Origin of the sequence: Beggiatoa alba B18LD (assembly GCF_000245015.1) — a bacterium.
Lineage (GTDB): Bacteria > Pseudomonadota > Gammaproteobacteria > Beggiatoales > Beggiatoaceae > Beggiatoa > Beggiatoa alba.
This window is the reverse complement of sequence record NZ_JH600070.1, coordinates 3,370,978-3,428,648: the sequence shown is the minus strand read 5'-3', so window position 1 is coordinate 3,428,648 and position 57,671 is coordinate 3,370,978. Positions and strand designations below refer to the sequence as shown.

At 39.7% G+C, this 57,671-nt stretch carries 45 protein-coding genes (1 of these 45 running past the window's edge); 15 read left to right on the top strand and 30 right to left on the bottom strand.

The genetic code is table 11. The features are described 5' to 3' along the window. Positions 1–57 precede the first annotated feature (57 nt). The 9 genes from hpf to rpsU all read right to left on the bottom strand — a co-directional run bounded on the left by hpf (position 58) and on the right by rpsU (position 8,826). Entirely contained in the window at positions 58–384 is a 327-nt protein-coding gene (hpf, locus tag BEGALDRAFT_RS14010; RefSeq protein WP_002691042.1) for a ribosome hibernation-promoting factor, HPF/YfiA family, read from the bottom strand. Between the two features lie 24 nt (positions 385–408). Continuing rightward, on the bottom strand, positions 409–1,968 hold the full coding sequence (locus BEGALDRAFT_RS14005; RefSeq protein ID WP_002691041.1) for an RNA polymerase factor sigma-54: 1,560 nt from the start codon (positions 1,966–1,968) through the stop codon (positions 409–411). Between the two features lie 123 nt (positions 1,969–2,091). Continuing rightward, on the bottom strand, positions 2,092–2,817 hold the full coding sequence (gene lptB, locus BEGALDRAFT_RS14000) for an LPS export ABC transporter ATP-binding protein (protein WP_002691039.1): 726 nt from the start codon (positions 2,815–2,817) through the stop codon (positions 2,092–2,094). Between the two features lie 108 nt (positions 2,818–2,925). Continuing rightward, a complete protein-coding gene (gene lptA / locus BEGALDRAFT_RS13995; protein ID WP_002691037.1) occupies positions 2,926–3,429 on the bottom strand; it encodes a lipopolysaccharide transport periplasmic protein LptA in 504 nt (167 codons plus the stop codon). Next, complete coding sequence (lptC, locus tag BEGALDRAFT_RS13990; RefSeq protein ID WP_002691035.1) at positions 3,419–3,982, bottom strand: LPS export ABC transporter periplasmic protein LptC; 564 nt, start codon at positions 3,980–3,982, stop codon at positions 3,419–3,421. Before lptC ends, lptA begins: the two co-directional genes overlap by 11 nt. A gap of 103 nt (positions 3,983–4,085) precedes the next feature. Beyond that, positions 4,086–5,948 carry an RNA polymerase sigma factor RpoD gene (gene rpoD, locus BEGALDRAFT_RS13985; protein ID WP_002691033.1) on the bottom strand — a complete coding sequence of 621 codons (1,863 nt, stop codon included), beginning with the start codon at positions 5,946–5,948 and terminating at the stop codon, positions 4,086–4,088. A gap of 206 nt (positions 5,949–6,154) precedes the next feature. Next, on the bottom strand, positions 6,155–7,909 hold the full coding sequence (gene dnaG, locus BEGALDRAFT_RS13980) for a DNA primase (RefSeq protein ID WP_002691031.1): 1,755 nt from the start codon (positions 7,907–7,909) through the stop codon (positions 6,155–6,157). Positions 7,910–7,968: 59 nt separating this feature from the next. After that, positions 7,969–8,418, bottom strand: coding sequence for a GatB/YqeY domain-containing protein (locus BEGALDRAFT_RS13975; RefSeq protein ID WP_002691029.1), 450 nt, complete (start codon positions 8,416–8,418; stop codon positions 7,969–7,971). A 192-nt stretch (positions 8,419–8,610) separates the two neighbouring features. Further along, positions 8,611–8,826 carry a 30S ribosomal protein S21 gene (gene rpsU / locus BEGALDRAFT_RS13970; RefSeq protein ID WP_002691027.1) on the bottom strand — a complete coding sequence of 72 codons (216 nt, stop codon included), beginning with the start codon at positions 8,824–8,826 and terminating at the stop codon, positions 8,611–8,613. 364 nt (positions 8,827–9,190) lie between these two features. Here rpsU and BEGALDRAFT_RS13965 point away from each other — a divergent pair, with 364 nt between their 5' ends. The 4 genes from BEGALDRAFT_RS13965 (at position 9,191) to BEGALDRAFT_RS13950 (ending at position 14,774) form a co-directional block, all read left to right on the top strand. Further along, positions 9,191–9,517 carry a hypothetical protein gene (locus tag BEGALDRAFT_RS13965; protein WP_002691026.1) on the top strand — a complete coding sequence of 109 codons (327 nt, stop codon included), beginning with the start codon at positions 9,191–9,193 and terminating at the stop codon, positions 9,515–9,517. A gap of 179 nt (positions 9,518–9,696) precedes the next feature. Beyond that, positions 9,697–10,833 carry an ATP-binding protein gene (locus BEGALDRAFT_RS13960; protein ID WP_050978447.1) on the top strand — a complete coding sequence of 379 codons (1,137 nt, stop codon included), beginning with the start codon at positions 9,697–9,699 and terminating at the stop codon, positions 10,831–10,833. An 11-nt stretch (positions 10,834–10,844) separates the two neighbouring features. After that, the gene (locus tag BEGALDRAFT_RS13955) at positions 10,845–11,954 is read left to right on the top strand and encodes a hypothetical protein (RefSeq protein ID WP_002691022.1); all 1,110 of its coding nucleotides are present in this window, start codon (positions 10,845–10,847) and stop codon (positions 11,952–11,954) included. Positions 11,955–11,981: 27 nt separating this feature from the next. After that, the gene (locus tag BEGALDRAFT_RS13950; protein ID WP_002691020.1) at positions 11,982–14,774 is read left to right on the top strand and encodes an nSTAND1 domain-containing NTPase; all 2,793 of its coding nucleotides are present in this window, start codon (positions 11,982–11,984) and stop codon (positions 14,772–14,774) included. Here BEGALDRAFT_RS13950 and BEGALDRAFT_RS13945 read toward each other — a convergent pair. Genes BEGALDRAFT_RS13945 through BEGALDRAFT_RS13930 form a run of 4 tightly spaced genes read right to left on the bottom strand, consistent with a single transcriptional unit; the run spans position 14,767 to position 20,133 of the window. Then, positions 14,767–15,177, bottom strand: a complete 411-nt coding sequence (locus BEGALDRAFT_RS13945) for a hypothetical protein (protein WP_002691018.1) — start codon at positions 15,175–15,177, stop codon at positions 14,767–14,769. The genes BEGALDRAFT_RS13950 and BEGALDRAFT_RS13945 overlap by 8 nt on opposite strands. Before the next feature lie 42 nt (positions 15,178–15,219). After that, on the bottom strand, positions 15,220–16,020 hold the full coding sequence (locus BEGALDRAFT_RS13940; protein ID WP_002691016.1) for an ATP-binding cassette domain-containing protein: 801 nt from the start codon (positions 16,018–16,020) through the stop codon (positions 15,220–15,222). Then, positions 16,001–19,336 carry a TRAP transporter large permease subunit gene (locus tag BEGALDRAFT_RS13935; protein WP_002691015.1) on the bottom strand — a complete coding sequence of 1,112 codons (3,336 nt, stop codon included), beginning with the start codon at positions 19,334–19,336 and terminating at the stop codon, positions 16,001–16,003. The genes BEGALDRAFT_RS13940 and BEGALDRAFT_RS13935 overlap by 20 nt, the downstream gene beginning before the upstream one ends. Before the next feature lie 56 nt (positions 19,337–19,392). Continuing rightward, a complete protein-coding gene (locus tag BEGALDRAFT_RS13930; protein WP_002691013.1) occupies positions 19,393–20,133 on the bottom strand; it encodes a TVP38/TMEM64 family protein in 741 nt (246 codons plus the stop codon). Positions 20,134–20,238: 105 nt separating this feature from the next. Between BEGALDRAFT_RS13930 and ald the strand changes: the two genes are divergently transcribed. Further along, positions 20,239–21,354: an alanine dehydrogenase gene (gene ald / locus BEGALDRAFT_RS13925; RefSeq protein ID WP_002691011.1), complete on the top strand. Its 1,116-nt coding sequence runs from the start codon at positions 20,239–20,241 to the stop codon at positions 21,352–21,354. 62 nt (positions 21,355–21,416) lie between these two features. On the opposite strand, the gene hrpA is transcribed toward ald, so the two are convergent. The 4 genes from hrpA to BEGALDRAFT_RS13905 all read right to left on the bottom strand — a co-directional run bounded on the left by hrpA (position 21,417) and on the right by BEGALDRAFT_RS13905 (position 28,939). Beyond that, positions 21,417–25,358 (bottom strand): ATP-dependent RNA helicase HrpA, encoded by a 3,942-nt coding sequence (hrpA, locus tag BEGALDRAFT_RS13920; RefSeq protein WP_002691010.1) that lies wholly within the window; start codon positions 25,356–25,358, stop codon positions 21,417–21,419. 119 nt (positions 25,359–25,477) lie between these two features. Continuing rightward, positions 25,478–27,442, bottom strand: a complete 1,965-nt coding sequence (locus tag BEGALDRAFT_RS13915) for a glycosyltransferase family 2 protein (protein WP_002691008.1) — start codon at positions 27,440–27,442, stop codon at positions 25,478–25,480. A gap of 3 nt (positions 27,443–27,445) precedes the next feature. Beyond that, positions 27,446–28,153 carry an ABC transporter ATP-binding protein gene (locus BEGALDRAFT_RS13910; RefSeq protein ID WP_002691006.1) on the bottom strand — a complete coding sequence of 236 codons (708 nt, stop codon included), beginning with the start codon at positions 28,151–28,153 and terminating at the stop codon, positions 27,446–27,448. Beyond that, on the bottom strand, positions 28,154–28,939 hold the full coding sequence (locus BEGALDRAFT_RS13905) for an ABC transporter permease (RefSeq protein WP_002691004.1): 786 nt from the start codon (positions 28,937–28,939) through the stop codon (positions 28,154–28,156). A 299-nt stretch (positions 28,940–29,238) separates the two neighbouring features. Between BEGALDRAFT_RS13905 and BEGALDRAFT_RS19620 the strand changes: the two genes are divergently transcribed. The 3 genes from BEGALDRAFT_RS19620 to BEGALDRAFT_RS13895 are packed head-to-tail and all read left to right on the top strand — an operon-like array spanning position 29,239 to position 29,939. Beyond that, complete coding sequence (locus BEGALDRAFT_RS19620) at positions 29,239–29,364, top strand: hypothetical protein (protein ID WP_269719553.1); 126 nt, start codon at positions 29,239–29,241, stop codon at positions 29,362–29,364. Further along, positions 29,365–29,541: a type II toxin-antitoxin system MqsR family toxin gene (locus BEGALDRAFT_RS18980; protein WP_332306390.1), complete on the top strand. Its 177-nt coding sequence runs from the start codon at positions 29,365–29,367 to the stop codon at positions 29,539–29,541. A 2-nt stretch (positions 29,542–29,543) separates the two neighbouring features. After that, entirely contained in the window at positions 29,544–29,939 is a 396-nt protein-coding gene (locus tag BEGALDRAFT_RS13895; RefSeq protein WP_002691002.1) for a type II toxin-antitoxin system MqsA family antitoxin, read from the top strand. Positions 29,940–29,982: 43 nt separating this feature from the next. On the opposite strand, the gene BEGALDRAFT_RS13890 is transcribed toward BEGALDRAFT_RS13895, so the two are convergent. Together BEGALDRAFT_RS13890 and BEGALDRAFT_RS13885 are read right to left on the bottom strand one after the other, a co-directional pair. Then, positions 29,983–30,855, bottom strand: coding sequence for a DUF808 domain-containing protein (locus BEGALDRAFT_RS13890; RefSeq protein ID WP_002691000.1), 873 nt, complete (start codon positions 30,853–30,855; stop codon positions 29,983–29,985). Between the two features lie 101 nt (positions 30,856–30,956). Beyond that, positions 30,957–31,862: a DUF72 domain-containing protein gene (locus BEGALDRAFT_RS13885; protein WP_002690998.1), complete on the bottom strand. Its 906-nt coding sequence runs from the start codon at positions 31,860–31,862 to the stop codon at positions 30,957–30,959. Positions 31,863–31,945: 83 nt separating this feature from the next. Here BEGALDRAFT_RS13885 and BEGALDRAFT_RS13880 point away from each other — a divergent pair, with 83 nt between their 5' ends. Further along, positions 31,946–32,740, top strand: a complete 795-nt coding sequence (locus tag BEGALDRAFT_RS13880) for a hypothetical protein (RefSeq protein WP_002690996.1) — start codon at positions 31,946–31,948, stop codon at positions 32,738–32,740. 55 nt (positions 32,741–32,795) lie between these two features. After that, positions 32,796–34,532: a single-stranded-DNA-specific exonuclease RecJ gene (gene recJ, locus BEGALDRAFT_RS13875; protein WP_002690993.1), complete on the top strand. Its 1,737-nt coding sequence runs from the start codon at positions 32,796–32,798 to the stop codon at positions 34,530–34,532. Here the strand turns inward: recJ and ygiD are convergent. From ygiD to BEGALDRAFT_RS13845, 6 genes are all read right to left on the bottom strand, one after another. Further along, the gene (ygiD, locus tag BEGALDRAFT_RS13870) at positions 34,521–35,294 is read right to left on the bottom strand and encodes a 4,5-DOPA-extradiol-dioxygenase (RefSeq protein WP_002690992.1); all 774 of its coding nucleotides are present in this window, start codon (positions 35,292–35,294) and stop codon (positions 34,521–34,523) included. The two genes, recJ and ygiD, sit on opposite strands and share 12 nt — an antisense overlap. Before the next feature lie 240 nt (positions 35,295–35,534). Beyond that, complete coding sequence (locus BEGALDRAFT_RS13865) at positions 35,535–36,446, bottom strand: IS982 family transposase (protein WP_002690990.1); 912 nt, start codon at positions 36,444–36,446, stop codon at positions 35,535–35,537. Between the two features lie 498 nt (positions 36,447–36,944). Continuing rightward, positions 36,945–42,326 (bottom strand): DNA repair ATPase, encoded by a 5,382-nt coding sequence (locus tag BEGALDRAFT_RS13860; RefSeq protein ID WP_002690988.1) that lies wholly within the window; start codon positions 42,324–42,326, stop codon positions 36,945–36,947. 345 nt (positions 42,327–42,671) lie between these two features. Continuing rightward, the gene (locus BEGALDRAFT_RS13855; protein WP_081484186.1) at positions 42,672–44,288 is read right to left on the bottom strand and encodes a BACON domain-containing protein; all 1,617 of its coding nucleotides are present in this window, start codon (positions 44,286–44,288) and stop codon (positions 42,672–42,674) included. A 241-nt stretch (positions 44,289–44,529) separates the two neighbouring features. After that, complete coding sequence (dacB, locus tag BEGALDRAFT_RS13850) at positions 44,530–46,035, bottom strand: D-alanyl-D-alanine carboxypeptidase/D-alanyl-D-alanine endopeptidase (protein WP_002690984.1); 1,506 nt, start codon at positions 46,033–46,035, stop codon at positions 44,530–44,532. Positions 46,036–46,191: 156 nt separating this feature from the next. After that, positions 46,192–46,830, bottom strand: a complete 639-nt coding sequence (locus tag BEGALDRAFT_RS13845; RefSeq protein WP_002690982.1) for a LysE family transporter — start codon at positions 46,828–46,830, stop codon at positions 46,192–46,194. Between the two features lie 57 nt (positions 46,831–46,887). On the opposite strand from BEGALDRAFT_RS13845, the gene BEGALDRAFT_RS13840 reads away from it, so the two are divergent. Then, positions 46,888–47,781, top strand: a complete 894-nt coding sequence (locus BEGALDRAFT_RS13840; protein WP_002690980.1) for an SDR family oxidoreductase — start codon at positions 46,888–46,890, stop codon at positions 47,779–47,781. Positions 47,782–47,984: 203 nt separating this feature from the next. Here the strand turns inward: BEGALDRAFT_RS13840 and minE are convergent, their stop codons facing one another. The 5 genes from minE to BEGALDRAFT_RS13815 all read right to left on the bottom strand — a co-directional run bounded on the left by minE (position 47,985) and on the right by BEGALDRAFT_RS13815 (position 52,587). Continuing rightward, positions 47,985–48,263 (bottom strand): cell division topological specificity factor MinE, encoded by a 279-nt coding sequence (minE, locus tag BEGALDRAFT_RS13835; RefSeq protein WP_002690978.1) that lies wholly within the window; start codon positions 48,261–48,263, stop codon positions 47,985–47,987. A 2-nt stretch (positions 48,264–48,265) separates the two neighbouring features. Beyond that, positions 48,266–49,075 carry a septum site-determining protein MinD gene (gene minD, locus BEGALDRAFT_RS13830; RefSeq protein ID WP_002690977.1) on the bottom strand — a complete coding sequence of 270 codons (810 nt, stop codon included), beginning with the start codon at positions 49,073–49,075 and terminating at the stop codon, positions 48,266–48,268. 109 nt (positions 49,076–49,184) lie between these two features. After that, a complete protein-coding gene (minC, locus tag BEGALDRAFT_RS13825; RefSeq protein WP_002690975.1) occupies positions 49,185–49,940 on the bottom strand; it encodes a septum site-determining protein MinC in 756 nt (251 codons plus the stop codon). 126 nt (positions 49,941–50,066) lie between these two features. Beyond that, the gene (locus tag BEGALDRAFT_RS13820; RefSeq protein WP_002690973.1) at positions 50,067–51,617 is read right to left on the bottom strand and encodes a DUF4129 domain-containing protein; all 1,551 of its coding nucleotides are present in this window, start codon (positions 51,615–51,617) and stop codon (positions 50,067–50,069) included. Next, complete coding sequence (locus tag BEGALDRAFT_RS13815) at positions 51,607–52,587, bottom strand: stage II sporulation protein M (protein ID WP_002690971.1); 981 nt, start codon at positions 52,585–52,587, stop codon at positions 51,607–51,609. Before BEGALDRAFT_RS13815 ends, BEGALDRAFT_RS13820 begins: the two co-directional genes overlap by 11 nt. Before the next feature lie 54 nt (positions 52,588–52,641). Here BEGALDRAFT_RS13815 and nudB point away from each other — a divergent pair, with 54 nt between their 5' ends. The 4 genes from nudB to BEGALDRAFT_RS13795 form a co-directional block, all read left to right on the top strand. Next, positions 52,642–53,079, top strand: coding sequence for a dihydroneopterin triphosphate diphosphatase (gene nudB, locus BEGALDRAFT_RS13810; protein WP_002690969.1), 438 nt, complete (start codon positions 52,642–52,644; stop codon positions 53,077–53,079). Positions 53,080–53,216: 137 nt separating this feature from the next. Next, entirely contained in the window at positions 53,217–56,540 is a 3,324-nt protein-coding gene (locus tag BEGALDRAFT_RS19240; RefSeq protein ID WP_002690967.1) for an AAA family ATPase, read from the top strand. Between the two features lies 1 nt (position 56,541). Further along, the gene (locus BEGALDRAFT_RS13800) at positions 56,542–57,177 is read left to right on the top strand and encodes a hypothetical protein (protein ID WP_002690965.1); all 636 of its coding nucleotides are present in this window, start codon (positions 56,542–56,544) and stop codon (positions 57,175–57,177) included. Positions 57,178–57,179: 2 nt separating this feature from the next. After that, positions 57,180–57,671 carry the 5' portion of a DUF2357 domain-containing protein gene (locus BEGALDRAFT_RS13795; RefSeq protein WP_040294977.1) on the top strand. The gene runs 984 nt beyond the window's last position, so 492 of the gene's 1,476 nt are visible here — the first part of the coding sequence; its start codon is at positions 57,180–57,182; its stop codon lies beyond the right edge, outside the window.

The following is a 57,671-nucleotide window of genomic DNA, read 5'->3' as shown; positions in this document are numbered from 1 at the left end:
CCTTCCCTTGTGAAGATTGAGGCATTCAACACGACTTCCGCTCATTGTGGACTGGGTTTATTCAAGGGATTGTGCTTTGACACCACCTTCGGCTTGGTGATGGTCTTTCAGTTTTTCCTTGTGTTTTTTAATTTGTCTGTCCAATTTATCGGTCAGGGCATCAATCGCTGCGTACATATCTTCATGCTCTGCATCAGCAAATAAGTTTGCACCGCTAACGTGCAGGGTTGCTTCTGCTTTTTGGCGTAATTTTTCAACACCCAAAACAACGTGAACATTTGTAACATTGTCGAAATGACGTTCTAAACGTTCGATTTTTGACGTTACATAATTCCGTAATGCGGGCGTGATGTCGATATGATGACCACTGAGGGTGAGTTGCATGAATGTTCTCCTTGCAGGTGTGTGCTAAACCAGACGTTTGCGCTCATTGGATGGTGGTATCACCATCGCTTCCCTATATTTAGCGACTGTACGTCTGGCGACATTAATCCCTCTTTCAGATAGCATACTGGCTATTTTGCTATCACTAAGGGGTTTTGCAGCATTCTCGGCTGCGATAAGTTTTTTGATGAGCGCACGAATTGCCGTAGAAGAGCATTCTCCACCCGTGTTCGTGCTGACATGGCTGGAGAAGAAATATTTAAGTTCAAAAATACCGCGCGAGGTGTGGATATATTTTTGCGTGGTCACGCGGGATATGGTCGACTCGTGCATTTCTAGTTCGCTGGCAATATCGTGTAGTACCAGTGGTTTCATGGCTTCTTCGCCGTATTCTAAAAAAGCAGTTTGTCGTTTAACAATACAGTTTGCAACTTTTAATAAGGTTTCGTGCCGACTTTTAAGGCTTTTAATAAACCAGCGGGCTTCTTGTAGATGATTTTTTAAGTTGCTGACATCCGCTCGACTGCTGTCTGAGCGGGAAATTAAGTCGGCATAGTAGCGATTTATTCGTAGTTTTGGGGTAATTTCTGGATTTAGTTCTACTTTCCATTGTCCCTTGATTTTTTTGACGTAAACATCGGGCACAATGTAGTTAGATTGGTGTACTTCCATTTGCGCACCAGGGCGCGGGTTTAAGGTTTGGATGAGGTTGACTACTTCGCGTAGGTCTTCACGGCTTAACTTCATGAGTTTTGCCAGTTGTGGGTAGTCATGGTCAGCCAAGACAGATAAATGCGTTTTTACTAAATGTTTTGCTTCTGTTAGCCAAAGGGTTTCTTTTGGTAATTCATCTAGTTGTAGTTGTAAACATTCTGCTAAATCACGTGCACCAATACCAACGGGGTCAAAGTGTTGCACGCGATGTAAAACGGCTTCTACTTCATCAGATTCAACGATTACCCCTTCGCCTAAACTTTGCATGAGGTCTTCTATGCTTGCGCGTAAATATCCGTCGCCATCAATAGCATCTATAATGGCGGTCGCAATTGCACGGTCTTGATTACTAAAGGGGGTTAGGTCTAATTGCCAGCGTAAATGGTCAGTTAGGGTCTGTTCAGCGGCATTTTGACTGAAAAGTAAGTCTTTACCATTTCCATCTGCATTTGCGGTGGGGTAGTCATGTAACGCGCCATCATAAATGTCTTCCCAATCAGAATCGACGGCAAGACTTTCAGGAATATCACTGGCGTTGTCCATGACTAACTCACGACTGTCTTCGCCTGTGCCGTAGTCTTCATCGATATCTGGTGTGGTGGTTTCAGTTTCGTTGTTTAAAGCGCGGTCTAATTCTTGTTTAAAATTATCTTCTATCTCAGGTGAAGGCGTTGCGGGGTTATCATCATAATCTTCGACACCGTCATCATATTCGCCTTCTGTGGCTTCCAACATGATATTTGATTCTAACGCTTGTTGAATTTCTAGTTGCAAATCCAACGTGGACAGCTGCAAAAGGCGGATTGCCTGTTGCAATTGTGGTGTCATGGTAATTTGCTGACCTAAGCGTAGTTGAAGGCTCTGTTTCATAGCATGTCGTAAGGTGACTACCAAATCCTGTTTATGGGGTGTGTGGTGTCTTAATTAACGGTCATTCTATTGATACACACACTTGTTTTTAATGCTTCCTAATAAGAAGTATAGCGTGCCAAATTATAACTGAAAGTTTTGTCCAAGATAGACTTCTCTGACTTGGGGGTTATGTAGAATACTTTCGGGTGATCCTTCAGCAATGAGAACGCCTTCATTAACGATATAGGCACGATGACAAATATCTAGCGTTTCTCTGACATTGTGGTCTGTAATTAAAACCCCAATGTCTAAACTGCATAAATGCGCAATAATCCGTTGAATATCTGCGACTGATAGGGGGTCAACGCCTGCAAAAGGCTCGTCTAAGAGCATAAAACGAGGTTCTGCCGCAAGTGCGCGAGCAATTTCTACCCGTCGTCGCTCTCCGCCTGAAAGGCTCATGCCTACATTATCGTGTAAATGGGCAATATGCAATTCTTCTAGTAATTGTGCTAGACGCGCTTTACGTTGCACTTTATTTAAATGTTTTTGTACTTCAAGAATTGCCATGATGTTATCCGCAACGCTCAGTTTGCGAAAAATAGAGGCTTCTTGCGGTAAATAACCCATGCCCATTTGCGCCCGCTTGTGCATAGGTGCATAAGTTAATTCTTGATTATCAAGATAAATTCCCCCTTCATCGCAGGGGATTAAGCCGACTATCATATAAAAGCTGGTGGTTTTGCCTGCACCGTTTGGTCCTAATAAGCCGACCACTTCCCCACTGGTCACATGTAAGCTGACATCTTTGACAACTTGGCGGGTTTTATATCGCTTGGCGAGGTGTTGCGCGGATAGTTTGCTCATCTAAGAATGAATGATTGTAGCGTTTAATAATTAACTTAAAATCAACGGATTCTTACTAAAGACCAATAATGAATGGTGTTAATAAGTTGGCAATGTAAAGACATGTTCCTAATTGGCAGGTGCTTTGGAGGGTGACTGCTGACGCGGTTGGATGGTCACTTGCACTTTTTGATTAGCTTTAATGATACCACGTTCCGTATCGTAAGTAATACGTTGCCCCGTAAAGGTGTCTTTTCCTTGCCACACTTCTGCATTTTGAGTTAATTGCAAGCGGTTTTCTGTGGCAAAATACTCCATTTTCTCCGCTTTTGCGTTTAAATCTTCGGTACTGTTATCAGGACGTTGTTTAAAGCGTGCAGGATTACCGTCTAATATCACCTTATCTAAGGTTTGTTTTTTCGTATAGGTCAGCGTGACTTTATCCGCTTCAATGCGAATCGTGCCTTGTGTTACAACCACATTGCCTTCATAAATCGCAATCCCTTTTATATCATCAATCGTGGCTTGTTCCGCTGTGATATTAATCGGTTGGTCTTTATCTGTTGCAAGGGCAAACACAGAATGACTCATGATGAACAAGCTCGCGCCCAATAATGCTTTATTAACGGACATATTGCCCCCTCACTTGTGAACGCAACTCCATGATGCGTGTTGGTAAATAGACTTTCATCCCGACGCTTTGCGTTTGTGCATTATGTCCTAAAATGGTGGTTGGTTCGACGGTTTCTGCCGTTTGTGGCTCAGTTTGCAACCAAACATCTCGACTGATTAAACGTAAAGCTTCTGTAGGAGCAACAGATTGGCGTTCCATTGTCGTTTCTCCTAAAAACCAAATATCTTTATTATTGGGAGAAATACGCCCTTGTTCAGCCACTACTTGCCATGTTAATTGCCCCGCTGTGTAGAAAAACAAGACAGGTGCACGAACATCGGTTTCTATCTCAGGATAATGTACCATCGTATCCGCAATTAAGCGTTGTTGTAACAAACCATTTTTATCAAATTGCGTCGCGGTAAAACGTCCTAAGGTATAGTCGGGACTGCGTGATAAATCCGTATCCACTTGTGCTGTTTTATCTTGTTCCATTCGATAAAGCCAAATCGTAGAAAGTGCTGCGATACAAGCAATGAAAGCCCAAATTCCCCATTGTTCTTTATCTATCACGGTTTATGCCCACTATTTTGAAGCGTCATGGCTAAGACGAATAAATAAAACAAGGGGAGGTCTTAACGACGGTCCCCTTGTTTATTGAACGTAATGGCGCGTCTTAGTCTAAGAAGCTCCGCAATTGCTCGGAGCGGCTGGGATGGCGTAATTTACGTAAGGCTTTCGCCTCGATTTGACGAATACGCTCGCGGGTGACATCAAATTGTTTGCCCACTTCTTCCAACGTGTGGTCGGTGGACATATCAATGCCAAAACGCATCCGTAAGACTTTTGCTTCTCGTGGGGTTAAGCTGTGTAACATTTCTTGTGTTGCACGGCGTAAGCCTTCAAAGGTTGCGGATTCTAAAGGCGCGGGAATGCTAGTGTCTTCGATAAAATCGCCTAAATGCGAATCTTCATCATCACCGATAGGGGTTTCCATAGAAATGGGTTCTTTCGCAATTTTTAAGACTTTGCGAATTTTATCTTCAGGCATTTCCATCTTTTCGGCTAATTCTTCGGGCGTTGCTTCCCGTCCTTTTTCTTGCAGAATTTGCCGCGCAACGCGATTGAGTTTATTAATTGTTTCAATCATGTGGACAGGAATACGAATTGTACGGGCTTGGTCAGCAATCGAGCGGGTAATCGCTTGGCGTATCCACCACGTTGCATAAGTAGAGAATTTATAACCGCGTTTATACTCAAACTTATCCACCGCTTTCATCAAGCCGATATTGCCTTCTTGAATTAAGTCAAGGAATTGTAAACCGCGATTAGTGTATTTTTTGGCAATAGAAATGACTAAACGCAGGTTAGCTTCAATCATTTCTTTTTTAGCACGGCGGGCTTTCGCTTCACCGATAGACATGCGACGATTGATTTCTTTAATTTCGGCGAGGTCTAAACGGGATTGTTTTTCCATCGCAATCAATTTACTTTGATGTTGGATTAAATCCTCAGCGTGCTTCTTCAGATTTTCCACATAGGCTTTATTGCCTTTTAACAAGTTAGGAATCCAATCAGGGTTCGTCATGTTATTTTTGAAAGAGCTTAAGAACTCTTTCTTATCCATCAACACTTTTTTAATGCAAATGTCGCGGATAACATTTTCTTGCTCACGAATGGTTGCCACATCGTTTTGTAAACGCAGGCTTAAATCGTCGATTAACTTCGTTACTAACTTAAATTGTAAGAAGACATCCGTTACATCTTGGCGGGCTTGCTGGAACTCAGGAGAATTTAAACCATGTTTGTCTAGCATGGTGACCATTTGCTGATGCGCTTCGCGTAAACGAGCAAAACGGTTAGAAGCCTCTTCCATATCTAAAGTGACTTCTTCTAACATCCCTCCTTCTTCGTCATCATCACCGCCTGTACTGCCTGAGACTGTCATCATCTCATCTTCGTCCATCTCTTCGGCATTCTCAGATAACGCTGCGGCAGGCACTTCATCATCAGGATTTGTATGATCAGCAAACCCTGAAATTAAATCCGATAATTTCACCTCTTCAGAAGCGACTTTATCAAATAAGCTTAAAAATTCGCCAATAATATCAGGATGAGTTGCTAACGCTGTCAATGCTTGCGTTAAACCTTCCTCAATCCGTTTAGCAATCTTAATTTCACCCTCACGGGTTAATAAATCCACCGTTCCCATTTCACGCATATACATACGCACGGGGTCTGTTGTCCGTCCAAATTCACTATCTACACTCGCTAGCGCGGCGGCTGCCTCTTCTGCTGCGTCCTCGTCGTCGGGTGCGACTGCATTATCACTCATCAACAGAGAATCCGCGTCTGGCACATATTCATCATGCACCATGATTCCCATGTCGTTAATCATGCTAATGACACCTTCAATCTGTTCAGGGTCGACAAGATCATCAGGTAAATGATCATTGACTTCATGATAAGTCAGAAAACCTTGTTCCTTACCCTTTGCAATGAGTAGCTTTAACTGAGAGTCTTCTTGTTCGTAGTTCATAGTGGTTGACGCGCACCTGTAATGAAGTTTGTATTAAAAGTACAACAAGGGTGTGTAGTTGAGTCTTTTACACAACTTTTGTTGTATTTTAGCCCATGAAGGCAAAAAAATACCCTTAATCTTTAAACTGATCTCCCCCTCATATGATGGGAAAGAATCCGAATAGAGAATATTTATTTTGCCCTTATTATCCCGTTTCTCCTAACTTAACGAACCCCTTTAGGGTTTATTGTTTTAAACTCCTGTTTTTCTTCTTCTGTTATCGTCCCTTTTTGTAATTTCTGCAATAAAAACTGCCAACGTTGCCTTGCATATTCAATATATAAACGTTGAAGAATGTCCTGAAATTCTTGCTTAATGTCAAAATGCCGTTGTTCTTCTAGGAAATGCGGTTGATAAACAGCTAAACGGTTAATCGTCTCTGCATACGCTGTATCGCGCCAATGCTCACAAATACTCGCAAAAGTGATTTCTGGCGACTCTCTAATTAAAACAATTAAATGAATCAATAAATCAATATTATCTAAAAAAAGCCCTGATAATTTTTTATTAGGATATTCAATTTCTTGGATAAATTCAGGATAAAGCATTAAATACACAATAAGCTGTTCAACTAATGACAACTCTTTGAAGTTTGCTTGCTTAGGTGTTCTATTAAAAGCATTTTCTGTTTTTTTGCCAATGCTTCTAAGTGTAGTCGATCTTTTTAAATCTACCTGCACTAACTTCTGCAAATTTTTTGTTAATAAATCCCGATAAGCCCCATCAGGTAACTGATTTATTAATGGTTTTGCCAACTCTGTTAAACGTGCTTGCCCTTCAATCGTTTCGAGCTTTACTTGCTGCGTTAAATGATTTAATAAAAACTGCGATAACGGTAAGGCATCATCCAAATACTGATTAAATGCGGCTGTTCCTTCCCGTCGGACAAAACTATCAGGGTCATCCGCTTGCGGTAAAAAGGCAAAACTCACCTGCCGACCATCTTGCAACAAAGGCAATACCGTTTCTACCGCCCGCCATGCGGCTTTACGTCCTGCCTCATCCCCATCAAAACAAAAAACAATATCACTCACACTCCGAAATAATCGTTGCAAATGATCAGGCGTTGTTGCCGTTCCTAAAGTTGCTACCGCATTAGAAACCGCATGTTGTGCTAATGCAACAACATCCATATACCCCTCAACCACCACAACCCGCTTTAAACCCCGAGACTTACGCACCTTATCCCAATGATAAAGCTCTTTACCTTTAGAGAATAAGGGCGTTTCTGGCGAGTTCAAATACTTTGGCTTACTATCATCCAAAACCCGACCACCGAAGGCAATCACCTGCCCACGCTGATCATAAATCGGAAAAATCACCCGATGACGAAAACGGTCATACAACTTTCCCGACTCATGCTCGCTTAATAAACCCGCCTGCAATAAAACCGACTTATCAACCGACAAAGCCCTTAACAACCCATCCCACTCAGCAGGTGCATACCCCAAAGCAAATTCAGCAATAATAGCGTCCGACAGCCCCCGTTGTTGCTGCAAATACGCCAACGCCTCACGCCCAACAGGCGCATACAACTGCTGTTGAAAATAACGCAGTGCACTCGCCATCACCTGATACAACTCACCCTGAGTATCAAGCACAGAAGCATTAGACTCGCTACCAGCCTCATAAACGACTGACACCCCCAACCGTGACGCTAACTCATGCACCGCCTCAAAAAAATCTAAGCGTCCATGCTCCATCAAAAAAGTCAGCACAGTGCCATGTGCACCACAACCAAAGCAATGATAAAACTGCTTTTCTGCACTGACAGAAAAAGAAGGGGTTTTTTCGTTATGAAAAGGACAACAAGCGACAAAATTCCGTCCTGCTTTACGCAAAGGCACATAACTATCAACAATCTCAACAATATCGGCACGCGCCACTAGATCATTAATAAAACTACGCGCAATACGCATGATGAACACCCTGCATCAACGGCAAGCACTGCCCACTAGCACAACGAAAAAGAAAACACTTAAGCTAAGCGTTTTTTCAACTCGGTACTCACAACAGACATATCGGCACGCCCTTGCACCTGAGGCTTCAATATCCCCATGACCTTACCTAAATCCTTGATAGAGGTCGCGCCAGATTCAGAGATGGCAGCCTCGATAAGCGCGGTCAATTCAGACTCACTCAACGCCTGAGGCATATAAGACTGGAGAACTTCAATTTCACGGGATTCTTTATCCGCTAAGTCCTGACGACCCGCAGCGGAAAACTGGCTGATAGAATCACGACGTTGCTTAATCATTTTATCAAGCACTGCCACGATTTGCGTATCGTCTAAGACAATCCGCTCATCGACTTCCCGCTGCTTAATCGCAGCCATCAATAAACGAATCGTACCTAAACGCTCTTTTTCTTGCGCCCGCATAGCGGCTTTAACATCTTCCTGAATACGCAGTTTGAGAGAATCAGACATAAATGAATCACCTCTACTTCATTCATAACACAGAAGTAGCTTAGATTAAAAAGAAAAACAACGGAATAATGCAAAGTCTAATGATTATAACAACCTAAATGATAAAACCTAAAAGTGTGCAATCTGACAACTTTATGGAACAAGATTGAATTATTACAACCTGACTTTGCATGCAGACGCTGACAAAGCGACCTAGTAAAGACGCTCTCTGCGAGTCACATCACGTTGAAGCTTTTTCATATGACGTTTGACAGCGGCAGCGGCTTTACGTTTACGGATGGAGGTGGGTTTTTCGTAGAATTCACGGCGATGAACTTCAGCAAGAACACCAGCTTTTTCACAAGAACGTTTGAAACGACGGATAGCAACTTCAAAAGGTTCATTTTCTTTGACGCGGACATTAGGCATTGAAAGCGACACTCCTCTAGGTTAAGGGACAAATGGGATTATAAAACCGCTCATTATAGTAAGACCTTGCAAAAAAGGCAAAACTAGCCCTCTTTTTCCTTAACAAGCGTTCACTAAATATTAGCTGTTTATCGAAGGCTTGCAAGTTGAGAAAAATATTGTTATTCAGCGATGCCGTGTAACTTAAATTATTTATATAAAATCGCAAGTTAAAATTTTATACATAATTTTTTATGCATTATAGCTTGATTATTTTAAAGCATAAAATATTATGTATATAAAGGATGGTTTTTTACATGTAGCATTGTATTTCATTAATCTTTATTTTTGACAAAGAGAAATGTTCTTTGTATGGAGTTAAATCATGAACGTGTCCAACTCAACTATTGGCGTAATTGCGATTGGAGATAACAATATTATTTATACTCAAACACAGAGCAATACCCCATTCCTCTCTGAAAATAAAAGAAAAATACTACACTACTGTTTAACGCATTCTTTTGCATTTCATGAGATTCAAACATTAATTTTCTTTCTTAACATTGATCAAGATGAATTTAGTGGTATAGAGGCGAAATCTCGCCTTATTGAAACGCTCATCCAATACTGTGAAAGACATAACATTACACAGGTATTAATTAATCTGATAAAAAATGAACGTCCACATTTATTGATGTGTCAACAGCTTTAATAAACACTCAATGTCTATTACATAAAGACTGTTAGTCGTTTAACTTGACAAAAACATCACTTAATGTTTTTCTTTTACTTAATACATCTAGATATAAAAATAATTTCTTATGTATTTTTTAGTTAAAATTTATTAAACTCTAGATATACATGCACAATAATTATAATACGCTAACAAAGATGAATACTTTTTCTACAAAATTTAATGAACATATAGAATACTTAGGTGTTACCAACCAAAAACTATCACAAGTTTTAGGCGTGCATCACACAACTATTGCTCGGTGGCGTAAAGATAGTGAGCCAGAGACACCAACACCTATTAAAATGTTTGCAAAACACTATCGCTTACCTGATGAAGATACAGAAGAATTATTAAATGCGATTAAATTCACATATCAAGGCGATACAGGTATAAATATAGAAAAAAAGGGAAATGCTCAAATACCATCCTCACAAATCATTAACCCCTTTATTGTTGGAACGCCAGTTAAACGTGGACAGTTTTTTGGGCGGGAGGATATTTTACGCAACCTATTTAATTTATGGCGAGATTACCCTCAGCAACCTATACAAAATGCAGCAATTTATGGTGAAAAAAGAATAGGGAAAACTTCTTTATTATTTCAAATACGTGACTTAGCAAACTTTCAAACGACGGATACAAACTGGAGAGATACGCAAAAAAACTATGAATGGTTATTACCTAAACAACATTCATATAATTTTATTTACGTAGATTTTCAAAATCCACAGATGGGATTTCGCAAAAAATTACTAGAACACATATTGAAAAATATGCGATTAGAATCTAGTGAAAATTTAGTGCTTAGTGAACAGAATGCCATAACAGAATTCTATGATATTCTTAGCGAAAAGTTAAAAGCACCAACAATTGTGCTATTTGACGAAATTAATGCAGCTGTTTCTCACCCAAGCAAGGAGCTAGACAACTATTTTTGGGAGTCCCTACGGTCTATATCTACAACGATGTTTGATACAGCACGTTTAGGATTTGTAATCGCCTCAACTGAAACTCCCTCTAAACTCAGTGAAATTTTAGATAAAAAGACAATATCATCACCTTTTTTTAATATCTTTGGATATCAAATAGAAATGCCTGTTTTCTCGAAAGAGGAAGCATTAGAACTGATGGAACAATCCCCAATTGTGATTTCAGCGGATGATAAAGACTTTATTCTGGAAAAAAGCCAATTACACCCTTTAAAACTGCAAGTGTTATGTCGTCAATACGTTGATGCTTATCGTAACAATTCAGTTGAAAAATGGCGGGATTTTAATAGTTTAACTGAGTAGGAGTGATTCCCATGCCGAATCCATTTGTAACGACTCCAGCTGAATTTAAACAGTTCATTAATCATAAACTGTTAATTCAATATCTAATAGGCTTATGGAAAGACTATCCAAATATGCCTGTACAAAGTGCTGCTATTTGGGGGGTACATGGTTCTGGTAAAAGTTCAATACTACATCATTTGCGAAATTTAGCGCGTAACCCAATAGATACTCGTTTTCGTGTAGAACAACAACAAGTTTTCCCTAAAAATGTTCTTATTACCTTTGTTTCTGCTGACTTATCTGATTTTACAGTTAATAATCGAGCTAAATTGTTAAATTGCCTGATTAAACAAATGCCTTTTTATCAAGAAGGGATGTTATCAGTTACAAATAATCCATTAGAAGAGTTTTATGACATAGTCAGAGATTGCGCACAATATCCCTTAATTTTTTTGCTAGATAATGTTGATAAGGGAATCACTTACTATCCCAGTGAATTTGACCGCTCCTTTTGGGAAAGTCTTCGTTCTTTAGCAATTGCTGATTCAGGTGGTATTGGTTTTATCATTACTTCAGAACGACATCCTGCGTTGATAACAGAATTATTAGGTGATGAGCCATCTGATTTTTTTAATATTTTTGGTTATACCTTTAAAGTTGAAGAAGCTTTTGAAGAAGAAGATGCACTTAAGCTGACTCAATTGTCAGACATCCCTTTTACACAAGAAGACATTGATTTTATTCTGACTAAGAGTCAACGTCGCCCTGCTCTGCTTCAATGTTTATGTTCTTTATGTTACCAGCATAAAGAGAGTGGCTCACATGAAGACTGGCGCAAAGCAGCCAATGATGTGATTAGCAATGTTATACGTGAAGTGCAAGAATCTAAGGTTCAGGAAAAACAGAAAACTGAAAGACGGCAAGAATTACAGAAATGCTTCAATCAATATTTTTCATTTCGTGAAGTAAAATCAGTTATTTTCAAGTTAAACATTGATGAAGATGAATTAGAGAACACGACTAAACGTCGTTTAGTAGAAACTTTAATCGTGTATTGTGAACAACGGGAACAGACTGAGCAACTCGTTCAAATTTTAAAAGCAGAACGTCCTGAGGTAGATGAAATTCAATCTCTTTAATACAACTGCACATACAGGAATTCTTCAATGATTACTTTTTTTTGGACTTCATTTAAATTATTGTTTTCTTATCTCAAATGGATGTTTTTTCAACCATCGGGATGGAAACAGTATGAAAAAGAACAAAGGGAACAAGTAGTAAAAAAAAATCGATTTATTCCTGAACAAATAGCCCAATTTAAACATCTTATTTTTGCTTCTTATATTATTTTACCGAGCTTACTATTAGTTATTGGGGGGATAATTGTTTTTACTCTCCAAGGCAATCAAGGTAGTCAGGAGGATATAAATAATTTAGCGTTTATATTGTCAGCAAGTTTAGCTTTTGCACTGGGAATTGGGCTTAGTTTTTGGATTATTGGATTAGATACAGCAGTTGGTACAGGGCTTATTGTCTTATTTTATATGGCTGGGGGCTTTGTATTTTATAATCAAGCTTATAATACAACAACATTACCTATACTTGCTTTAGCATCAGGTATTGCTAGCAGTGTTCTAAATACTTTAAGTGAGAATAATAAAACAACATTTAATATATCCCTATTTATTTATCAATTGAGTACAATTTTTTTGGGAATAACTATTAGTTTTTGTATATTAATATTAACGGCTTTGGTTCTTTTTAATCTTTCGCGTGTTTCATTCCAGTCGCTTTTTGTTTTACCTGTATTAATATCTTTTTTACTCTTATCTAAAAAAGAGCATAGAAAATTTATTATTTATATAACCATTACATTAACGCTATATGCAATATGTCATTATGACTATCTATCCCCATCTCAAGACGGACATATTTTTGAAGGCATTGCTAAAGGCTCATTAAATGGTTTTGTTATTTTTACTAGTTTCTTTTGCTTACCTTACCTCGTTATTGCTCGTTTTTTTCAAAGCATACGCATTGCAACTTCGGTAGGTACTATTATTGGTGCATTTAGTATTGCTTTCTTGTATCCACTGCTCACACAACTAGATACTAAACCTATTGATGGTATTAATGGTGCTAAGCTTTTTGTTGAGTTTCAAAATAACAACACTCTATTATTACTGTTTATTAGTGTTGCGTGTGTATCTATTGGACTTTTCATTAATTTGTGGTTACCTATCCTCTTAACACCTTTTCTAATAATGTGGAATACACTGAATTATCTGCTCGATGTCAAGGCAAGTCGTACTACGTCCCTATCAGCTAAACGATTAAAACGGCATTTTGCCTTTTGGTATGAGCACTATTATTTAAACATTGGTGGTTTTGGTCTAATAGAACATTTTGATTTATTGCATGAACACAATAAAACTCAATGCAATAATGAAATTGAGTTTAACGAAGCATTAACATTGCTAGAACAAAAAACAGCTTCATCTACCGTTTGGAAAGGAACTATAGAGATAATAAAAATACGGGCAGATGCGCGAGTATTGGGTGAAGTTACAGATATAACAAGCATCCAAACACTATCTACTAAGACTAAACGTCTACATAACTCAATTTTTTTTGCTCATTTTCAAGACTGGAGTAAAAGCGTTACAGACGCGCTGAGTTACACTCAATCTTATGATCAGATTCAAGGCTTAGATCAAGTAAGGCAACGTATTCAAACTTTTCTACAAACCAATCAGAATAAATCTGTTCAAGAATATTTGAATCCTATTGCCCAAAAATGGCTAACACTATTACAAACGGAAATTGAAAAACTACATAATCAAGCTCAACAAGTTCGTGAAATCTATTCTCCTTACATTGTTGGCTCACCTGTTCCTCACAATAATCCTGTATTTGTTGGAAGAACAGAATTTATTCAGCAAATTGAACAACGATTTAAAGATGGAAACTCTATTTTCTTGTATGGACAGTATCGTATAGGTAAAACAAGTTTATTAAAAGCCTTACGTGCATTTATGCCTAATATGATTGTGCTATATGTTGATTTACAGGGGGTTATCCCTGTTTGTAACAACATGGATGATTTTTGGCGCGGATTAGCAAAGCAATTGAAACACTCGGCAAAAAACACATATGATTTAGTACTATTAGAATACCTACCAACACACGGCAATGCTTATGAGTATTTTTCAGAATGGGTAGAACAAATCGGTGAGCGTATTGGTGAAAAAATACTGGTTATTGCATTTGATGAATTTGCACGATTGCATCAAGCCATTAAAAATGGAGAAGCTCAATTGACAGCCTCAATTGTAGATATTTTAAGACATTGGATACAACATTATCCAAAACGTCGTTTAATTATTGCCGCGCAGAATTTAGAAGAGTTTAGAAGCTATCACAGCGTAGCAAATGCGTTTCAATTTGAGTACCTTAGCTATTTGTCAGATGAAGCATCGCATCAGTTAATTGAAAGACCAGTAAAAGACTTTCCGTTGCAATATGATGCTGATGCAGTACAAATGATGCTGGATGTGACTCATAATCAACCCGCATTATTGCAACTGTTGTGTCGTCAAATTGTTGAACTGAAAAACATAGGAATCCGCACCTCATCGCAACCAAGACATATTTTTTATCAAGTAACCACTGTAGATGTACAACATGCTATTGCAACATCTTTAAAAAAAGGAGCAGGTATATTTACTACTTTTGAAGTTCGTGCAAGAGAACAAGGCGTTGTTATTTTACGGTTTATTGCGCAACAGGGTTCTCAACGAGTAATTACTAAGGCAGAAATTGAAGGTTTTTGTAAAAATTCTGGAGATATCTTAAAACGACTAGAACAATTAGAGTTATTGAAAAAAGTTGGGCATGGGTATCGTTTTGAAGTAGAAATGATGCGATTATGGTTTGAAAAAGAGCAACATTTTAGTTAGTTTTCTGAAGCTTTTTCATGATGTCGTCAAGTGATGTTTCCATAGAGTTTTCTTGATTAGGTAATATAAGAATATATATATTGTTGAATAAACCTAAAAAATATTTTTTTCGACACATACATGTTGTCTCTTGTATTGCTGTTTTTAAGCAATTAATGTAATCATTTTTATCATTTTTCTGACAGAGGTTTGGAATATTTCTTACGCAATATTTTCCTCCTGCATTTCCTAAGTTAGTCTTTATCTGAATTATAGCTATTTGTTGAGAAACAAAAATACATGGCTTTTTTTGTTCAATGGAACAACTCAATGGGTTTGTTTGCTCATCTGTATTACATGCATATCCAACAGAAACAACCAGCATAAATATAAAAAAAGTCAATGGTTTATTAAAAACACACATAGCTTCTCCTACCACCCAATGGATATGGATTAGGTAACCCTACTAATCAACCTGAATGTAATTATCGATAGATATTCTTTTTAACTGCTTATTTTCTATCCGATGAAACTTAAAGTTAAGCTTGTAACTTTGTCCTAATTGTATTAGTCCACCCAAGTCTATCGTAACTATATCATGTGTTGCAACAATAAGACTAACTTGTTCCTGCCCAATCTGTTTTATTAAAGAAAATATTATTTCCGACTTAAGTTCAGGGGATAAATTTGCAGTTGGCTCATCAGCTATTAAAACTTTTGGTTTTTTAACCAAGGCTCTAATAATATCAATTAATTGTCTTTCACCACCTGATAACGTATAAACAGGTCTTTCGGCAATTTCTGCTGTAATTCCCATGCTACGACATAATGAATAAGCCTCATTGCGCCGTGCTCTTTCGTTAAATCTCAAGTATCCCGTTGCCGTTAAAAAAAAATTAATATTATCAATGGCACTCCAATTCATAATTAATTCAGGTGACTGAAATATATATGAGAAATATGTTCTAATTAGAAAATCACGCTCCCCGACAAATAATCTATTACAATTAATTCTTTTTGGCATAAATACAGATAATTCACTTTTTTCTCTATCTTCGCTTTCTAGTTCAGACAGTAAACCCAATATATTCAATAATGAAGTTTTTCCTGTACCAATATCACCAGTAATAATATGAATCTCACCTTGATAGACATCTAGTGAGACATTTTCTAAAAGAATATTGTCTTTATGCCGAATTGTAATATTTTTCGTCTGTAATAAAAGTGTTAGGGCATTTTGTTGGTTATTAGGATTGTTGTCTGACATAGAGCAACTCACTGATAATAGACTTAAAAAAGAAACGCCAATACAAAATAAGACTACTCAATAATGCCAATAATATAACAGTTACTAAGAGTAGGATAATATCCATTATACTGAAACTAAAAGTAATATTAGGAATAAAAATAGCAATTCCAATATTAACAACTGTGTTTAAAAATATTGCTAAAAAGATAGGAAATACTGAAAAACATAAGGACACAATAATTAAAAAAGTAAAGGTGATTGTACGCGGCAAGCCTGCAATTCTTGCTAATGCGAAGATTTTTCTATTTTTATCAAAAAACAGTATTAATGTTGTTAATAAAATTATAAAAGTTAATAAAACTATTAAAATAAATAATGAATCCAATATATTAAGTGCGTTATCAAGGTCATTAAGTGACCTCTTATTTTTTAAAATGTACTCATCTTCTAATGAGCCGATAATAGACTCGCTGATTCCGTAATAGTCTAATTTATTTTTTATTATGGGGCTTTTAATATATTGAATAATCGTTTTTAAATCTTCTAAATTAGAAATATTTTGTACTTTTATAAATAAACTATTATCTATACCCAACTGAGACTCTTTATATATGCTATTTAGGCTTCCTTCAGGAACAAAAATTAATTTGTTAATATCACTATCCCTATAATTTTCCGTATCAAAATAAGAAAGTACTAAAAAAGATTGTTCCGCATTATGCTCAAGATGCGCGATTAATATTGGCATCTTTTCGTTAACTATCTGGGTACTAAGCAAGGTAATCGTTTGATAGGGTAAAATATTATATGAGTTAGTGGTTAAGTCACTACCAACAAATGCAATGGGATATTGTTGTTCTGTTTCGCAGTTAGTTCCCCTTATTTTTTGCATATCAAGTTTATTATTTTGCCATTGAGTCAATGACTTTTCTAAAGCTAAAAAGCAACTTTCCTTAACAGCGTTGCGATATGATTCAATTTCTTCTTGGTAGTTTTTTTGTAAGTTTTGATAAAAATTAGGTAATAACTGAGCTAATTCAGGTTTAAATTCTACAGCAATTGTGGGAAATACAATGAAGGGAGTGGGATTAGTCCGTGCAACGAAAACATTTGCGGTTTTAGTACAAACAGCCGTTATATCGTATCCAGTATTTTCTTTAATAAATCTCTTAATTTGCGATAAATCTTGGCAATCATTGACATGGAGCAGAAAGTGATAACGACTATTTAACCAGTGTTGAAAATTCTCTTCTTTAAAATAGCGATAATATCCCATTCCTGTAATATATACAGTATATACAAGGGTTAGTGTTGCCAAACTGAGAATAATAGAGAGTGATAATTGACGATATGCAAGATTGAATGCTAAATCAAATGCTGTTTTTAATGAACTATTTGAGCGTCGCGAATTAATAAGTAATAAAATTAAAAATATCACTCCAGAAAGGATAAATACTATAAATGTAGGTAAACATAAAAGATAAGCAATAATTAAGAATAAAATAAAGTGGGTTTGGGTTTTCTCAAAAAACGGAATTTCTTTGTTGTACAGGGTAAAACTGTAAACGCCTATCATTATAACTATAATGCTAATAAGTAAATAAAAAGCTGTTAAAGTACTAGGAATTTGGTGTAATGCAGGATGAAATAACCAAATAATAGGTAATAGGTAGAGGGGATATATAAGTCTTTTTATAAGATTAATGTCTTGTGATTCATTGAATTCATTATTTTCATCTTTTATTCTTTTTTGCCAAGCAGATTTTATATAAGGTGGAATACTGTTGTTTCTATTAAAAATTGGGGTTAAACCAGCAAGTGCAGAATAATAGAAAATGAAAAGATAACTAGATAATGCATTAAATCCAAGGTTTTCAAGTATAGGTGAAATAAAGGGGGCAGTGAGTAAAAAAACAGCAATAGTGGGTAGTAAACTATTTAGGATGATTAGAACGCCACTGATAAGCAATATCATTAATGGCTTAATGAGGTATGAGAAAAGTGGCGAGGTAGTTTCTAACAAATGTAGAGGAATCCGTTCTACAATCCATAATTCTTTTATATTTAAGGCAGATTCTATGATTGTTAATAGTAAAAAAGAAAGTAATATTAAAAACCTAACATCTTTTCCCCATTCCGCTAATATTCTGAAAATAAACTTACCTTTATCTTCTTTTTTTTGTAAAGACATGATCAAAATGATGACCATCGCAAATAGCAAAGTAGTTTTTTCAAAAAATGAAAAAGAAAAAGTACTAAAAACAAATAAGATTACAAACAGTATTACTATTTTTGTCCAATCCAAAAGAAAGTTTTGCGGTTTAATTTCTTCCTTTAATTCACTTCCAGCAATTAATTCTTTTAGTGTAATGTTGTCGATACGCGCTTGAATAAACGCAATGACTAACATACTCATAAAGAAAAGAAAAGATAACGAGAATGTGCTTATGATAATATTGCTATAAGTTATATTTTCAATTTTATGTAATATAATTAGACTAATAGCACCCATGATAGGTGGGGTTATTTGTCCAGAAGTAGAAGCTATTGCGATTAATAACGCGGTAAACTGGGGGGTGTAACCTGCTGTAAGCATTGCACGATACGTATAATCATGTGCGGTTTCTGTAATATTTCCCCGTGCAGAACCAGTAAACATGCCGTAAAGCCAAGAATTTAAAATTGCAAAAAACGCGGCATTAAAACCAATTCGCTGTTGGCTGGCTAATTGAAAAGCAATCCTACTTAATATTTGTTTAATGCCCGCTGCTCGTAAAACAACGGTGAGAAAAATAAAAATAGTGACAGTATTAGTAATAATTTTAAAATCGTCTGTTCTATTTAAAGAATAAATATCTTTATCTATTAGATAGTAGATAATTATTGGTATGATAAAAGGTAATAATTTTCTATATTCCCATAAAAACACTTTCCCCTCATTTGTTTTAGCTAATCCATAAAGTACTAATAAAAACATAAAGGCTAAATTATTAAAATATATTGTCAAAAATATTAGTATTGGTAATGCTATAAATAAAATAACAGGTTGCGTATTATTGTCTTTTGAATTGAGTTTGATATTGTCAGTGTAAAGGAGAGGAATTTTTGAAAAAAATAAAGAGCTAAAAATTAATAAAATCAAGCCTATTTGTAAGTAATATATTAAGCTACTATCATTTTCATAAAAAGAAAATATAATGAATGGTAGTAAGAATAAACTTGTTAAAATACAAAAAAATATCTCAACATGCTGTTTAGTTGTATCAATATCCTTATCCTTTGGAAAAACGCCTTTCCTTATATCCTCTAAAAAGGGTGAATTGATTATTTTCATACATTGATTTCCCAATTTTTCTCTATGAAAAGCGGTCGTTAAGCCTATCCTAACAACTATTTATCTTTTTTTAAATACCCCATAATTTCCCTATCAAACAACCAAATGATTAAAGAAATCACCATAGCGATGCTAAAAACGATATAGGCTAAGGTCATGTCTGTATTTAAGCTTGTGCCGACAAAACTTAAAACCGCCATACCCGGTAAACGTCCTGCTAAACAAACCACCAATAATTGCCAAAGCGGTAAACGGGTTAAACCTGCGATGAAGCAAACCGCATCATCAGGGAAAACAGGCAGGAGGAAAATAATAAAAAAATTAAATAAGCCACCCCGTTCAATCAAATAATCAAATTTGTTAAAAATAGCAGGCGGGACAAACCGTTGTACTAATGTCTCTCTTAATAAACGGCTTAATCCGATTGCTAACACTGAGCCTATACTTAAACCCAGCATGGTCAGTAATAGCCCATCCCAAAAACCAAAGACTAACCCACCTAATAAGCCAAACAGTTGCCCTGGTAAGGGTGCAAAAAATACTTGTAGAATTTGCACTCCCATAAAAACAAAAGGGCTTAAAGCATCAAAAGAAAGAAAAAATTGACGAATCGCTTCTAAATTCTGACTTTTAAGTAAATCTAGAAACTGATTCGCACGGTCAGGGAGGATAAATTGTGCAATCCATGCAAGTCCTAAAAATAACAGGATAATGACTCCTGCACTTAATAAAACCGTGATGAGCGCGAACAGTTTTTCTTTTAAGCGTTGTATCAATAAGTTGAAGTAGCTTGTCATGATAGTTGAATAAAAGTTGATAGAAAGGCTATGGAATTGCTTTAATCGTCGTTACATTACTTTAAGGTGTGGTCGCTTTTTCATCACAACAGGGAGTGTGTCACTATGTTAATAGGTGTTCCAAAAGAAATTAAAACCCATGAATATCGAGTCGGTTTAATTCCAACGACAGTGCGTGAATTAGTTGCACGTGGACATCAGGTGTTAGTTGAGCATCATGCAGGGGCTGGCATTGGTATGGATGACGTGGCATATCAGAACGCAGGTGCGATGATTACCGAAACAGCCGCCGAAATTTTTGCCCGTGCGGATATGATTGTAAAAGTGAAAGAACCTCAGCTACATGAGTGTGCGTTACTCCATGAAAATCAAGTTTTATTCACTTATTTACACTTAGCTCCAGACCCTGAACAAGCTCGGGCGTTATTAAAGAGTGGGGCGGTGTGTATTGCTTATGAAACAGTGAGTTCTCCAACAGGGGGGTTGCCTTTGCTCGCGCCGATGTCAGAAGTGGCTGGACGCATGTCAATTCAGGCTGGGGCTTCTTGTTTAGAAAAAGCACATGGTGGCTTAGGGGTTTTATTGGGCGGTGTACCTGGGGTGAAACCTGCAAAAGTGGTGATTTTAGGCGGGGGAGTCGTTGGGGCGAATGCGACATTTATCGCGGTCGGCATGGGGGCTGAGGTCGTGGTGATTGACCGCTCGATTGATGTGTTGCGCGGTTTGTGGCGACAATTTGGCGCAGGGATTGAAACCGTTTATTCAACTCGAGATGCGATAGAACAGCATGTTTTAACGGCTGATTTGGTGATTGGTGGGGTGCTTATTCCGGGTGCTGCCGCGCCGAAATTGGTCACGCAGGAACATGTTAGACAGATGAAAGCGGGCGCGGTGGTGGTGGATGTTGCCATAGACCAAGGCGGTTGTTTTGAAACGTCTCACCCAACGACGCACGCCGAGCCGACTTATTTAGTCGATGAAGTCATTCATTATTGTGTGGCAAATATGCCAGGGGCTGTGCCACGAACCTCAACTGTTGCGTTAAATAACGCGACGTTACCGTATGTTTTAGCCTTGGCAGATAAAGGTTATCGTCAGGCGTTAATCGATGATGGGCATTTACGCGAGGGTTTAAATATTCATCAGGGACAAGTCACACATCGCAATGTCGCTGAGGCATTGGGTTATGAGTATTTAGACCCGTTTGTTGCGTTGAATTAGTTTTAACGGATAACATTGCTTGAAACAGTGTTATCCGTAGATTTGGCGTGTATTTTACAAGCTCATTTAGACTTTAATACTTTCTTTTCAAGTTCTGTCCATTGTTCCCGTGCCCGTTCTAAAGAAACAGGGTAAGCCGTTTTCAATTCTTGTGCGAACAGGGAAACGCGCAATTCTTCCAGCATCCAGCGAAAAGCCTGCAATTCTTTATATTCTCTGGTTTTTTCATCATATTTAGTATGATGTTGCCAATAAGTTTGCCATAAAGGGGCGAGTTGAGTAGCTTTTTTCGCGTCTTTATGTGGCGTGCTGTCTAAGCGTTCTAAACGAATCGCAACCGCTTTTAAATAACGGGGAAATTGTTGCAGTTGTTCAAAAGGCACATGACGGACAAAACTGGGATAAACCAAGTGATTTAAATGTTGCTGAATATCGGGCAGGCTGTCGCCACCTTGCGATAACTTGCTGATTTTCTGTGAAAGTACATTGTACTCGGTCAGAACTTGCAGGAGACAGTGCGCATAGTCATAAACGACTTGTAACAAGTGTCGATTGCCTGTTTGTAAACGTTCTTCAAAGTCGCGCCGTGTGCGTGGGAGCGGTTCATGTAAGAAAACGCTTTCAATGACGGTTAATAAAATATCTTCTTTCAATTGTTCACAATGACCAATTTTTAAATACTGTAAACACAGTTTTTGGTCTATTGGTAACTGTTTTATTAACTTTTTCGTCGGTAATACTAATAAAAACAAGCGTTGTAAGCCGTAATAAAATGCTTGTTTGGCTTTATCAGGATGGTCTAAAACTTGTAAATCAACATGGGTTTGTTGGTCTATTAAGGTTGGAAAGCCTAAGACTTCAATGCCATTAAGATTTAAAGTGACTTGTTCGGGTAATAATTCGAAATCCCAATTGTTTAAGTGCGTGCGTTCAATGCCACTGGCTTGTGCGACTGCTTGGCGTGATTCGCCACTGACATGGTCGCCCCAGTGTTTTTTCAGCGCGATTAAATCCCGTGACATATCCAGCACTTTATCTTGCATATCGACCAGTGCGATATTCATTTTTAAATGGGGCGGAATGTCGGCACTATTCCAAATAAATTCTTCTATTGCTGGGGGTTTGCTCAATTGTTGGCGTAAAAAATCGGTGAGCGTGCGATATAAAGAAGGATAGCCTTTTGCAGGTATTTCAGGGGTAGTTGCTGGGTGTAACGTGGTTAAGTTGAGTAAAAAAGCCCGTGCAATGTCTGGAACAGGGACGAAATGCTTACGTAAGGCTTTGGGTAAATTGCGAATTAAGGCAATGACTTTTTCTTCTAATAATCCGGGTACAAGCCATTCAAATGGTTCTACAGGTAATTGATTTAACAGTGTACTGGGGATGGTAACGGTTACGCCATCGCGTTCATCATTCGGCGCAAAGTAATATTGCAAAGGCAACTGAATCCCATTGATATATAAGCTATTCGGGAAGTTTTGCGCGTTTGCCCGTTCCCCACTGTGTAGCATGACATCGTCACGGCTTAAAAATAACAGTTTAGGGTCTTTGCGTTCAGCTTGTTTACGCCATTGTTCGAATAATGTCCCACTGTGTACCGTTGCGGGGATGCGGGCATCGTAAAAACGAAAGAGTTGTTCTTCATCGACTAAAATATCCAAGCGTCTGGATTTTTGCTCTAAGGATTCAACATCTTGAATTAAAGATTGATTATGCGTGAAAAATTTGGCGTTACAAAAATAATCACCTTGCGCTAAAGCGTGACGAATGAAGATTTCACGCGAAATGCTAGGGTCGATATTGCCATAATTGATACGTCTTTTTAAAACAATGGGTAAGCCGTATAAAGTCACTCGTTCAAACGCTGCAACCGTCGCGGGACGTTTTTCCCAATGGGGTTCGAAATAACTCCGTTGGCATAAATGTCCTGCTAAATTCTCCAGCCATTCAGGTTCTATTTTTGCCACACAGCGGGCGTATAAACGGCTGGTTTCCACTAATTCCGCCGCCATGAGCCACTTCGGTTGTTTTTTATACAAATGCGAACCAGGGAATAAATAGAGTTTAATCCCGCGTGCTCCCGTAAAATGCTCTTCTGTGCTTTTCATGGCGATATTGCTTAATAAACCCGTTAATAAAGCGCGATGAATCGCAATATAATCTGCTTCTACTTGATTAACTTGCCAATTTAATTCTTTTACCATGGTTAATAATTGCGAATGAATTTCTTGCCATTCGCGCCAACGCAGATAGGACACAAAGTTTTCATGGCATAACTTGCGAAATTTAGTATTTGATAAATGTCGCGCTTGTTCGCTTAAAAATCGCCATAATTTTAAAAAACTGAGAAAATCGGAGCGTTCATCAGCAAATTTTGCCTGTGCTTGGTCTGCGGCTTGTTGTGCGTCTAACGGGCGTTCACGCGGGTCTTGAATGCTTAAGGCACTGGCGATAATCAAGACTTCTTCTAAACAATTTTCTTGCTGGGCGGCGATAATCATCCGTCCTAGACGCGGGTCTATGGGCATTTTTGCCAAGGTGCGCCCTGTTTGTGTCAATTGTCGCCGTGTATCGACCGCGCCTAATTCATGTAATAGTTGAAAGCCGTCATTAATTGCGCGACTGTCTGGCGGTTCAATAAAAGGATACTGTTGGACATCACCCAATTTTAACGCCAACATCTGCAAGATAACGGCAGCTAATGAAGTACGTAAAATTTCGGGGTCGGTAAACGCGGGACGGTTATTAAAATCATCCTCCGCATATAAACGGATACAAATTCCCGCGCTAATTCGTCCACAGCGTCCTTTCCGTTGGTTCGCGCTGGCTTGTGAAATGGGTTCAATTGGTAAGCGTTGGACTTTACTGCGCACGCTGTAACGGCTAATCCGTGCTAACCCTGTGTCAATCACGGCACGAATACGGGGCACGGTTAAAGAGGTTTCTGCGACGTTTGTAGCTAAGACAATACGGCGTTTTTCTGCGGGATTAAAAACGCGGTTTTGTTCTTCGGCGGATAGTCGCGCGTATAGCGGTAAAATTTCGGTATGCGGTAATTTATGCTTATGCAGTGCCTCTGTCGTTTCGCGGATTTCGCGTTCACCTGCGAGAAAAACTAAAATATCTGCATGACGGTCAACTGCCGTAATTTCATCTACTGCATTAATAATTGCCTGTTGTATATCATGGTCTTGCTCGTCTTCATCTTCAGTGACGGGCGGGCGATAACGCACTTCTACAGGGTAAGTGCGCCCTGAGACTTCGATAATCGGGGCTTGGTGAAAATAGTGGGCAAAACGTTCAGTATCGATAGTTGCAGAGGTGATAATCACTTTTAAATCAGGACGTTTTGGCAGTAATTGGCGGAGATAGCCAAGTAAAAAGTCGATGTTTAAACTGCGTTCATGCGCTTCGTCGATAATAATTGTGTCGTAAGCATCTAAATAACGGTCATTTTGCGTTTCGGCTAACAAAATGCCGTCGGTCATGAATTTGATATAACTGTTTGGGCTAGTACGGTCATGGAAACGCACTTGATAACCGACGGCTTGCCCTAATTCGCTGTTTAATTCGTTTGCAACCCGTTGCGCAATGGTACGTGCTGCCAAACGACGCGGTTGTGTACAGCCGATAAATCCTGCAACCCCACGCCCAATGCTTAAACAAATCTTTGGAATTTGGGTGGTTTTCCCTGACCCTGTTTCGCCCGCAATAATCACTACTTGATGTTTTAAAATCGCTTCGGCAATTTCTGCTTGTTTCGCGCTGATGGGTAATTCATCAGGAAATTGGGGAATAGGTAACTGGGTAGCGCGTTGTTGACGACGTTGTAAAGCCGTTTCCAAATCGGCAACCAATTTTTCCATATCGCTTGGATTAATGGGGGTTTTAGCTTGTTTGACTTGGGCTTGTAAGGCTTTTATACGTTGTTGTAAACGATGCTGGTCGCAACGCATCACATCATTGGAAATCGTCCACAGCGTTTTTAATTGTTGGGAATTCATGAGGCTAGTTATCAACTGAGCAAAATAATGAAATGAAAAAGTATAGCGGGTTTTAAATAAATGCGTTGCTTAAGTTGATTCAAATCATTTTTTAGTTAAGTAAATGATGGTTTAGCGCATCAACGCGGTGGATAGGCGAGGGAAAAATCTTCATATTGAATGGTTAAATTGGGGTTATAACAAGGGTCTTGTGCGAGTTTTTCGCCCCAACGTTGTTGCATGTAGTTTAATTCGCCCCGTAATCGCCAATATTTACGCGGGGTTGTGTCTAGCCCACGGCTTGCGGATTCTAAATGATACAGTTCGGCGTAAGGTGTCCATACAATTCGATAACCTGCTTCATTAATCCGTAAGCATAAATCGACATCGTTAAAGGCGACACGCAAGTTTTTAGCGTCTAAGCCACCGACTTCCAAAAATACCGCACGACGCATGACTAAACAGGCTGCTGTTACCGCAGAATAGTTTTGAATTAAAAACGGTTTCCAATGATAGCCTTGAGCTTGGCGGGCGACATGTTTAAACGCATGTCCAGCCATTCCGCCCAATCCGAGAACTACGCCTGCATGTTGTAGCGTATCGTTTGCATAATACAATTTTGCCCCTACCGCACCGACTTCAGGGCGACACGCATGGCTGACCATTTCCTGCAACCATTCAGGATGAATTATGGCTAAATCATTATTTAATAAGGCTAATATCTCGCCTTTTGCGTGTTGTACGCCTAAATTATTCAGTTCGGAATAATTAAACGGTGCTGTATGACGAATAACACGAATTCGGCTATCTAATTGAATCAATTTTAAATAATCTAGGGTTTCTGCTTCACGACTATCATTGTCGATAATCAAGACTTCTAACAGATTGTAATCGGTTTGGTTTAATAAACCGTCGACCGTTTGGCGTAGTAAATTGACGCAGTCACGGGTGGGAATAATGACGCTGACTAATGGGGCGGGGGTGGGCAGGGGGTAAATTACCCGTGTATGTCCTGCAATCGCAGGTAAAACTTGTAATTGGGGCGCGTGGTTTTGTAAATGAGCGCGTAAAACAGTCAATGCAGGCAATTGTGGACGACTTGCGCATATATGTTGGTGGTACAGAATGCGCGGAATATGATGAATACTCGCGTTATCAATCTGGGCAATGTAACTCAGGGCGAGCGCGTAATGATTGTAATAATCAGGTTTTTCAGGAAGTAACGCCAGACGATATAGCACAAAAGTGTTTAAATAGGCTTGAGAATAGAATAAATCAGGATTCCATGCGGGTTTAAAATAGGGATTATTACGCTGTCCTGTCGCGTCTAATTCGTCATGGTCGCTATAAATCAGATTGGCATCAGGTATTTGTTGTAGATAGGCGACGAGGTGATAAAGTGCGGAAAGGGTTAGGCAATCATGGGCTTCAATTTGGGCGATAAATTCGCCTTGCGCTTGGGAAAAATCGCGCACGGTACGAATACGCGCATCCGTGCATAAGGCTTGCGTTTCTAACGTTTCCGATTCTGCCAGCAAACATAATTCCCAATGCGGATAAATTTGCTGAATAATACTATTTAAACAGTTGGTTAAATAAGTCTGATTTAAGTCTGTTTTAGGCAAAATTAACAATAAAGAAATTAGCGGGCGATACTGCCATGTTTGTTGAAGTTGCTGATAATTCGCGATTGTTTCCGCGCTGAGTGTGTCGTACTGCTTTATCCAGTGCTGATATTCATGCGGTTCATGCCATGCAAAAGTGGGTAACTCATCGGCTTGCATGGTTTTTACATAATGCGTTCGCCATGTTTCAAACTGCACGGCGACCCGCTCCACATGGTCGCGGGCGGTGATGCCTGCCTTGCGTCCTAATAAAAACAGGACAACACGGGTAAATAAACTCCCCGCTAACCATGTAACAGAATGATAAACATCGTTAATATCCCGCTGTAGCCCTTGCATCCATTGCATTAAGCGTTGTACTTGCTGACGTTCTGTTGTAAGAGTCGCTTGTAAACGGTTAATTTCTGCTTGTGCATCAGCTAACTGTTGTTGTAGTTCAACGGGCTTATCTGACGGATTCTGTTGCGGGTCTTGCATCATGCCTTACTCGCCTAAATGCAAAAAACGATGATAGGCTTGTAAAACCTCAGCAGTATTGCCTTGCATCCGTGTTACACCCTCTTCAACCCAAACCACTCGATTACAAAGTTGTTGCACCAGTTGCGAATTGTGCGACACGAAAACAATGGCTTTATGAGAACGAATTTTTTCTTGCATCATGCGCGTGGATTTCTGGTGAAATTCGGCATCGCCTACGCCTAAAATCTCATCGATTAATAAGACATCGGGGTCAGCTTGAAAGGCAACGGCAAAGCCTAAACGGGCTAACATGCCTGATGAATAGGTCGCAATCGGTTGGTCAATAAAATTGCCTAATTCGGAGAATTCGATAATGGAATTCATACGGGCTTTAATTTCTTTTTTCCGCAATCCCAACAAAATACCGCTTAAAATGGCGTTTTCACGCCCTGTTAAATACGGGACAAATCCCAGTTGTAACGATAAAAGCCCGATTTGATGCGAGGTATCATAAATAATCTTGCCTTTATCAGGCTGAATAATGCCCGCAATTAAGCGTAATAAGGTACTTTTCCCCGCGCCATTACGCCCAATAATACCAAGCGTATCTCCTTGATATAAATCAAAAGAAATATCGCGCAACGCCCAAAATGCTTCGCCCCATACGCCCCTCTGACGACGATAATTAACGCCGACATTGTGTAATGACAAAACTAAATTATTGTCGCTCATTTACGATAAAACCTTTGGATAACGATATTCAAAACGGCTAATTAAGGAGTAGCCCAGCCAGACCATGGCTAAAGAAATACCAATTAAAGCGAATAAACCTGTCATGCTTGGCATTTTGTTATATAACAAGACACTGCGATAGTTTTCTAACAAACTCACCATCGGATTGAGGTAATACAAACTACGATAGGCTTCAGGAATCACTTCAGGTTTAACAATCACGCCAGAGAGAAAAAAGACAGCTAACAAGAAGTTTTCAATCACAAAACGTAAATCGGGGATAAAGGGAATAATCGCTGCAATGATAAATGTCACGCCTGCGATAAAAAACAGTTGGATAAGTATCAAAGGGATTAGCATCAAATAATTTAAACTGATTTCATATCCTGAAAACCATAAGAAACCGAGAAGGATAGAGAGGATAAAGAAAAACTTAACGGTATCAGTTAGAATCAAAATGATGGGAAATAAGACTTTTGGTAAATGCACTTGTTGCATTAAATGCCGACCATTCAAAATGGTTTCTGAACCATGTGTAACGCAGGATTTAAACCATTGCCACATGGTCAGCCCCACCAGTAAAAAAGGGACATAATCATCTGTCCCATGTCCTAGTAAAACGCCGAAAAAGATATAAAAAACGCTCATATATAAAATAGGCTCAAAAATCCACCATAAAAACCCTAAATAAGTGCGTTCACTTTCTGCTTTTAAATCGGCATAGGTTTTATACAGAATCAACTCCCCATAACGGGCAAGTCGATGACGTTGAGTATCCTGCAACATAGGTGTGTATTTTCTGAATTCTGAAGGGAGAGAAAGGGTAGAAATGCTTTAAGTGGCGCGTATTGTAGCAAGGCTTGAGGGATAAGAGATATACGATAAGTTAATAGGCAAGTTTGGGGAAAAAGATAAAGCTTTTTATCGAAGTGCACTTGAAAAATTAACCTTTAAGGTTATTACTAATACTAATTGACTCTAAATATAATCTACTGAACCTACTGAACCTACTGAGTCAATTTATGTATGGAGAAACTTTATGGAATTAATTATTTATTTTATAAGAATTTTTTACAGGTACTTTCATGGAAAAACGTACTCCAACCCTTTCACTATCCGCTATTCAAGCGGAATTTTGTACCCCTCTTAAATTACGCCTGACCAGAACAGCAAGACGTGACTCAGTGAGCTTAGGAATTGAATTAGCATAAATTATCCTGATTATTCAGTCACTCACAAAGAAAAACTTTTATAAGTCCATGACAACTTATGCTGACCACACCATTTGGCAAGATGTTTATTTCAGCCAACTCAAAGGAATTGATTTATATATCAAGTTTATGATGGATAGTGAAGGACATCTACTTGTATCATTTAAAGAACGTTGACTATGAAAAAGTGTCCATTTTGTGCTGATGGTTTTTTAGAACGTAAAACCATCCTCGAAACATACGAATATAAGGGACAGACCTTAACAGTAAAACAGGCTGGGGATTATTGTAATGCTTGCGATGAGGGAATATTGTCAGGCAAGGATTTACAAGAAACCCAGAAACAGATTCACGATTTTCACGCAAAAATTGACGGTTTATTAACTTCGGATGAAATTCGCACAATTCGTAAAAAACTAAAATTAACGCAAAAACAAGCCGCTCTTATTTTTGGGGGCGGTGCAAATGCGTTTAGCCGTTACGAACGTGGAGAAGCAATGCCTTTACGTGCAACAGTCAATCTTTTGAAAATATTGGATAAACATCCAGAGCAATTGCAGGAAATTTTAGAATAAGGCTAAATACGACGAGAAAATTTTTCGTCGTATTCAAGCCATTCTATTTTTTCATAAATGAATGAATGCCCATCATTACGCCAACGGCAATACCGCCGACAATTCCACCCACGAGAAACTCAGCAATGATGCTCGGTAAAAATTCTAGCGCGTGATGAATAAACGCGATGTTATGCACAAACATCCCGCCACCAACCAACAGCATGGCGATTGTGCCAATAACAGAAAGAGCCTGAATCAGGCGAGGCATGGCGTTGACAAGACCATTACCAACAATACCTAATACAGCATTCCCATTATTCGCTTCTGCTCGTTGAATAAGCCAAAACCCTGCATCATCCATCCGTACAATTAAGGCAACAAAACCATAAACGCCAACTGTGGCAATTAAGGCAACAGCAGACACGACAATTAGTTGAAGAGTAAAACTTTTATCCATCACTGACCCTAAGGCAATGATGATAATTTCTACCGATAAAATAAAATCCGTGACAATCGCACTTTTAATTTTTTTCTTTTCTACCTCGACAATGGTTTCTGCACTTGCTTGTAATACTTGTGCTTTTTCGGTGTTATTTTCATGAGGGTGAAACCATTCTACGATTTTTTCTACCCCTTCATAACTCAGATAGACCCCGCCAATCAGTAAAATCGGCACAATTAGCCACGGTAAAAACGCACTGAGTAAAAATGCAAAGGGCAAGATAATGATTTTATTCACTAATGAACCTTTACTAATTGCCCATAAAACGGGAAGTTCTCTGCTTTCGTGAAAGCCTGAAGCCTTTTCTGCATTAACGGCTAAATCGTCCCCTAAAACCCCCGCCGTTTTTTTCGCCGCGACTTTGGTCATGGCTGCCGCATCGTCTAAAAGCATGGCGATATCGTCTAAAATTGCAAATAATCCGCTTGCCATTGTGTTTCATCCTTATATCAATAAATACATTAATTTTCGCCTGACTATCACTGTGTAGGATGATGAATATATTACCGTATCCTTGCAATAGGCGGTTATGCTTAGAATAAATTACCTTGTGTATTGACTGCTTGCAAATGCGGTAGGGGGATTTGTAGCCCACAACGTTGATTAAGTTGCGTTATAAAATAGTGGGCAAGTTGTGGCGATAAGGTATTATCAGGTTCATGGGCAAAAAAGTATAAGTTTTCTAATCCGTGATGAATCCATGTACTTAAACAAGTAACCCATTCATCAATGCGTTGATAATCTGTTGGGTCTAAGGCATTGCCGACAAAACGAATAAAAGCCGTTGAAGTTGATAAATATTGGTGTAACACGTCGCGCCGTCCTGCAACGTCGGTAATTACTGTGGCAATCTGTTTTTCTGCTAAAACTTGCGCGATTGTCGCAAAATAACCTGCTTTAAACCATGCGGGATGTCGAAACTCAACCGCGAGCGGAATATCTGCGGGAAACGTGTCTAAAAAATTCAGTAATAAAGGGAATTGTGTAGGGCTAAAGGTTGGCGGTAATTGTAGAAAACACATGCCTAATACGGGTTTTAATTCAAGCATCGCTTGGCAAAAAGTTTGCGTTAATGCTTGCGTCTCACCTGTTAATAATTGTCGATGACTAATTTCTTGGGGCAGTTTGGGACAAAAACGAAAGTGTGTCGGTACGCTTTGTTTCCAGCGTTGAGTTGTTGCACTATCGGGAATATGGTAATGCGTACTGTTTAACTCTATGGTGTTAAATTGTTGTGCATAATAGGATAAAAAATCTTTTTCTTTCGCATAAGCAGGGTATAAAGTACCAACCCATGCTTTATGCGCCCAAACAGGACAACCCACATAAATAGTTGTGTTAGTCACTTGCGCTTGTTGTAACTGCGTTTGTGTAAATAGTGGGGTTGGGGGGAGTTTAAATTGAATATTGTGTAAATTTTTTACTTTCCCAAAATCCATTGGTAACTCTCAAATTTATTAGTAAACTACTGTAGTTAGTATAAAAACAATACTTAAACCCTTTCCTTGACAAGGTTACTGCCATGAAATACTTAGAATCTCTAAAACAACAGGCAGCGCAAAAGAAAGAACAAGAGCAAGCATTAGAACGCCAACTCGCTGACAAAAATGGGATTTTTAATCAAGCGGTTAAGCCTGCTTTTCGCAAACTTTTCCACTGTCTGTACGATTTAGTCCAAAATCTCAATTATTTGCAACCTGAGATTAAAAAAACCTATGTACTGCCTAATAATGATGGGCAATTTGTTAATTTTAAACAAGGTCAATACAGCATTTCTGTAGAAAAAGAGGATGGTGATGAGTTTTTATTGCGCTTTAAGTGTGTGGGCGATTTTCCAACCATTGTGCATAAAAGCAATGAACGAGATGCTTTGTTATTAAAAGATTTTCTCTGGGCGCAGGGAGTAACATTTAAATACACAGAACAAGAGGAGAAAAATAAATTTAGCCGAGCATTATTTACAATAAATCCATTGATTGTGATTAGTTTTAAGGTGTTTGCTAATTCAAAAACTAACAAAATTGATATTGATGTCAGCAATTTTGAAAATTTTGGCAAGAAAGAATACAGTTTATCGCCAGAATTGATTACAGATACGTTTTTAGATGCATTTGCACAATATTTATTGCGGGAAAACACGGAATTAAAATTACCACCGCGCTATGTTTTACCTGAGAAATATCGAGCGGAAATTAAACGGCAAATACAGGCAAAAGATATCGAAGAGTTTAATGATTGGTTAGCACACCATCAGGAAGCAACACCAGATAAGCAACAGGGATTATTAAAAAAAGTGTTTGGTTTCTTGAAAAAGTAAGCACACGCTTAATTATGTTATTCTGCATTCTTTTAACTTCGTGTGTTTGAGCATCATGCAAAAAAACCTTTATCGTCGACAATTGCCCACTGATTTTGTGTTAAAAGAAAACGGGTTACATCCTGTTATTCAGCAGATACTTGCAACCCGTGCGATTAATCCAGAGACACAACTTGAACACACGTTAAAGTATTTATTGCCATATCATCAGTTAAAAGGTATTCAAACTGCTGTCGATTTGCTTGTGACCGCGCTACAACAGCAACAGCGTATTTTAATCGTGGCGGATTATGATGCGGATGGCGCGACTAGTTGCAGTTTAGCTGTGAAAGCATTGCGTTTAATGGGCGCAAAACAGGTCGATTATTTAGTGCCTAATCGTGAAAAACATGGCTATGGGCTGACACCTGAAATTGTCGAGCTGGCTTCACCGTATCAAGCAGAGTTGTTAATTACCGTTGATAATGGCATTTCCAGCGTTGCGGGCGTGGCTGAAGCGAAAGCACGCGGGATAAAAGTTTTAATCACTGACCACCATTTACCACCGCCACAACTACCGATTGCAGACGCAATTGTCAATCCCAATCAAGTTGGCGATTCTTTTCCGAGTAAAAACCTTGCAGGGGTTGGCGTGATTTTTTACGTCATGCTGGCACTGCGTGCGGGTTTGCGAACTCACGGCTGGTTTACACAACAAGGCATTGTCGACCCCAATTTAGCCGAGTTATTAGATTTAGTGGCACTTGGCACGGTTGCGGATGTGGTGAAATTAGACTACAACAACCGCATTTTAGTGGCGCAAGGGTTGGCACGTATCCGCGCTAATAACTGTTCAGCGGGAGTACGTGCTTTAATTAAAGTCGCACAACGGGAACAAGGCGAATTAGTTGCCAGCGATTTAGGGTTTGCGTTAGGCCCACGCTTAAATGCGGCGGGGCGTATGGACGACATGAGCTACGGTATCGCCTGTTTACTCAGCGAAAACGACACAGAAGCATGGGAACGAGCGCAAGAATTAGATATTCTTAACCAAGAACGGCGAGCAGTAGAAGCAGAAATGCATCAAGAAGCCCTTGCCCAATTAGCTACCATGCCATTGCAAACCGATGATAATCTACCCGTTGGACTCTGTTTATTCGACGAGAATTGGCATCAAGGCGTTATTGGTATTCTCGCCTCACGGATTAAAGACCGTTTACACCGCCCCGTTATCGTCTTTACCGTCAGTCAACACGATGAGATAAAAGGCTCGGCGCGTTCTGTCGCTGGTGTTCACATCCGCGATATTTTAGAAAGTATTGCCACCCAACATCCGCATTTACTCAGCCGTTTTGGCGGACACGCAATGGCAGCAGGCTTAAGTTTAGCCCGTCAAGATTACGAAAAATTTTGCCAACTCTTTGATACTGCTGTTCGTCAGCAACTTTCACCCGAAAATATACAAGGCAAAATTTATACAGACGGCGAATTAAACCCCAGCGACTTTAATCTACCGTTTGCCGAACAACTCCGCTATCTTCTGCCGTGGGGGCAAGAAGTGCCTGAACCGATGTTCGAAGGCGTTTTTGAAATCATGGACAAACGGGTTTTAAAAAATAGTCATTTAAAAATGGTTGTCCGTCCTTTACCTGCTGGCTTACCTGTTGATGCGATTGCTTTTAACATGGCAGAAACACCACTAAGCACCAATACGCCAATAGTAAAAATAGCGTATCGATTAGACGTTAATTTTCATCGGGGTATCAAAAGTTTACAACTCATGGTTGAACACTTAGAAGAGTTAAGCCACTGAAAAACTTAACATACTAATACTGGCATGTTCAAAACCTGTATAAATAAACTGCACTGACTCATCTGCTTGTTGTAACGCAATAATGTATAACAAAGGCAGATAATGCTCGGGGGTTGGCGCGGACAAATGGGCAGGTTCTCCCCCCTGTAGGTAATCAATCAACGCCTGATGATTGCGAGTTTTTAACCCAGTTTGAATCTGCGTATCAAATGCCATTGCCCACGAATGCGGGGGCGCGTCAATTTTCCGCCAGTCCATCGCCCGCAAATTATGCACAATATTGCCACTCCCTAAAATCAATACCCCTTGTTCTCGCAAAGGTTGCAACGCTTGTGCAAGTTGATAATGCGCTGCGGGCGATAAGCGATAATCTAAGCTCAACTGTAAAACGGGGATATTCGCCTGTGGATATAAAAATTTTAAAACTGTCCACGCACCATGGTCTAAACCCATTTCAGGATTTTCCACCACATTTGGCAATAATTGTTTAACCTTTTTTGCAATATCAGGCGCGCCCTGTGCGGGATATTGTTGCGCAAATAATTCAGGCGGAAATCCACCAAAATCGTGAATTGTCTGCGGTTTATCCGTACTCGCAACTTCAGTGCCCAGTGTTTGCCAATGTGCTGAAATCACTAAAATCGTGCTTGGCGTTGCTAATGTTTTTCCTAATTGTGTCAATGTTTGCGTATAAGCATTATTAGCTAAAGCATTCATTGGGTTGCCATGTGCGATAAATAAAGCGGGTAAACGATTAGCCATGATTTTTTTCCCTCAATGATAAATATTGTTTCAATTATTATATTGCTAATTAGTACAAATCAAATATGAAATTTAAAAAATTTTACTGTTTTGATTTAAATAAAAATTTTCTGTTTAGTGTAAAATAACGATAGCAACTTGATTGTTGTTGCGATAAGGAAAGTATTCATTCATGTAGAAGTGACTTATGTCTCGTTTTTTTTATCGTAGTCTTTTAACGCGAGTACGGCGAATAATGACTTAAATAAAAAAAGGTTGAGAAGGATTTAACAAATTAAAGCCATCATCAAGTTTAGGATGAATACGAGACATCAAAGAAGGCTTATGGAGCTTCCAAGTGTAAGCAATAAGCCCCGCAATGACATTGACCATAAACCCTAAAACACTGCGATGGCGCGTATGTTCAATCTGAGTGAATGATTTAAGTTGACCGATAACGGTTTCTATCAAGGAGCGTTTTTTTAGCATTATCGTATCAAATTCACTGAGCGACTCTTTTTTCATGTTTTTACGGACACCCGTGATTAATTCAATGCCTTGCGTTTTCAAAGTTGCCTTTAATGCCTTAGAAATATAGCCCTTGTCACCATATAACTTACCTTGAATAAATTGCGTCATCGCCCTTAAGCCCTTGCGGTCATCAAAATTCGCAGCGGTGAGAAAAAAGGAGATTAATTCACCGTTATCATCAATGACTAAATGCAATTTAAAGCCAAAATACCACCCAATAGAGTTCTTCCCCCGTTGTGCGAGGTTTGCAAAGGTTTTATGGTGTGAAATTCGCCGATTGTGGCAAACCTTTAACGGGGTTGAATCAATGAAGGCAATCCCGCGAGAGTTTACCCGCCGACTGTGCAAGTAGGCACTGAGCGGTATCATCACTGACTGGGATAACTCAACAAACTGTTGATAACTGACCCGTTTCGGAAACGCCCCCCCGAGTACCTGCGGAACATAGTGGGTATAAAATCCTTTGAAATGGCGTTGATTAGATTGATGAAATAACACGAGTAAGGTCATCACTTCCGACGGGGACATTGTCCCATCTCGCTGACTTTTCTTGGGATTTCCTTCTTCTAACAACATTTGTTCCCATAAGGGTATAAACCATTTACAAAAGTCATCGATTGAGCAGAACAGGGTTGTTATCATAACCTGAGTTCGGCGAGTTTCTGTTAAAGAAACAACGGCTTGTCTGAATCAAAATTCACAAAATTTTCAGAATTAGCAGAATTAAAAAGCATGATTCATCTTACTTTTTGGTTTAAGGGTTTTAAATTCCGCTAATTCTGTTAATTCTGAAAATCCTGATTCAGACAATGTTGTAATCTTGTCTGGTTAATCTTGATGAAAAACAAGAGAATAATCTCTGCCAGTCCGTCAAACCTTTTCGCGTGTTCCAATAGACCTGCTAGGTTTTCAAAACCTAGCAGGTCTCTGTTTTATTTTATAAAACTCGCCGAACTCAGGTTATCATATCCATGGTTGTACCTTTGGAAAGTGGGGGTGGGCGTTTAGTGATGTTCCATTATTCCTACTTTTCCTTTAGGTACAACTTTTTATTTCTTCCATTCCGCTTTTATTCCGCTTTTATCATTAATCCTCTGTTTTATATCTATTATCTCGCCATACTCGCGTTAGGCTAAGTTTTTACATATTTTCTCTATCATCTGCATATGGTAAATGCTTTTGTGCACGAGCCTTTTTAAACGCTTCGGGATAAATCTCTCGCAAGGTTTCCGACACATCTTTTAAGCGATTCCAAATTACCAAGTCTAAACGGGATTTTCGCTCAAATCCGCGTACTAATGGCATTAAACTACTTTCTATCATCTCCACCAATTGCTGTATCACCTGCTCCGCGCCTTGTGGTAATTGATTAACCACATTCACATCTACTTTTGCCGCTTGCGGTGCTTTCGTTAAGGCGGGCAAAGTCGATAACTGCTGTAATAACTGCTCCATGTGCGTAGTTGATGCCGTACTCGCCGTGTTTTTTTCACTTTGAAGTAACTGCAATACTTTTGGCAAGGTGGATAAATGGTTAAGCAACTGGCTGATTTGCTCAGGATTAATGGGAAATGCAACAGGGATTTTACTTTGATTAACTTGCAGTTGTATCGCTTTTAATAAAGTCTGACGAATATTATCTAATTGTGCCGCTAAGTTAGATAATTGACTAATCACTTGCGTGACAGGGTCAGCATCTGGGTCGCCACTGGTTTTTAAACGGTTAAACGTGCCCTTAATTTGCTCCCAACGCAATTGTTGCTCAGGGCTTAAACCGTCACGCAACTCAGCCAATTTTAATAAATTCTCCTCCGCACCTGTCGTTAAAGTCTGCGCTTCCCCTTGATAATGGTCAGTGATTAACTGCTGTAATTCCTGCTCATTCATCACCGCAACAACTTTTTCTGCTAACTTATTCATATTGCGGTAACTACCTTGCAATTTAAACGCGGGTTCAGTGCGATAAGCCTCTTTTTGCGCGGCTGAATAAATATATTGCTGATTCACCTTTAATAAAATGCGTTGCACATGGAGTAATTTACGGAAAATCGCTGTTATTTCCTGTAATTCCGTTGCAGAGTAGGCATGTATGAATTCACTGCTATTAACCTCTTCCCCCTGCGCTAAACGGATAAGGCGGTAAGTATCTTCACGCTCACGATTTGCTAATGGTGCAAGTATCGGGTTCGACGTTAAACAATTTTCTAAATAACTCAAGGCGAACAAGGTTTCTTTTCCGCCTAACACATCCCCTAAATTATAAATATCGGCCCGATTCGCCAACATATCAGGAATTTTAAACGTTTCGCCCGATTCGGTATAAGGATTGCCCGCCATCGCAATACAAAAGCGTTTCCCCCGTAAATCATAAGTTTTCGACACCCCCCGCCAAACCCCCTCAATTTTGCGCTGTCCATCCGCTAATGAGATGAATTTCTGTAAAAATTCGGGATTACTGTGCTGAATATCATCTAAATACAGCATCACGTTATTGCCCATTTCTAGGGCTAAATTTAACTTGTGCAACTCTTGGCGAGCGGTCGCGCTGGGAGCTTCGGCAGGGTCAACCGAAACCACTTGATGACCAATCGTCGGGCAGTTAATTTTGACGAAAATCAAGCCTAACCGTTGCGCGATATATTCCAATAACGTGGTTTTGCCATAACCAGGTGGAGAAATCAGCAAGAGCAAGCCCATTAAATCCGTGCGTTTTTGCTCACCGACCGTGCCGAGTTGTTTGGCGAAATTATCCCCAATCAGCGGGAGATAAACTTCATTAATCAAACGATTGCGCACAAAAGAACTTAAAGGCTGTGGTTTTAATTCTTGCAAGCGCAAATTTTTCCGCTCGCGGTCAATCACTTGTTGACGTAAACGACGGAAGGCTTGATAAGCAGGAATAATTTGCGTTTCATGTTGCTGTAATCGTTCTAAAAAAGTATCTAATTGCAAGATTAATTGTCGATTTTGCAAGCGCGGATGTTGCCCTAATAATCCCGTTATCATCACCTGCGTTTGTGCTGTATTAGCTTGTAAATTCAAGCCTTGTAATTGATTTAACACAATGGCACTGATTTCTAAAACCCGCTCCGTTGATAAAGGCGTATTTTGATAAACCCCTATTATCCAACTGTTTAATAAAGCGCATTGCTTGGCTAAATGTCCATGTAAAGCCTGTAAATCTGCGGTAAAAACCGCCCACTGTTGACGGGTTTCTAAGGCTTTTAAAAAAGTCTCCGCCTGCTGTAAGGCTTCTCCTGTTACGGTAAAACTTAAAGTTTCTTGTTTTAACTCAGCAACTAAATAACTGCCTGCTAACGCCACTTGTTGCGCGTCGACAACCAATTGTTGCGCGGTTAAAAAATGCACAATCGCTTGTTGCAATTCGCTGGCTAATTGTTGCATGAAACTGTCGCCACTCGTGCCGAATAAGGTTTGTAACTGCTGTAAACTCCGTGCACTCCGTGTCCATAAATCACATTGCACCCGCTCAGGGTAAAACCCCCAAAATAATTGCGCCATGGCGCGACACGTGGGACTAAAACGTAAAAGTCCAACGGTATTTTGTAAATCGTACAATTTTGCTAATATCAACGAGGCATCCACATCATGAACCCCACGTTCATAGCCTTCATCATAATGTTCCGTTGCATAGTGGCGAATCACATCCAACAACGCGCTCGGCTCTAGCGCAGGTTTTAACGCAGGATTACGTAAGCATTGATACGCTAAATATTCCGCACGATAAACGCTCGCCGATTCAGAAATTAAAGATTGTTCCCAATAAGTTTGGTTCGCGTTTAATTCTGTATCATCTAAGGCTTGAAAAAAATCCGTGCCTGTTAAATGTAAAGCAAGGCGTTTTTCCCCGTCTTTTTCTTGTGGAACAAGGGTTAAATCTAAGGCTTGCGTATTAACACTAAATCGATGTTTTCCCAGTAAAATAACTGCACCATCGTCAACAAAAATGTCTTGTTTATCGCGCAACTCGCGTACAGCTTGGTCACGCGATGATTTTAAACGCGATTCTAAATCCCCCGCTTTAACGCTATCGCCTAAGTCATAGAGTTGCTTAATTAAATCCCGAACTTTTAACACCATCGCATCCGCTGCAAAATAAGCATTTTGTTCTTCAGCGGTTTTAAAACTCGCGGCACGACGGACGATACCTTGTAAAATTCGTTCAGCCGTTTGATTTAAATGCAAAGCACGGCGTTGACGTTCTTCGACCAATGCCTGTTTGCGAGCTTCAAAACTGGCATAAACTTCATCACGTTTATCAGCAATTTGCGCTAAAAATTCGTCAAATTCACTGAAACGGCTGTCTAAATCCTCTAATTGCACTAATAAACGGGTTAATTGTTCGTCGGCTTTTTCAGGCGTATCCGCTTGCGCCATCGCGCCCGCGACATTTTGCGAAAACAGTTTAAATTGCGCGGCAAAAGCGGAAACGGCTTCATGAGAAGATAAGTTTTTACGCTGTAAATTTAATTCTGCCCGCACGCGGTTTAATTGTGCATAAACGTCGGAAATCGCTTCCACAATTTGCGTGCGCATACTGGGGTCTTCGATGCTTAAATCATTTAACACGGTGTTTAATAGCTCTAAACCCGCTGCCGTTTTATCTAAATTTTCTTGTAATGGCTTTAATTCAATACTGTTTTTTAAGTTGGGAATTTGAACTAAATATTGTTCTAAGGCTTGATGATAGGGTTTTAATGCGCTGTCTTGTAAGAGAAAATTAACGGTTTTTTGACTTAATTGATTAAAACCATCAATCACCTGTGTTTCTAACACATTAACGCGCTCAAGGTCGATATAGCGCACATCGCGCAGGGTTATCAAGCGACCGCGTTGGCTGCGTAACTCGGTGAGATATTGCACATATTCCTCAATGGATTGCCAACGCTCAGGGTGTTTAATGGTTTCTATTAAGGTTTGTTGAACAGTTTCCGCTTCTTGGATGGATTTCGCGGCTTCACGTTGTAAAGTTTGAACTTTTTCAAATTCAGCACGGATTAAATTGGCATTGCTTTGAATCTCTTTCAAAACTGCCAATAAATTGCCCACATCGGCATGTCCTAGCCAGTGATAAGCATCTATCGTTTTTTGCACGCTGACCAGCAATTGCTCATAAGTCGCCATATTAGGGCTTTGCGCCTCTATCATGCGTTTAATGCTATAAGCGTCAGAAATACCGCGCACTAATTCAGGATTGCCGATTTTGCCTAAAAAAGAACCATTTTTCGGCACTTGGGCGGCGTGCTCATCGCTCATATACGGCGTTTGCCAGATTTGCATCGGATGAACCCGCACGGGCATACTATCATCTGCCCGAAAAACCACCATACGCCCATCGGTAAAAATTGAGTAGCCGTGGCAAATAATCGGGTTTTGGACTTCTTTGCGAATTAAATTGTAGGAAAATAGGACTAATTTCCCAATTTCTGCTTGATGAAAGATATATAAAACATCTTCCCCATTAGGGGAGCGTATCAGGCGTTTATAGCGCATATTGCCTAAGTCATCGCCTTCAAACACTTTATAATCGCCATTTTTTAAATAATAGCCTCCCGGAAAAATAATGCCGTGGTCTTCAGGCAATTGCACGCAAGCCTGTCCAATTGCGTCGATACGGGTGACTTTTTGCGTTAATTTGTTAAAAACCAGATAACGGAATTTTTCTTCTCGATAAGGACGGATTTTTAATAAAATCAGTTCACCCAGTTTAGCAAAGTGAATTTGTGCATCGGCTAAGGATTGATTTAAATCATCAACGGGTTCGTTATAAATCCCGAGACCATCTTCTGTATTATTTTCCAGTTTTACGGTGAGCGTCCCGCCAACAGTTTCAACAAAAACTTCATCTAAAATAGAAACATGAGGGCATTTCCCCATAATGTGACTTTCACGAGTAGTCATGCGCCATTCAAAATCATGCGACGCAGGGTAAACATTATCGCGCTCGCCCCGATTGTCGATATAGGAAACATTGCCCGCAATATCGACTGCCCAACGGAAGACTTTTGCATCTTGTAGGGTTTTACCCACTTGAAAAACTGCCAGTTTTTTGCCTTGCGCATTGCGTAATTGGCTGAGTTTTGCTTCTTTGTAATAGCGGTAAAGTTCTTGAAAATCGCTGACAAAACGGCTCTCGGATAAAAAGCACTGTTCAAAGGGAACAGGCGCGAATTCGTAACCGTCGGCGGTTTCTTCTATTGTATGTAAACTAAAAACATCGCTGACTTTGGTTTCTGATTTCAGCCCCATAAAAACGTTATAGCCGAACAATAAATAATTGCCCATGTTGAGAATATCGCGGGGAACACAATTATTTTCGGTACGGACACGGGTTTGTCCTATCACGCTCATTTGTGTACTGCCAAAGACCTCAATACGGCGTTGATTCAGGGCATTCAGTTTTGTGCCTAATAACTCGCCTTGTTGGCTTAAGCGTTGGCGGATGATTTCATACGCGCCCCCTGTCTCAATGCTATTATCATTCTGGCTATTATTCGTCATGAGAAACCCCTTAAACGGCGATGAATGGCAAGTTTTGCTGTATTACCATAGATTAAATAACGAAAAAAGTTAAGTGACCTAATTGTTATTGCATTATTTTGTATGTATTAGGGGGAAAAATATAAGAGAGGTATTCTATAGAAAGGCAGGACTTATAAAACTGCTTATAGTTAAAGATTATATGTAGTGCAATAGGTATAAAGAAAAACAACGGAGTAAAGTAACAATATGTAGGAACATAAGTTGTTATTATTCAAACTAAGCATAGTCTGTATAAAACTCAACCTCCATTAACACTTTACTTATGTTAATGGAGGTTTTTTATATTACAAGACGCAAAAATAATTACTGATTACGACAAGTAAAACTACCAGACATACTGCCATATCCACTACTAACACTGTAACTACACTGTCCGTTTGTGCAATTAATAGCTCCTCCTGTAATGGGAGTAGAACCGTTATAAGTGATATTTCCACAAGAATTACTTGCATTACACCATTGGCAACTACTGCTATTACACTGAATTTTTACTCCACTTGGGGAGCAATTTCCATTAATACAAACGTTAACAACATTGTTTATATTGGCATTTCCATTTGTGCAATATTGGCTAGCGATACCAGTCTGTCTTACAGAAAGAATTTCTCCTGCAATATTAACCGTCCCTGTTCTAGCAGTAGATGTCATATTCATACTCACACCAAGTGTTACCTGAGCACTCCCTTGACCAGTTAAATCACTAGTAGATATCCATGTTTCATTACTTGAGGCTGACCAAGAACAATGAGAGGCTGATGCTGTAACTGTTATTGGTAATGCTGCTACACCCGTACTATCAATGTCGATAGAGGTTGGAGAAATACTATAACTACAAGCTGTTTCTTCCATGCCTAATTGAGTAATTGAGATTGTTTGCCCTGCAATTATCAGTGTTCCTGTTCTTGGAGAAGTGCTGGTATTAGCATCTACACTAAATGTTAACTCTGTACTACCTTGCCCATTTAGTTTATCTAAAGTAATCCATGATACATTGCTCGAAGCTGTCCAAGCACAATTACTCGTAGTTGCTCCAAGAGAAATACTTAGTCCCGTAGCACCTGAAGCAGGTATATCGCTTGAGACTGACGGTGAAAGAGTATAAGCACAAGATGAAACTAGGGTTGTAACAGAATCTACAGTGAAAGATGGAACTGTCTCGGTTTCCTGCCATTTTAAAGTGGCTTGATAAAACACAACGCTAGTTTCTATTTTTTTGCCAAAGAAATTTACAATTGCAGTTATACCTAAACGAGGAATATTAATGAATTTTCCATCAGTTGATATGCTGGCAACTGGGCAATTAGAATTGAAATCAATTGTTACAAGTTGAGGATTACTTGCTAAGACAAACATGTTCTTTTGTGCATCATATCGTAGAAGTACTTTTATTACTTCCATTATTCCCGTTGATTGACCATTCAAAGGGTTCTGCGATGGTAGTGCAACAAACATTGTTAATCTAGTTGTCGTTACAGAATATATCGCGTCATATTGACCACATAGTTCTGTTGTTGAGGATGAAGTAGTCGTGGTACTACCACTAGTAGAAGTATTACCTGATGAAGAAGTAGACGTAGTTGTAGTACTACCACTAGTAGTCGTAGAAGTATTACCCGTTGTTGGTGACGTGGTTGTATTTGTGTTTTGATTAACACATGTACTTCCTGCACAAGTTGTTACATTTCCACTTCCAATATTGACACAAGCATCTCCAGCACACGTGGTAAGTTGCCCTGTATTGGTAGTTACATTAGAACCAGTTGAGGAAGAACTTCCGTCTGTAGTGCATACACCATTCACACAAACTGTTGTTTGAACACTAGTTGATGTTTCTCCTAAAGCAGTTGTATGAGAGCTAAAAACTCCCAAAATAATAAGTAGTAAATATAAACTTTGCTGTAATGCCGCTGATCTCATCATAGACTCCTACCTAAATGTAAATATGTTATTGACATCAGAAGCTTAAAATTAACATATTGACTTTGTTAAAACAACTATTTTTATGGTTGATTTTTATAAAAATAATGAGTAGAAAAATATTTATTGAGTATTTAAGTGAACAGTATCAGTTAAAAGTTTGTGTAATTTGGTAAGCAATTATTAAAAAAATAGGGAAACACAAACCATTATGTTTCCCTATGTATAAAAGATTAAAAACCCATTAAGGAGTTGCAGCGGCTTGGGCGTTAGCATTAATCAGTGCAGAATCATCGCCTTGTGTAAAGAGTGCGTTGACGATTTGGTCTTCTACATCATCCGCCCCTTTGTAACCACAGCGATTGTCGTTTAATAAAATGGTATAAGCATACAGATTGCGCCCTGAATTGCTCGGTACATAGCCTGCTAAGGTGCTGACACCATTTAAAGTTCCTGTTTTTGCGCGAACTTGGGCGCGGGCGGCGGAGTTTTTAAAGCGGTTAGAGTGCAGACCAAATGCCCCCATCACACGCATAGAGGTGACAAAGTCGGGACCTATGTCAAAGCGGTTATGCATGGCGGTGAGTAAATCGGTCATCATGCGGGCGGTAATTTGGTTTTGTTTTGATAAGCCTGAGCCATCAGCTAGCATCACGCCTTGCGTGTTAATGCCGTGCGTTTGTAGAAAATCAGCGACTTGTTTTAAGCCGTTTAAATGTGTCGCTGGTTTACCAACTTTTTCAGCAGCAATGGTTTTAATAAATTGTTCCGCCATAAAATTGCTAGAGTACGTATTCATTTCTTTAATAATTAAAGAAATGGGGGGCGATTCATGTTCATAAATTACGCGGGCATTGGCAGGGGAAACGGTGGTAATTTCAGTATTCCCACGCACGGTAATCCCAGCTTTTACTAAGTAAGTACGGAAGGATTCAATGGTATAACGGCTAGGGTCGTCCACGTTGACAAAGACGGTACGTTCATAATCACCTTGGGGCAAGTTGCCTGTGACCACAATGCGCACGCCTTGCGCGTCGTCAATACGGCGCACGCCTGCTGTACCGTTGCCTTTTGCGGCGGTGGTGCTACGGTTTTCAATGTGCATATAAGCGGGAGCAGGTTCTAGCCAAACATTGAGCGGGTCGCCAACTTTATCAGCGGGACGCAGTTTAACCGCAACGGTATTTAAGTCTAAGGATAACGCACCAATTTTGGCATCAAACGGGCGTTGACTGCGTTCTACATCCCATGTGGGCGCACGGTCATAGCCATCAAATAAAGAGACATCGGCAATTAATCGACCTTCAACAAAGTTGAGTCCGCTGGCTTTGAGGTCTTGGGCGATTTGCCATAAATCGGTGTGTAAGAGTTTGGAATCTCCCCCGCCCATCAAAATTAGGTCGCCTTGTAGTGTATCACTGAGCCGTCTGCCTGTTTGTAGCACTTTGGTTTTATAGCGATATTCAGGTCCTAAGTAGTGCAGTGCGGCTGCGGTGGTCACGAGTTTCATGATGGAGGCAGGCAGTAGGGGGGATTGTGGATTACGACTATAAACCGTGCGTCCTGTCGTTAAAGAAACGATATTTACCGCTGTACGGTTGGCATTTAAACATTTTGCTGTCAGTGCATTGTCAATGGTTTGTATAAGCGTTGGTGCTGCAAAAACAGCAGGATAGCTTAATAAGCCAGCAAGTAGTAGCGAGAAACGGAGGAGAATACGTGTCGAGATTTTTTGCAGGAACATAAACATAAGCATACCGCAGATAGACAGATGAAAATAAAGTAATCGTTGACCAGCATGAATCATGCACAAATAGGCTGTTGTCCAAGCTATTTTACGCTTTCTTCATAGATTTATCTCTTACAAGTTCGGTTTATCGCGGTAAACAGCTCCCTTGCAGGCGTTTTAATGATTCATTTGGGTCATGAGTAGCCCCGCTAATATCAGGACTCCGCCAAACAGGCGATTTTGTAATTTGATAAATTGTGGGTCGTGCAGTAAATGGCGTAGAGAGCGTGCCATTAATCCATAAAGTAACATGATAAGGCTGTCTAGCCCAACCATGGTGATGCCTAAAATGCTGAATTGCATCAGTTGTGAGCGTTGCAAGTCGACAAATTGGGGCAGTAATGCTGCAAGAAAAACGATGGATTTAGGATTTGTTAGGTTGACAAATAGCCCTTGTAAAAAAATTTTGTAGGGAACTTGTTGGGCTTGTAGGCGTTTAGTATCGGTTAGGTGTATCGGTTCGCGCCATTTTTGAATGCCTAAGTAAATGAGATATAACACGCCACACCATTTTGTCAGTATAAAAATCAACGTCGATGTTGCCATCATTGCGCCAATGCCTAAACCGACAAGGCTTAAGTAAATCAATAGGCTGAGTTCCATGCCGATAATGCCGTATAGCGTTTTGCGTATGCCGTAACTCATCGCACTGCTCATGACAAAGACAACCCCCGCACCTGGTGAAACACTTAACACGAGACACGCAAAAAAGTATGCTACCCAAATTTCTAACGCCATTGCTTTATCAATCGACATCGTGAATTAAAAACGCTTGAATAAGGTAGATTTTGGAAAATAACAAGGGGTTTTTCTATGCAGGATATTTTTATTGTGGGTTGTGGTTATGTTGGGTTTCGCCTCGCCTTAATTGCTTTAGCGGAAGATGAAACCTGTGAGGTCATGGCATTAGTCCGTTCAGCCGAAGCAAATCGCCGTTTGCAAGAGTTTGATATTAATACGGTCCCTGGAGACTTAGACCGCCCCCAATTTTTAACTGAATTACCCACTGCAAACACCGTTTTATATTACTTTGCCCCCCCACCCGAAACGGGCACGACAGACCCGCGTGTACAGCATTTACTCACGGCATTCAGCCCTAAAGAAAAGCCTGCAAAAATTATCTATATCAGCACAACCAGTGTTTATGGAGATTGTGGCGGTGAATGGGTGGACGAAACACGCCCAATTAACCCCCAAACAGACCGCGCTCGCCGTCGTGCTGATGCAGAAAAGACCTTAACACAATGGTGTAACAAGGAAAAAGTGCCTTTAGTTATTTTACGGGTTGCGGGAATTTATGGCGCAGAACGCTTGCCTGTAGAACGGATTCGTCAAAAAACACCCGTTTTAGCGGCAGCCCAATCGCCTTATAGCAATCGGATTCATGTAGATGATTTAGTCGAGGCGTGTTTAGTCGCGGGGGAAACAGACGTAACAGGTATTTTTAATATTACAGATGGGCATCCGACAACGATGACCGATTATTTTAATCACGTTGCCGATGCATATCATCTACCCCGCCCGCCTGAAATTGACCGCGAAACCGCACAAACGCAATTTAGCGCAGAAATGTTAAGTTATTTAGCGGAATCGAAAAGAATCAGTAATCAAAAAATGCGCACCGTGTTACAAGTAGAGCCATTTTTTCCTGACTTAAAAACGGGATTAGAACAATGTTTAGCCGAAGAACGAGGCGAAGAAGACTAGTGCGTTTACTATAAATCCTGTTAATCCTGATTCAGACAATGTTTTAATCTTGTCTGCTGAATCTTATTTTTATAAAAAAAAAGACAACGGCTTGTCTGAATCAGGATTCACAGGATTTTCAGGATTAGCAGGATTAAAAAGATAAAAAAACAAAAGGGCGCAGATTGCGCCCTGAAGGTCTTCAAAAGAGAGTAGGCACTGAATCAACGCAGTTGTTGTCGCCCTTCACTTTCAGGCAAGGCGATATTCACCTCTAACACTTCAAAGTCTCCATTTTTTTCGATATTGATTTTGATACTTTCATCTTCAACCAATACATATTTACGGACGACTTCTAAAATCTCTCGCTGTAACAAGGGCAAATAATCCACATTAGGGGTTGTCCGTTGCCCCCGTTCATGCGCCACAATAATTTGCAGACGCTCTTTAGCTAATGCCGCCGTATTTTTGCGAGAAGCACGAAAATAATCAAACAAGCTCATAGTCAATTCCCAAATAAGCGGTTCAAAAAGCCTTTTTTATCCGCCTTTAAAAAACGATGCGGACGCTCTTCCCCTAAAAACCGCGCAACAACATCTAAATAAGCTTGTCCTGCATCGCTATTGCCATCTAATGTCACTGGAATCCCTGCATTAGACGCTTGTAACACTGTAGATGATTCAGGAATAACACCCAATAAAGGAATTGCTAAAATTTCCTGTACATCCTCCGCACTTAACATATCCCCGCTGGTCACTCTGCGCGGTGAATAACGAGTGACTAATAAATGCTCTTTAATGGGGCTAAGACCTTGAATAGCACGACGAGTTTTACTCGCTAACATTCCAATAATGCGGTCTGAATCGCGGACAGAAGAGACTTCAGGATTCGTGACAATAATCGCCTCATCAGCAAAATACATTGCCATAATTGCCCCGTGCTCAATCCCTGCGGGCGAATCACAGACAATATACTCAAAACGTTGTGACAACTCGCTTAAAACCTGTTCAACCCCGCTCATGGTCAACGCATCTTTATCACGGGTTTGTGAAGCAGGCAAAATATAAAGACTTTCAACCCGTTTATCTTTAATCAATGCTTGATTGAGTGACCCCTCGCCGTTAATCACATTGACGAAATCATAAACAACACGGCGTTCGCAACCCATGATTAAATCTAAATTGCGTAACCCGACGTCGAAATCAATCACAACGGTTTGATGACCACGCAACGCTAATCCCGTCGCAAATGCGGCACTTGTCGTTGTTTTACCGACTCCGCCTTTACCTGAGGCGACAACTACAATCTTAGCCAAACGACTTCTCCTCAATAAGGTTATAGATAACTACCCCTTTGATATCCTGTATATAACAACTATATGGGGGAATTAATAAAATAGTTTTATTTAACAGTATTTGTGTTGTTTAAGGAATATTTTTACTGTAAATATCTAACACATGAATTTTCAATTTATCGTCTTCCAAATAAATTTGAGCAGGCTTATTCCGCACATGTTCCTTAAGCTCTTCATTAATTTGATAATGTCCAGCCACAGAAATCAACTCAGCATCTAATAGCTGACAAAAAATCCGTGCATCAGTATCCCCATTAACCCCCGCTAATGCCCGCCCACGCAACGCACCATAGACATGAATATGACGCTGTGCCAATATTTCCGCACCAGGACTAACCGTTGCTAAAACCACTAAATCCCCTTGAGGGGCAACAACTTGCTGACCAGAACGGATAGGCTGAGTAATCACTTTAGTTGGTACTTTAGGTGGCGGCGGATTAAGCGACGCAGGCGCGACAACGGTTAAAGGCTCACGTTTTGGTCGTGGTTGACGTTGTCCCTCTGGCAATAAGCCTAAAGACAATTGTAAAGCGATTTCATGATAATCAGGTGTTCCCCCACGGACAGCAACAGGCACTAACCCTTGCTGACGCAATAAAACAATCAAGGCTTTTAAATCAATTTTCGTTGTTTCATCACTAATACTGGTTAAATCAATAATAACGGGAGCATTTTGAAAAAAATTCGGTGCTTGCGAAACTTTATTAATTAATTGTTCAGTAATTCGTACTTGATGGGTCTCTAAAATACGCAAAACCATCACAGTTAATAAGTTACCCTTTAATTCAATAGCAGGATTTGGGGTTGCGGATGAGTTGCTGAACATGCCTAAGTTACCGTAATTAGAAAAGATTTATGCGATTAAAGTTTATATTTTCTTGAAAAAACACATTTAATTTAATCATTACATACAGAAATAAAACTGTATTATCTGTCGTCAATACATTTATGCCTAGTCTGATATCACAACCGTATCGGCAGACGCACTGGCTTTCTTCATAACAAACAACCGTTGCCATTCATGGCATAACTGCTGCACCTGCGAACTACTCGGCAATTGATGCGCATACGCAATACACTGCCAAGTACGACAAACCTGCGCAAAATAATCTACCAACTCAACAACAGCATAGTGTCGCACAATCTGCAAACACTCCTGCTCCGTTGCACTTTCCCGTACCTTAAACTGATACTGCTGGCTTAACTGTTTTAAAGTGCCACGATATAACAAACTAATGGCTAATTGTTGCTCTCCCGCTTGCCAACACGCCCATGCAGACAGCGCAATATTATCAGGTAAACCACTTAAGTCTGTAGGGGTTTGTGCTAACCGTTGCAACCCTAACGCCCGCCGATTTCGTTGAGAATGCGCTAAAAACGATTGTTCACGCATCCAACGCCAAACACCATAAACTATAATAGCAAGACCAATGCCGAGCAAAATCCACAAAAAAAACTGTAACGCACGAGAAAAAAAACCATCTTTCTGCTCCTCGTACTTAAACGCCTGAGACTCATTCTTATCAGAATCCTCTGACGCATTCAAACTACGCCAACCAAATACCGTCGTCTCTGTCTGAAATTCTTCCGCAGCTAACACCCGCTCAATTTCCTGCTTTGCCCTGACTTTATCAATAGACTCAACCGTATCTGCTAATACAACAGTCGGATAAATGCTATATAACATAACACACCCACTAAAAACCAACACCCACAACACAACAGACAAAACCCGCCCTAAACGATTCACAATTCGATGAAAAGCCAGCTCAATATCCCAACCCTCCAACTGCGTGCGCCGATTTAAATACAACGAAAACCCCGCCACCACATATAAAGGCTCTACAATACTAATTGCCAACAAATAACTAAATATTTCCAAAAAAGAAAGCCACGAAGGTACATAGTGAATATTCCCATCATAAAAATACAACACTGTGTTCATATCCATCACATTGGGAAAGAAAATTTTTATTAAAAAAAACGGCGCAAAATACAAAATCCACTCAAAATGCAAACACACCAACAACAAACGCGCCGCATTGACAGACGTTAATCGCTCTTTTAACAAACTCAACCGCTGTCTTGCCGCCTTCCCCTTCAACCCCTCCAACTGCCACACAGGCAACTGCACCGCTCGAAACAAACTAAACCGATAAAAAAATAACAACTTCACCAACAAACTTGGTTTTAAAACTGACCAAATTTCCCGCAAAGTCTGCCGTAAACTCGGAAACTCCCCAAACAATGCCCGACTAAAAAAATACAAAATCAACGGGTCATACAACGGCTTTAACCACCAAACCACCAACACCCCAACCCAATCCCAACTCGGAAAAAAAAGATGGCTGATACCATAAACCAATAGAGGAATCGGCAAAAAAATAACAAACCAAATCAAATAAAACCGCAAAGCATACTCACGCACCAAGCGAAACCCTAAATCAATTGCCTCCCCCTGCTGACGCAAGCGAATAACCGTCGTAATACGCTCAACCTCCATAATTTCGCCCCGCCAACGTAAAATATAAAATAACAACCCCCCAAAAAAGCACACCCATACAATACTTAAAAAATGGGTCTATCAACACCAACGACGACCAAAACCCCTCAATAAACGCCGCCAACACCAACATTCCCGCCACTCCATACATAATCCGCACACTCACCCCCGCCGCCCGCTTCAACGCCTGCACACGGCTATAACGCTCAGGTGCTAAAAACGCCATTCCCAACTTCAACCCCGCCCCACCAGACAACGCAATCGCCGTCAACTCTAATGCACTATGACCCGACACAAACGAAAAAAACGGCACGCTATACCCAATATTAATTAAATGCCCCGTAATTGCGCCAAAAAATACCCCATTAAACACCAACGCAAAAATAGACCCAATTCCCAAAAAAATACCACTCGCAAACGTCCGAAAACTAATACTCACGTTATTCCAAATATAAAACATAAACGCCGCAAAATTACTGCTTGCTACCCGCTCCTCGCCCCATTTATCCGACTGTGGGTCATACATCCACTCAACTCTAACAACCATTTGATTATCTAAAATATAAAAAACAAAATCAGGATACTGAATTGTTAATAAAGCCACACAAATCATACTCACAAACAACAACAAAACCCCCACTCCCATCAACCGATATTCCTGTCGCACCAATCGTGGAAAATCTTGCCCAATGAACAACAACAAATCCGTCAAAAAATGCCCATGACTACTATAAAGTTGCTGATGCCCCCGCAAAACCAACTGATTCAACCGCTCAATTAAATACGGCGTGTAATGACGGTCTTTTGCCAATGCCAAATGATGGCAAATAGTTCGATAATTTTTTGGAAAATCCACATGAAACCGCTCACTTTTCCCCAAACGATGCAACAACTTTTCCTGTCGATTTAAATTTGCCTCAAACTGATGCCATAACACCGCATGACGCTGTTCAAATTGATGCTGTTTCATAATAAACGCCATAAAATAATGAAAAAAATCATTTACCCAGACGCGAGCCACCCCATGTCCTACAAACGTCCCGAATCCATTTTACTGATTATTCACACAATAACAGGGCAAGTGCTTCTTTTAGAACGTGCCGACGTTGCCAACTTCTGGCAATCCGTGACAGGCAGTTTACAAGCCCATGAAACCCCTATACAAACCGCACAACGTGAACTTGCCGAAGAAACAGGGCTACACATTGCACAAAGTCAACTACACGACTGCCAACAAACTAACCGTTTTCCAATTCTACCGCCGTGGCGTAGCCGTTACGCGCCCACTATTACGCATAATATAGAACATGTCTTTAGCCTTTGTTTAGCCGAAATTTGCCCTATTCTACTGAATCCCCAAGAACATTTAACATATTGCTGGCTTCCCCGCGCCCAAGCCCTACAAAAAGTCAGCTCGTCAACCAATCGACATGCGATAGAACAATGGGTTAAGACAGAGTAAACTAAAACACCACATCCAGCGATGTTATAGTAAACGCACTATAAAACGACACGAAGGACTGGCAGTCCTAAATTTAAATCACTTTATGGTGCGTTTGCTATATCTATTTCATTTTTATAAAAAAAGGAATTTCTACAATGTCAATTGAATTAATGGCTCTTGCAGGCGCATGGCTTTGGGATAAATACGGTGAAGATGCACTTAAAAGTATTGCCGAAAAAATCGGCGAGAAATCTACAGAAAAATGGAAACAATTTAACTGGAACAGTGCCGCTAAAAAGTATCGCAATGCGTTATATGAAGATTACGGCAAAGTGCGATTATTAGGCACACATGAATCCGTTGAGTTAGAAGGGATTTTTACCGATGTTTTTATTCTGGATAAAGTCTCAGCGTTTCAACGTCATGCCATTGAAGAATTAGAGAAAGACCCCGAAAAATTAAATGATTATGAACAAAAACGCGAGAACGGTTTTAAATTAATTCAACAAAAAAAATACAAACGCTGGTTTATTCTCGGTAAACCTGGGGCGGGAAAAACTACTTTTTTAAAATATATAACGATTCAAGCAGTTAAAGGGCAACTGGATAAAGTACCGATTTTTGTATCTTTGCACCGCTGGGCGGAATTTGTGCGCAAAAGTGCTGATAAGCAATTTAATTTAATGCCCTATTTAGTAAAACAATTTCAATGCTGTAACTTTCCTGATGCACAGCCGTTTATTGAACATTTACTAGAAACAGGCAACGCCTTATTGTTATTCGATGGCTTAGATGAAGTGAATCAAGCCGATGATGAGCGTGCGCAGATGTTGCACGCGTTAAGCGAATTTAGCCGAGAACATCGCAACTGCACCGTGTTATTAACGTGTCGCGTTGCAGCAGCGGATTATTCACTGTCCGAACAATTCACTTATTTAGAAGTTGCTGATTTTACAGAAGAAAAAGTAACAGAATTTGTAAAAAAATGGTTTAAACAGGATGTTGCACGTGGAGAACAGTTTTTAGAAGAATTTGCCCGCGATGAACATCGTGGCTTACAAGAATTAGCCCGCGTTCCGATTTTGTTGACTTTATTATGTCTTGTTTATGCGAGAAAAATGGAGTTTCCTAGCCGTCGGGCGGATATTTATGAAGAAGCTATCGAGGCGTTATTAGAAACATGGGATAGAGAACATCGTAGTATTAAACGCGATATGATTTATCAAGGCTTATCAAAACGCCATAAATTACAATTATTTTCCCGTATTGCAACGGAATCTTTCCAAAATAATCAGTATTTTTTTGAGAAAAAGCATTTAGCCTCAAAAATCGCTGACTTTTTAAAACAACTACCTAATAGTCAAAATCAAGCAATTGACGGCGAAGCAGTTTTAGAGGCGATTGCAGAACAACATGGCATTTTTGTAGAACGGGCAAAAGATATTTATTCCTTCGCACATTTATCTTTTCAAGAATATTTTACTGCACGTTATATTTTTGAAAATCAAGCGTATGGCACGATTGATAATTTAGTTTTACATGTGACAGAAGACCGTTGGCGCGAGGTTTTTTTATTAACAGTGAGTTTATTGGACAATGCCGATAGTTTTTTTGTCGCTATGCAAGCGCAAATTAATACCTTAATCATTGATGAACCTGAGTTAGTCAAGTTAGCGCGTTGGGTGGTTGAAAAATCGGCTTCAGTGCAAACCAGTTATAAACCTGCTGCGGTTAGAGGTTTTTATTATTTTCTTGCCCGCGCCCTCGACCGTGCCCTCACCCGCGCCCTTGCCCGCGCAATCGACCTCAACCGCGACCTCACCCGCGCCATCTCCCTCTCCCGTGCCCGCTCTATTGCCCGCGCCCTTGACCGTGACAGCCACCTCGCCCGTGCCCTTGACCGTGCCCTCGCCCGCACCCTCGACCTCACCTTTGCCCTAGACCTCGCCATCGATTTCAAATTTTTAATAATTAGGCTACTTGTAATAAATTTTAGTATGTTACCCACATTAAGAAAAGAACAATATTCTAATTTTTTCAACTGGTTTCATCAAATCATCGAGACGGTAAAACAAGCAAACTTACATGAATTAGCGGAAAAACTAACAACACTCGCAAAACAAAATATTCCCAAACAAGAAGCCCCAGCAAAAGACTGGAAAAAACTACATAAAAAACTATTAGTTATCATGCAAGAAACCCGTAATATCGGGCATCAATGGCAATTTACGGCTGAACAAGAGCAGAAATTAGAAAAATACCTACAAGCCCATTTATTACTGGTAGATTGCCTCTCCCTCGCCACTGTCACCGACCGAGAAGCTATCGAAAATCATTTGTTATTGCTACCAGAAACCAACATAGACCCCAACAAAACCGAATTACCTACCAATCCGCTGATTACTCATGTTAAAGTTAAAAACTTTAAATCCATTGTCAGCACAGAATTAGAACTCGGACAAATCAATGTATTCATTGGTGCAAACGGTGCGGGCAAATCCAATTTATTAGAAGCACTCGCTTTTTTAAGTAGCGCGGAAGAAAACCGTTTAGACCCTGACACGCTTTACAGCAAAGGCATTCGCATTGCAAAACCCTCATTAATGATGAGTTCTTTTAAAGAGTTTCCCCCTTCGCAAGAAATAGAACTCAGCGTATCTTTAGAAAAAGACGACTTACCCATTCAAGCCAAATTAGGCGCGAAATCAACCGATAATTTATTATTCCATTGGGAAAAAATCGCACTCTCTTTTGACACCCGACAAATAGAACGCCAAAAGCGTCATTTTACCTACCCGCCTTTAACAAATTATCTTATTTATAACTTAGCAATTAGTGCATTACGTGGCTTAAACACGCAAAGCAAAATACAGCCGTTAGGCATTAATGGCGAGGGGTTAGATACTTTATTATTAAACTTTTCTGATGCAGAAAAGGCGGAGTTAAAAGAATATAGCTACTTCATTGAGTGGTTAAATGACATTCAACTAGATGCAAATAATACTTATGAGAAAGAAGGTTATAAACAAGGGCGTAGTGTTTCAAATCTTTATTTTACTGATAAGTTTATGCCTGAGAATAATCAGCTTTTTTCGGCAGAAAATTCTAACGAAGGTGTATTGCATATTCTGTTTTATCTGGCTTTATTTATCAGCCACAAAACCCCGCAATTTTTTGCCATTGACAACATCGAGACCAGCTTAAACCCTTATTTGTGCCGTCATTTGATGGAAAAACTCACCGAACTTGCTAAAAAACATCGTAAACAAGCCTTAATCACAACCCATAATCCCGCTATTTTAGATGGTTTAGATTTAAATGATGAGGCGGTGCGCTTGTTCAAGGTTTATCGCGATGATGAAGGCTTAACCCAAATTCGCCGTATAAAAACCAAACCCCGTAAAGGAGAAAATGACTACACAAAATTGTCAGAACTTTGGATGTCTGGCAATTTAGGCGCGATTCCAACGGAGTTTTAACATGCTGAAAGTTGGCATTATTGCAGAGGGAACGACTGACCAAGCGGTTTTAATTAATATCCTCAAAGGGGCATTAAATGTTCAACGCGAGGATATTGTTTTAATTCGTCCTGAATTAAAATTTGATAAAACTGATTTTGCAAATCTTAGGCAACTCGGTGGCTGGGAATCTGTCAAGCGAGACTGTGAAGACGGGGAAGCAATCCGAATATTTTTTGAATCTGAATTAGTTGATGAACAACGGATTCTGATTATTCAAGTAGATACTGCCGAATTGCAACATACGCATGATAAAACAAACACCATTACTTATTGCCAAACACTACGCGATGAGGTGATAAACACAATAAAAACATGGCTATCATTTTCGTGTGAAAGATTCTATTACGCAGTTTGCATTGAAGAAATGGATGCATGGATTTTACCGCTTTATCAAGCACGAGATTCTGTTAAATCTGCAAAACCTAAAGAAAAACTCTGCGCAGTACTTAAAGGAAAATATCGAGAAGATGATAAATGTTACAAAGAAATTTCCAATGACTTCCGTAAATTAAAAAATTTACAAGCCTGTTACCCACATAATGAAAGTTTGCATTTATTCATTGAATCCTTGCAAGCCCTTCCCGCAAATGAATGAACATGCCCCCCTACACCTTCCAAACTGAACAAGGCGAAACTCTCAATGCGCCCCGTGAATGGCAGGCTTGTTTATTGGTGTTGGCGGAGAGTTTTGACGATAACACGCGGGTGAGTTTGCAACATCATCCGCTTAAATTATCTCAGGAACGTTTGCAAGGCGTGTGGCGGTTAGTGGCGAAACTACCGCGTTTAAATACAGGGCATTATCAATTAATAATTAATCAAGAAAATTATAGTTTTAGCGTACAATCTGAAAAACTAAGTACGGCAGATATTGAACTGTTATTACTTGATTTAATCCAAACCTTGCCCGCTAGCATTGCCCAAAGTCTGCAACGGACAAATGCGTTTAGTGGTAGCAAAAATCATCCGCACACGCAAACAACGCTCACGGGCGAAATAAACCGTTTACATAATGCGTTATTTGGCACAACGCGCTATCGTGGATTGTGTCAGCTTTTGCCCGCACTACAACACGCGCCCCATCAACAG

Bases quoted from the DNA above. Each gene is read 5' to 3' on its own strand.
- hpf (WP_002691042.1), bottom strand. From the start codon at position 384: ATGCAACTCACCCTCAGTGGTCATCATATCGACATCACGCCCGCATTA.
- BEGALDRAFT_RS14005 (WP_002691041.1), bottom strand. From the start codon at position 1,968: ATGAAACAGAGCCTTCAACTACGCTTAGGTCAGCAAATTACCATGACA.
- lptB (WP_002691039.1), bottom strand. From the start codon at position 2,817: ATGAGCAAACTATCCGCGCAACACCTCGCCAAGCGATATAAAACCCGC.
- lptA (WP_002691037.1), bottom strand. From the start codon at position 3,429: ATGTCCGTTAATAAAGCATTATTGGGCGCGAGCTTGTTCATCATGAGT.
- rpoD (WP_002691033.1), bottom strand. From the start codon at position 5,948: ATGAACTACGAACAAGAAGACTCTCAGTTAAAGCTACTCATTGCAAAG.
- dnaG (WP_002691031.1), bottom strand. From the start codon at position 7,909: ATGCGTATTGCGCGTAGTTTTATTAATGATCTAGTGGCGCGTGCCGAT.
- BEGALDRAFT_RS13975 (WP_002691029.1), bottom strand. From the start codon at position 8,418: ATGTCTGATTCTCTCAAACTGCGTATTCAGGAAGATGTTAAAGCCGCT.
- rpsU (WP_002691027.1), bottom strand. From the start codon at position 8,826: ATGCCTAATGTCCGCGTCAAAGAAAATGAACCTTTTGAAGTTGCTATC.
- BEGALDRAFT_RS13965 (WP_002691026.1), top strand. From the start codon at position 9,191: ATGAACGTGTCCAACTCAACTATTGGCGTAATTGCGATTGGAGATAAC.
- BEGALDRAFT_RS13960 (WP_050978447.1), top strand. From the start codon at position 9,697: ATGAATACTTTTTCTACAAAATTTAATGAACATATAGAATACTTAGGT.
- BEGALDRAFT_RS13955 (WP_002691022.1), top strand. From the start codon at position 10,845: ATGCCGAATCCATTTGTAACGACTCCAGCTGAATTTAAACAGTTCATT.
- BEGALDRAFT_RS13950 (WP_002691020.1), top strand. From the start codon at position 11,982: ATGATTACTTTTTTTTGGACTTCATTTAAATTATTGTTTTCTTATCTC.
- BEGALDRAFT_RS13945 (WP_002691018.1), bottom strand. From the start codon at position 15,177: ATGTGTGTTTTTAATAAACCATTGACTTTTTTTATATTTATGCTGGTT.
- BEGALDRAFT_RS13940 (WP_002691016.1), bottom strand. From the start codon at position 16,020: ATGTCAGACAACAATCCTAATAACCAACAAAATGCCCTAACACTTTTA.
- BEGALDRAFT_RS13935 (WP_002691015.1), bottom strand. From the start codon at position 19,336: ATGAAAATAATCAATTCACCCTTTTTAGAGGATATAAGGAAAGGCGTT.
- BEGALDRAFT_RS13930 (WP_002691013.1), bottom strand. From the start codon at position 20,133: ATGACAAGCTACTTCAACTTATTGATACAACGCTTAAAAGAAAAACTG.
- ald (WP_002691011.1), top strand. From the start codon at position 20,239: ATGTTAATAGGTGTTCCAAAAGAAATTAAAACCCATGAATATCGAGTC.
- hrpA (WP_002691010.1), bottom strand. From the start codon at position 25,358: ATGAATTCCCAACAATTAAAAACGCTGTGGACGATTTCCAATGATGTG.
- BEGALDRAFT_RS13915 (WP_002691008.1), bottom strand. From the start codon at position 27,442: ATGATGCAAGACCCGCAACAGAATCCGTCAGATAAGCCCGTTGAACTA.
- BEGALDRAFT_RS13910 (WP_002691006.1), bottom strand. From the start codon at position 28,153: ATGAGCGACAATAATTTAGTTTTGTCATTACACAATGTCGGCGTTAAT.
- BEGALDRAFT_RS13905 (WP_002691004.1), bottom strand. From the start codon at position 28,939: ATGTTGCAGGATACTCAACGTCATCGACTTGCCCGTTATGGGGAGTTG.
- BEGALDRAFT_RS19620 (WP_269719553.1), top strand. From the start codon at position 29,239: ATGGAAAAACGTACTCCAACCCTTTCACTATCCGCTATTCAAGCGGAA.
- BEGALDRAFT_RS13895 (WP_002691002.1), top strand. From the start codon at position 29,544: ATGAAAAAGTGTCCATTTTGTGCTGATGGTTTTTTAGAACGTAAAACC.
- BEGALDRAFT_RS13890 (WP_002691000.1), bottom strand. From the start codon at position 30,855: ATGGCAAGCGGATTATTTGCAATTTTAGACGATATCGCCATGCTTTTA.
- BEGALDRAFT_RS13885 (WP_002690998.1), bottom strand. From the start codon at position 31,862: ATGGATTTTGGGAAAGTAAAAAATTTACACAATATTCAATTTAAACTC.
- BEGALDRAFT_RS13880 (WP_002690996.1), top strand. From the start codon at position 31,946: ATGAAATACTTAGAATCTCTAAAACAACAGGCAGCGCAAAAGAAAGAA.
- recJ (WP_002690993.1), top strand. From the start codon at position 32,796: ATGCAAAAAAACCTTTATCGTCGACAATTGCCCACTGATTTTGTGTTA.
- ygiD (WP_002690992.1), bottom strand. From the start codon at position 35,294: ATGGCTAATCGTTTACCCGCTTTATTTATCGCACATGGCAACCCAATG.
- BEGALDRAFT_RS13865 (WP_002690990.1), bottom strand. From the start codon at position 36,446: ATGATAACAACCCTGTTCTGCTCAATCGATGACTTTTGTAAATGGTTT.
- BEGALDRAFT_RS13860 (WP_002690988.1), bottom strand. From the start codon at position 42,326: ATGACGAATAATAGCCAGAATGATAATAGCATTGAGACAGGGGGCGCG.
- BEGALDRAFT_RS13855 (WP_081484186.1), bottom strand. From the start codon at position 44,288: ATGATGAGATCAGCGGCATTACAGCAAAGTTTATATTTACTACTTATT.
- dacB (WP_002690984.1), bottom strand. From the start codon at position 46,035: ATGTTTATGTTCCTGCAAAAAATCTCGACACGTATTCTCCTCCGTTTC.
- BEGALDRAFT_RS13845 (WP_002690982.1), bottom strand. From the start codon at position 46,830: ATGTCGATTGATAAAGCAATGGCGTTAGAAATTTGGGTAGCATACTTT.
- BEGALDRAFT_RS13840 (WP_002690980.1), top strand. From the start codon at position 46,888: ATGCAGGATATTTTTATTGTGGGTTGTGGTTATGTTGGGTTTCGCCTC.
- minE (WP_002690978.1), bottom strand. From the start codon at position 48,263: ATGAGCTTGTTTGATTATTTTCGTGCTTCTCGCAAAAATACGGCGGCA.
- minC (WP_002690975.1), bottom strand. From the start codon at position 49,940: ATGTTCAGCAACTCATCCGCAACCCCAAATCCTGCTATTGAATTAAAG.
- BEGALDRAFT_RS13820 (WP_002690973.1), bottom strand. From the start codon at position 51,617: ATGGAGGTTGAGCGTATTACGACGGTTATTCGCTTGCGTCAGCAGGGG.
- BEGALDRAFT_RS13815 (WP_002690971.1), bottom strand. From the start codon at position 52,587: ATGAAACAGCATCAATTTGAACAGCGTCATGCGGTGTTATGGCATCAG.
- nudB (WP_002690969.1), top strand. From the start codon at position 52,642: ATGTCCTACAAACGTCCCGAATCCATTTTACTGATTATTCACACAATA.
- BEGALDRAFT_RS19240 (WP_002690967.1), top strand. From the start codon at position 53,217: ATGTCAATTGAATTAATGGCTCTTGCAGGCGCATGGCTTTGGGATAAA.
- BEGALDRAFT_RS13800 (WP_002690965.1), top strand. From the start codon at position 56,542: ATGCTGAAAGTTGGCATTATTGCAGAGGGAACGACTGACCAAGCGGTT.